Here is a 54,943-nt window from a genome sequence, read left to right on the forward strand (position 1 = left end):
TGAGCGTCGGCTTCGGCGGCGGTGTGGGATCCGGGGTGGCGGGTTCGGCGGCCGAGGGTCTGGTCGCAGGATTGGTGTTCTTGTTTTTCCACACCGGCTTTGGATTGCGCGCCGGCCGGTCGTCGACGGCGACCTTCGAGTCGTCGGCTTTGGACGCGGGAGCCTGCGGTGTCTTGGTCTTTTTCGGTCGCGGCTTCTTCGGGCCGGCGGAGGTGTCCGACTGGGTCGACGTGTGGCCGGCGGGGCCGCCGGATTCGTCGGCCCAGGCCGTGCCGTGCCCGGTCGCGATCGCAGTGCCGACGCCCAACGCGACGGCCAACCCGCCGACCCGTCCGATGTAGGCCGCTGCGCCCATGCCGTGCCTCCGTGTCTGTCCAGCCCTCGTCCATCGAACCGCAAGGGTTCTCACAGTGGAAGCGTTTTGGGGTCTCGGGGCGGTTGCAGTTTCAGTCGGTCAGGCCGGCCTGGCGCAGGGCGTCTTCGTAGAGGGTGATCGCCTCGTCGATGCCCTCGTCGACCCAGCTGTCCACGATCGCCACCCGATCGGCGACCAATTGCACGGTGTTGACCCACCGCTCGAAATCGGCTGTGCGACGCAGGGTGTCGATCTGCTCGCGGGAGCCCTGAATCAAGAAGAAGCCGCCCAGTTCGACGCTCTGCGGTCGCAGGATCACCACGTCGAACCACTCGATGCGTTGCTCGTCGGAGAGCTGTTGCAGGTAATCACGCGATGAGCGGAGGGTGGCGAGGGCGTTGGTCTCGCGGCCACGGGTCGGCAGGCCCCACGCCACCCAGAATCCGGCTTGGCTCACGGTGCTCCTCTACGCGACGACAATGCCGTCGGACCAGCGCTGAACGGTGCAAATCGACCTTAGTTGACCGTGGAGGGGATCGGCGGCGGGCGTACCGTGACTGGTGTGTCGACCGCGCCGAACAATCACTATCACCACCTGGCATTCGGCCCTGATTCCCTGAGCCGCCAACAACGCAACGGCAGCTACCTGGCCTACGGTCGGCACACCGAACGCGCCGACGACGGCCCGCAGCGCCTCGATGACCGCGAACTGCTGATGATCCGGCGGGCAGACCAGTTCTGCCTGTCCACCGTCACCCCGACCGGTTGGCCCTACTTGCAATACCGCAGTGGCCCAGCCGGATTCGTCCGGTTTCTGCCTGAGACCGGCCGGCTGCGGTTCATCGATCTGCCCGGCAACAACCAATTCGTGACCCTGGGCAACCTCGCCGCCGACAACCGGTTGGCGATGTTCTTCGTCGACTACCCGCGACGGACCCGGCTCAAGCTGTTCGGCCGGGGCACGGTGGTCGAGGACGGGCCGCAGCGGGAGATCGAGATCGCGGTCGAAGCGTTCGACTGGAACTGCTCGCGCAGCATCATCCCGCGCTTCGACCGCGAGTACCTGCGCCAACTGGGTGAGGCCTATCAGACCAAGTTCGCCGAGCGGGAGGCCGAACTGCAGGCCGAGATCGATGCGCTGCGGTCCCGGGTGACCGAGCTGGAAAGTGGAGCCCCCCGTCGGGATTGAACCGACGACCTTCGCTTTACAAGAGCGGTGCTCTACCACTGAGCTAGGGAGGCGCGGCCTCTTGAGGCCGGTGAAAGCCTAACCTGTCGGGGTCAGCTCTCAGATCCCGGCTGCTCTTGGCCGTCCTGGTCGATTACGCGCTGGGAGGCCACCGCCCGCGCGGCCGCGCGCTTGCCGCGCTGACGTCCCAACGGGATGCGCCCGGCGATGTTGCTCAGCGGGTTCACCGCGTCGTTCAGCACCAGCACTGCGTCGTACAGCTTGTCGACGGTCGGTGCCAGCCCGGCGAGCGTGTCGGCCACGTCGGCGAGCTTGAGCAGGGGGCTGCTCTCGGAGGCCAGCACGTCCAGTAGCCCGTTCTCGGCCAGTAGCCGATCGACCAGACCGCCCGGCTCGACGACCCGTGACAGGGGGCCGTCTTCGCTGGTCATCCGGTCGATGAGGCCGTCTTCGCCGATCACCTGGTCGACCAGGCCACCTTGTTGCAGAGCACGGGTGATCGGGCCGTTGTCGGCGCTGAGTCGATCCAGCAGGCCGCCTTCGGCGCTGAGTTTGTCCGCGATGCCGTCGGGCGCGAGTGCTCGGTTGAGCGGGCCGTTGTCTGCGGTGAGGCGGTCCAGCAGGCCGCCTTCGGCGCCAAGTCGGTCGATGACGCCGCCGGCCGCCAATGCCCTGGTGACCGGACCGTTTTCGGCGGTCATCCGGTTCACCAGGCCTGCTTCGCCCAGGACCTGGTCGACGATTCCGTTGGGCTGCAGGGCCCGGGTGATGGGGCCGTTGTCCGCGGTGAGCTGGTCGAGCAGTCCGCCCTCGGCGCTGAATTTGTCGGCGAGGCCGTCGGGTGCCAGCGCCCGGTTGAGCGGGCCGTTCTCTGCGGTCAGTCGGTCCAAGAGGCCGCCGTCGGCGCTGAGTTTGTCGACGATGCCGTCCCGCTGCAGGGCCCTGGTGACCGGCCCCTCTTCGGAGGTCAACCGGTCCAGCAAGCCACCGTCGGCCGTGAGCTGGTCGACGAGCCCGCCCGGCTCCAGTAGCCGGTTCAGTGGGCCATTTGGCGCGAGTGCCCGGCCCAGCGGTGCATCGTCGTCCATCAAGCTCGCCAGCCGGTTGATCCGTTCCAGTGCGTCGTCGAAGCCGAATATGCGACTCACCGGATTGCCGTGCGACCTGGCCGTGCCCTGGGGTGACGGTGATTCGCCGGCTCCGCCGGCGAGGCCGCGCTGTACCGCACTGACCGTTTCCCCGGCGATGCTCAACCCTGCGTCCGCGACCGCCAGCGTGAGTCGCACCGGAGCCGCGGCGAGGTCGGTCAGAGCTTTGCCGAGATTCATGCGGGCCAGTGTATGGCGACGATCACAGTTGCCGGAGCGGGGTGAACAAACCACCGGACAAACCGGGTCTGGGGTGCACTGATGCTGGGAGACCGCTGGGAATTTCTCCCAGCGTCTTCACAGCAATTTCGGAGGTTGGATGTAAGGGTCTCGGGGAACATGGGTTCATGGCGATGGCTGCAGTTCCTGAATCAGTCCCCGAAGCTCGGATTCTCGTCGTCGACGACGAGACCAATATCGTCGAGCTGCTCTCGGTCAGCCTGAAATTCCAGGGCTTCGAGGTACATACCGCGTCCAACGGGCCGGCTGCCCTGGACAAGGCGCGCGAGGTCAAACCCGACGCCGTGATCCTCGACGTGATGATGCCCGGCATGGACGGCTTCGGAGTGTTGCGTCGGCTGCGTGCCGACGGCATCGACGCGCCCGCACTGTTCCTGACCGCGCGCGACACCCTGCAGGACAAGATCGCCGGCCTGACTCTCGGCGGTGACGACTACGTGACCAAGCCGTTCAGCCTCGAAGAGGTGGTGGCCCGCCTGCGCGTCATCCTGCGTCGGTCCGGCCGCGGGATCGAAGAGCCACGCAGCGCTCGCCTGACCTTCGCCGACATCGAACTCGACGAGGACACCCACGAAGTGTGGAAGGCCGGCGAACCGGTTTCGTTGTCGCCCACCGAGTTCACCCTGTTGCGGTACTTCATCATCAACGCCGGGACGGTGCTCTCCAAGCCGAAGATCCTCGACCACGTGTGGCGCTACGACTTCGGCGGCGACGTGAACGTCGTCGAGTCTTACGTGTCCTACCTGCGCCGCAAGATCGACACCGGCGACAAGCGGCTGCTACACACCCTGCGCGGGGTTGGTTACGTCCTGCGCGAGCCCCGCTGATAGCGCGAAGCGCGCTTGCCTGACACGGCCCGGGATCACAAGAATCTGAATTCCTGGTTGGATATCGCCCAAAATGGGGTGATGGAACACCTGCGTGGCCGTGGCGTCCCGATGCGGGTCGGCCTGGTTGCGGCGACCCTGTCGCTGGTGGCCTGCGGGTTGCTGGCCTCCGGTGTCGCCGTCACCTCGATCATGCTGCACAGCCTGATCAACCGCGTCGATCAGACCTTGCTGGACGCCTCCCGCGGTTGGGCGCAGGCGCCCCGCCGGATACCTGCCACTCCTTACGAAGGCCCGAACCCGGCGCGGCCGCCGTCGAATTTCTTCGTGCGTGGAATCGACCCCGACGGCCGGGTCTGGATGGCCGTCAACGACAAGCACACCCAACCGAAACTGCCGGACAACAACGATGTCGGCCCGGTCCCGGTGACTGTCGGCACGGTCAAGGATTCCGACGTCAAGTGGCGGGCAGTGACGGTGCACGGACCGAACGGCGAACTGACCACTGTCGCCATCGATCTGTCCGACGTGGCATCGACGGTCCGGGCGTTGGCGTGGTCGCAGGTCGGTATCGGTGCGGCCGTGCTGTTGGTGTTGGGTATCGCCGGCTATGCCGTTGTGCACCGAAGTCTGCGTCCGCTGGCGGAAGTCGAGCAGACCGCTGCCGCGATCGCCGCGGGCCAACTCGACCGTCGGGTGCCCGAACGCGATCCACGGACCGAGGTCGGCCGATTGTCGTTGGCGCTCAACGGAATGCTCGCGCAGATCCAGCGTGCGGTGGCGTCTTCGGAGGAGTCCGCGGCCAAGGCGCGTATCTCCGAGGATCGGATGCGTCGGTTCATCACCGACGCCAGCCATGAGCTGCGAACGCCACTGACCACGATCCGCGGTTTCGCCGAGCTGTACCGCCAGGGCGCTGCCCGCGACATCGAGATGCTCATGGGGCGCATCGAAAGCGAAGCCCGGCGGATGGGAATCCTGGTCGAGGACCTGTTGATGTTGGCCCGAATGGATCAGCAGCGGCCGCTGGAGCATGTGCATGTCGATCTGCTGGTGCTGGCCAGCGATGCGGTGCACGACGGGCAGTCGATCGCTCCGCAGCGCAAGGTCACCATGAAGGTGTTCGACGGTCCCGGGACTCCCGAGGTGCTCGGTGACGACGCGCGGCTGCGTCAGGTGCTCGGCAACCTGATGGCCAATGCGCTGCAGCACACCCCGGACACCGCGACGATCACCGTGCGGGTCGGCACCGTCGGCAGTGACGCCGTTCTGGAGGTCTGCGATGAGGGCCCGGGTCTGACCCAGGAGGACGCCGACCGGATCTTCGAGCGGTTCTATCGCACCGATTCTTCGCGGGCACGCGCCAGTGGCGGGACCGGTCTGGGCCTGTCGATCGTCGACTCGCTGGTGCGGGCCCACGGCGGCACCGTGAAGGTCAACACGGCCCCGGGTAAGGGCTGCCGGTTCACCGTCAGCCTGCCGCGCATCGTCGACGCGGGGTCAGCCGAGGGCAGCGAGGATCTTGGCCTGAGCTTCGTCGAGTGACTCCGGTGACGGATTGCGGTCGACGTTCGCGAAGCCGAAGTCGGACAGGTTGCGGGCCGGGAACACATGCACGTGCAGGTGCGGCACCTCCAGCCCGGCGATGATCACGCCGGCGCGAGGCGCGTCGAAGGCTTGGCAGACGGCCCGGCCGAGGCGCTGCGACACCGCCATCACCTTGTTGAACAGTTCGGGGTCGACGTCTTGCCAGTTGTCGACCTCGGCGCGGGGGACCACGAGTGTGTGGCCGGGTGTCATAGGCTCGATGGTCAGGAAGGCAACCACGTCGTCGTCCTCGTAGACGAAACGGCCCGGCAACTCGCGATTGATGATCATGGTGAACACGGACGGCATGGGCATGAGCATGCCACGCGCAGCGCACCCAGCAGGTTCCCAGTCGGGCGCCAGAGCACTGGCAGCCACGTCGGACACCGTGGTTGATGTGACCGACCTTGCCGACACCGGTACGGCCGGGGTAGCAGAGGGGGCTGCCGTCTCGGAGCCCACGTATGTGCTCGACATCGTGATCCCGGTGTACAACGAGGAACGTGCGCTGCCCGGGTGCGTGTGCCGCCTGCATCAGTTCCTGGCCGCCGAGGTGCCGTATCCGGCTCGGATCACGATTGTCGACAACGCCAGCATCGACCACACGCTCGATGTGGCGCATGAGCTTTCGGCGCAATACGACAACGTTCAGGTCATCCACCTGGATCGCAAAGGCCGTGGCGGTGCGCTGTACACGGCGTGGATGGCGTCGTCGGCTGAGGTGGTCGCCTACATGGATGTCGACCTGTCCACGGATCTGGCCGCGTTGATGCCGTTGGTGGCGCCGCTGATCTCCGGGCATTCCGATGTCGCGATCGGCTCACGGCTGTCCGCGTCGTCGCGGGTGGTGCGCGGCCCGAAGCGTGAATTCATCTCGCGCTCATACAATTTGATCTTGCGGACGTTGTTGGGCGCACAGTTCTCCGACGCCCAGTGCGGGTTCAAGGCGGTGCGGACCGAAGTGGCTCGCCAACTGCTGCCGTTGGTCGCCGACACCGGCTGGTTCTTCGACACCGAATTGTTGGTGATCGCCGAGCGTGCCCGTCTGCGCATCCACGAGGTGCCGGTCGACTGGATCGACGACCCGGATTCGCGGGTGGACATCGTCAAGACCGCGGTCGACGACCTCAAGGGCTGCTGGCGGGTGGGCCGGGCGCTGGCCACCGGTGCCCTGCCGATTCGTGAACTCCAGGCCAGCCTGGGCCGCGAACCGTTGGTGCCCGGTGTGCCGATCGGCATGGTCGGCCAGATGGTGCGTTTTGGGATCGTCGGTGTGCTCAGCACCTTTGCCTATGCGCTGCTGTTCCTGGTGCTGCATCCACTGATGGGTGCGCAGGCGGCCAACCTGACGGCGCTGCTGCTGACCGCGGTCGCCAACACCGCGGCCAACCGCGCCTTCACGTTCGGTGTGCACGGCAGGCGCGGGGTGGCGCGACATCAGGTGCAGGGACTGGTGATCTTCTTTTTCGGATTGGCCATCACCAGTGGGTCGTTGTTGGTGCTGCACCACTTCGGCCTGACCCGGGACCGGGTCATCGAGCTGTCGGTACTGGTCATCGCGAATCTGGTGGCCACCCTGGTGCGATTCGTCGCGTTGCGGCGGGTGTTCGGTGCGCATCGGCACCGCGAATCGCTGTAATACTGGCGCCGAGATGGCAACTATTGCCGAAAAATCCGCCTGATAACGCTAAAAGTTGCTGTCTCGGCGGCTATTTGAGGCTATTTGATCAGGGCGGCTAGTTCGTCGACGGTCCACGGCGGCGACGGGTCATGATCCCGGTAGGCAATGAAACCCGGTGTTTGCCGGGCGAATTCACCGACGAATCCACCAGCGGCAATGAAGATCCGCCCGGTCACCTGCGCGGCCAGTGAACTGGCCAGGTAGGCGTAGGTGGGCGCCACGTACGCCGGGGGAGCGGCATTCAACGCACCGGCCATGCTGACGTCGTCGAGCAGGCCGCGCCGGTTCAGCTCGGTGATCTGCGCTTGGTAGTCCGGTCCGGTCGACAAGCGGGTCTTGGCGCCCGGGCACACCACGTTGGCCCGTACGCCATGTTCTTTCAGTTCGGCCGCGATGGCCAGGGTCAAGGCGTTGACGGCGCCCTTGCCGGCTGGATAACCGGTGCCGCCGTAGTCGCCGAGGAACGCGAAAGAGCTTGTGTTGACGATGGATCCGCCACCTGCGGCCACCATCCGCGGCGCCGCCGCGCGGCAGGTTTCGAATGTGGTGTTCAGGTGGGTGTCGAGCAGATCGCGGAATTGCGCGCTGGTCACATTGAGGATCGAGGATCCCAGCGGCTCGGCGGTCCCGGCGCAATTGATCACGATGTCGATGCGTCCGAATTCGCGGACGCAGGTGTCGATCAAGGCATCGGCGACGCTCGGGTCGGCCGGCGAGCCGGGAAAGCCGATGGCACCCGGAATGTCTTGCGCTGCTTGCTCGACCGCGTCAGCGTTACGGCCGTTGAGGACGACGGAAGCCCCATGGGCGGCCAGCAGTCGCGCCACCTCGAGCCCCACGCCGCGGGAGCCGCCGACCACGACGGCCCCGCGGCCGGAGAGCTGAGAGTTAATCAGCAGCCTCTTCGAACTTCATCGCTTCCAGGTTCCAGTAGCCACGCAGGTTCGTGATCAGACCGGCGTCGTTGACCTTGTAGGTGAATACGCCGCGCACCGTGGCGGTGAAGCCGTTCGGGAATTTGGTGCACAGCACCAGGATGTAGGCGATCTCATTGGGAGAGCTCGACGGGAACGTGTCCTCGACGGTGACCGTCAGCTGATTGGGGCCGATGTTGTTGTCGTAGAAGGCGGCCATCGCCTCCTTGCCCTTGACGCCGGTGCCGTCCGGATTGGTGACGGCTTCGCCGATCGGGTCCTCGACGACGATGTCGTCGGCCATCAAAGCCAGCCAGCCCTCACGGTCGTGGCTCTGCACACAACGCCACGACGACTGCGACGCGGCGACTACGGGGTTCTCGGACATGGGTTTTCGCTTTCTTTGGACGCCGAAACGGCATTCCAGCAGACGATTTACTCGACGTTTTCCTGCTGGAATGCCGTTTCGTGGGAGAGATGGTTACCGGTCGGCGTCGGTGTAGCGGATGACGCCGCGGATGTTGCGGCCCTCCAGCATGTCCTGGTAGCCGTCGTTGATCTGCTCCAGCTTGTACTGCCGGGTGACCATGTCGTCGAGGTTCAGTCGGCCCGCCTTGTACATGGCGAGCAGCGACGGGATGTCGTGGTGCGGGTTGCCGCCACCGAAAATGGTGCCCTGCAAGCGCTTCTGCAGCAGGGTCAGCATCGACAGGTTCAGTTTCACGTCGAGGCTGGCCATGTTCGCCACCGCGGTCACCACGCAGGTGCCGCCCTTGCTGGTGATGTTCAGGTAGTTGTCGATGTCCTCGCCGTGTAGCTCACCGACGGTGACGATGGTCTTGTTGGCCATCCGGCCTTCGGTCACTTCGGCGACTCCGGCCATCGCACTGTAGATGTCCGGGTAGGCATGGGTGGCACCGAACTTGAGTGCATTGTCGCGTTTGAACTCCACCGGGTCGACGACGAAGACGTTGCGCGCGCCGGCGTTGAGCGCGCCCTGCAACGCGCCGGTGCCGACCCCGCCGACGCCGACGATGCAGACGTCCTCGCCGGGGCGCACGTCACCGCTGCGCACTGCCGAGCCGTAGCCGGTGGTGACGCCGCAACCGACCAGGCAGGCCACCTCGAACGGGATGGACGGGTCGATCTTCACCACAGAGCTCTTGTGCACCACCATGTACGGGCTGAAGGTGCCCAGCAGTGTCATCGGCAGCACCGGTGTGCCGTCGGCGGCGTGGACGCGGTGGGTGCCGTCGGAGACCGCTGTGCCGGTCAGGAGGTACATGCCCAGGTCGCACAGGTTGCGCATGCCGGCCTGACACGACGGACACTCACCGCACGACGGAATGAACGACAACACCACGTGATCGCCGACGGCGATGTGGTCGACGCCGGGGCCGACCTCGACGACGATGCCGGCGCCCTCGTGACCGCCGAGGACAGGGAAGCCTGCCATCGGAATGTCACCGGTCACCAGGTGGTGGTCGGAGTGGCACATACCCGACGCTTCCATCTGGATCTTGACCTCGTCCTTGACGGGGTCGCCGATCTCGATCTCCTCGATCGACCACGGCTGATTGAACTCCCAGATCAGGGCGCCCTTTGTCTTCATCGTTGAATCCTTAGCTCGGGTAGAGGCCTTCGACCATCTAAGTTACCTAGGTCACATAAGGAAACGCCAGGGGGTCAGGTCACCAGATGGGTACCGGAGCCTCGCCCAGCGGGTAATACCCCGGCAGCTTCTCGCCGGCCAGGCTGCGCTCGATGCGTTTCTGCATGCCTGCCGACAATTTCCCGTTGGTCATCAGGTCCAGGTACAGCTTCTGCACGTGGCCGAAGTCGAAGAAGTCGCGTTGCCAGACGATTTTCGGGGTGCCGCCCGCATCCTCCAGGCGGAACCAGCTCCCGCCGATGCCATAGATTTCACGCTCGGTGGCGGTGGGATCCGAGGGATCGGTGACAACCTGCTTCCAGAAGCCGACGACTTCGCCCTGCTTGTCGTCGATGATCACCTTCTGGTACGGGTACTTCCAGCCCTCCAGGCCTTCCATCTCCAAACCCAGTGCGATGTCCCGGATTTCGGCCTTGCCGATGCACATGACATCTTCCTTCGGGCCGATGTTCCAGCCGTAGGTGGAGTCCTCGGTGTAGAAGTCGGCCATCGGCTTCCAGTCGCCGGCGGCCTCGGCGTCGCGGTTGACCTGCAGCCAGTGATCGACCCACTCTTCGAGCTGTTTGCGGGGGAATGACGTCATTGTCTCAATCCTTTCCTAAAAATCCGATGTCTCAGAGTCGATTTCGCGGATGAACAGGGCTTGGGTGGGGCACATCTCGACGGCCCGCTCGATCTCCTCGCGGGCCTCGTCGGGCGGCGTCTGATCGAGGATCTCGACGGTGCCGCGCTTGGGTACGTTGAAGTAGTCCGGCGCCTCCAGCGCGCACATGGCGTGCCCTTGGCACAGATCGGCGTCGACCTCTACGCGGTAGCTGCCCATGATTAGCCGCGCTTCCGGTACCGCACCTTGGCCGGCCGAGCCAGTTGAACGACCATCTTGGAATGGTCGTTTCGGTAGGTCTCCGGCGGCTGCGCCATCTCGAACTCGTACTCGCGCAACAACACCGAGAAGATCGCCTTGATCTGCATCTGGGCGAAGGCCGCACCCACGCAACGGTGCTTGCCTGCGCCGAACGGGATCCAGGTCCACCGGTTGAGCAGGTCTTCCTGCCGCGGCTTGTCGTAGCGGTCGGGGTCGAACGCATCCGGGTCGGGGAAGTCCTCGGGGATGCGGTTGGAGATCGCCGGTGAGGCGGCCACCATCTGGCCCCGGTGTATCGGGTGCCCTGCGACCTCGAACTCGTCCTGGGCCACCCGCATCAGAATGATCAGCGGCGGATGCAGGCGAAGCGTCTCCTTGAGGGCGTTGTCCAGATTCGGAATCTGCCGCAGTGCATGGAAACTGACTTCCTGGCCGTCGGAGTAGAGGTCGTCGAGTTCATGCTGGACCTTGGCATAGAAGTCGGGGTGGCGCAGCAACTCGATGAGCGTCCACGACGACGTGCCGGAACTGGTGTGGTGCCCGGCGAACATCAGCGAGATGAACATACCGGTGACCTCGTTGGCGGTGAAGCGCGGATCGCCCGCTTCATCCTTGATCGAGACCAGCACGTCGAGCAGGTCTCGATCGCTCTTGTCCTTGGGCGGGTTGGCAATTCGCCCGTTCATGACTTCCTGCACCAACTCCACCAGGTTGGCCCGGGCCTCGTCGCGGATGCGGAAGCTCTCGATCGGGAGGTAGGGGTCGACGTAGCAGAGCGGGTCGGTGCCGCGCTCGAGCAGGTGGTAGTAGTTCGCGAACCGCGAATCGAGCTGGTTGCGGAACTTCGGGCCGATCAGGCAGGCCGTCGAGGTGTAGATGGTCAACTCGGAGAAGAACTCGAGCAGGTCGATTTCTCCTGACTCGCCCCAGTTTTCGGTCATCCGCCGCACTTCGTGTTCGATGGTGGCGGCGTGGCCCTTCATCTGCTCACCGCGCAGCGCGGTGTTGTGCAGCATCTCTGCCCGGCGCTCGGGATCGGCGTCGAACACCACGCCCTCCCCGAAAATCGGCGTCATGAACGGATAGGCCTCGGCCTGGTTCAGTTCACTGTCGGTGGAGCGGAAGAAGAACTCGTTGGCTTCGGACCCGCTCAGCAGCACCACTTGCTTGCCGGCCAATTGAAACCAGCCGACGTCACCGCACTCGTCACGGATGCGCTGCATCAGACCGATGGGGTCGGTGCGGAACTCCTCCAGGTGGCCGTGTTTCTCGGCACCACCCGAAACCCGTTGTACCTCTGTCACGGCGGTCATTCTCCTGGCATCCCTTCTTCGCCCAATGCGAGCTTCTGGCGGTCCGTGGTCTTGGCGAGCGGAGCTTCGGGCTGAAGCTCCATGTTGGCGATGAAGCCGCCGCGCGGGGTCTCCGCGACGAACGTGATGGCCCTGGCCAGGTCGGCGGCCCGCAGGAAATAGCTGTGCCGGGCCTGACCCCACTTGGCCCAATCCTCAAGGGCCGGGCCGATTTTCTCCGCGGAGAGGCTCCAACCCATCGAGGTCATGGTGGGGCCGGGGTGCACGATCGAAGCCCGCACGCCCGTGCCTTCCAGTTCCATCTGATAGTTGGTCACCATCGCGACCAGACCGGCCTTGGCCGCACCGTAGGCGCCCATGTGCGGGCGCTGACGTAGCGCCACGTCGGAGCCGACGAAGATCAGGTCACCGCGCTGGCGTTCCACCATGCCGCCGACGACTGCGGTGGCCATCCGGTTGGCGCCGACCAGGTGGATCTGCAGTTGATCCGCGAACTCGTCGGTGGACATCTCGTGCAATTTGCCGAAGTTGGTGTCACCGGCCCCGGCAACCAGAACCTCGATATCGCCGAGTTTGGCGGTGGCATCGGCGACGAACTTGCTCACCGAATCGGTGTTGGTGACGTCCAGCGGTAACGCGATTGCCTCGCCGCCGTCGGAGTTGATCTGCTCGACGAGTTCCTGGCACTTCTCCACCCGGCGCGCGCCCAGGGCGACCGGGAACCCATGCTTGGCGAGTTCGAGTGCGGTGGCGGCGCCGATGCCCGACGACGCACCCGCGACAATGGCGGGCCGACGGGCGGGTAGGGGATCAAAACGGGCCATTTAGCTTGCCTCTCAGGGTGTTCAGCGGGCGACGACGGTGATCGGAAGGTGCGCGAAGCCACGGACGCTGCTGGAGTGGACGCGGACGGCATTGGCCTCGTCCACCTCATAGCCGCGGATGCGTTTGAACAACTCGGCCAGCGCCACCCGGGCCTCCATCCGGGCCAGGTGGGCGCCCAGGCAGAAGTGGGCGCCGCTACCGAAACTGATCAGCTTGGAACCGATGTCGCGGCCGATGCGGTATTCGTCGGGGTTCTCGAACGCCCGCTCGTCACGATTGGCGGAGCCGGCCAGCAGTAGCAGCACGTCGCCGGCCGGGATGGTGGTGTCGTAGAAGGTGATGTCTTGCACCACGGCCCGGGCCAGCAGCTGGCTGGAGGTGTCGTAGCGCAGCGTCTCCTCGACCCACAGCGGAATCAGTTCGTGGTCGTCGAACACCGGGGTCAGCTGATCGGGATTCTTGAAACCCCAATATGCCGCGTTGGCAAGCAGTTTGGTGGTGGTCTCGTTGCCTGCGACCACCATCAGGAACAGGAACGCCATGATCTCGTCGTCGGTGAGCTTGTCGCCGTCGATCTCGGCCTCCACCAATGCCGAGGTGAGGTCGTCGGTCAGCGCTTTGCGGCGCTGCTTGACCATGTCGGCGTAGTACACCAAGAGTTCGCCGGACGCGGCGATCGCCGCGTCCGGGACGTCGGCCACCCCGTCCTCGCGATGCATGACGCCGTCAGCCAGTGCCCGGATGCGCACCCGGTCTTCGGTTGGGACGCCCATCAATTCGCTGATCACATCCATCGGCAGCTTGCCGGCGAAGTCGTCGACGTAGTCAAAGCTGTTGTTCTGCAATGCTTCATCGAGATGTTGAACGGCGATTTCGGTGACCCGGCCCTCCAGCTCCCGGATGCGCCGCGGCGTGAAGCCTTTGGAGACCAAGGTGCGCAGCCGCAGATGCGCCGGATCATCAAGGGCCAGAAAGGACATCACCCGATGGGCTTCGTTGTTGCGGGAGATCGGGTCCAGCGAGACGCCATGCTTGTTGGACAGTGCGGTGCTGTTGCGGAAACCCTGCAGCACATCCTGGTGCCTCGACAGCGCCCAGAAGTTCAGTTGGTCGTTGCGGTACAGCGGCGCCTCGTCCCGGAGTCGGCGGTAATAGGGGTACGGGTCTTCGTGGAAGTCGTAGTTGTAGGGGTCGAGCACCAGGTTGTCCTGGGGCGAGCGGAGCGACGGGGATTGGTCGTGGGGCGAGCGGAGCGACGGGGATTGGTCGTGGGGCGAGCGGAGCGACGGGGATTGGTCGTGGGGCGAGCGGAGCGACGGGGATTGACTGGAGCTTGTTGTCATTTCTCTCCCAGGATGAGGCTGACCACGTAGGACAGGCGGTCGGCGATCTGGTGGTAGGTGTAGGCGCCGCTGCCCGCGTTCACGAGTGCGCCGAAGTACGTCATCTCCAGCGCCGACACGACACGCGAGTCGGCGTCCGGCCCGACGGCTGAGCGGATGCGGCGGTGGATTTCGCCACCGATTCGATCGCGCACCTTTCGGACCGTTTCGTCATTGCCGGACAGCAGTGCGGTGGTGCAGGCTGCGGCGACCTCGGGTTCGTCGGCGACGACCAGGGCCAGGCTCCGCAGTGCCTTTTCCACCCGGACGACCATCGGTTCGTTGACGTCGGTGAAGTACGGCACCTGCCTGACCATGTCGAGGTACACCTCGGCGATCAGATGGTTCTTCGACGAGAAGTAGGTGTAGGCAGTGGCCGGCGCGACCTGAGCCCGGGCGGCGACGGCCCGCACCGTCAGATCGGCGTAGGAGGACTCGCGGAGCATCTCCCGGCCCGCGGTCAGGACTTTGCGGAAGGTTTCTTCCTGACGGCGGTTGCGGGGCGGCTCGCTGGGATCGCTGGCATCTGTGATGGCAACCACTGCATCGCTGGACACATGTCCAAGTTAGCCGATAGCGGAGCGGCTGCGCAAGATTTCGTCTGAAAATTGCACTTCAACCCGGCTATTTGGGCAGTATTCACCGGTTGCTTTCGTTCTACCCTTGCCACTCGGCCGGGGGTCGAGTTATGGTTCGACGGAACCTAGTCGGACACTTGTCCAGAAACGTGGGAGAGCGCAGATGGCCTTGCTGGCTGATCGTGAAAGTCGTCTTCTGATCGACGGCAAACTGGTGGCGGGCTCGGCGGGGACCTTCCCGACCATCAATCCCGCGACTGAGGAAGTGCTCGGCGTCGCGGCTGATGCCTCGATGGCGGACATGAGTGCCGCGATCGGCGCCGCCCGCCGGTCCTTCGACGAGACCGACTGGTCGACCAACGTCGAGCTGCGGGTGCGTTGTCTGCGTCAGCTGCAGCAGGCCATGCGTGACCACGCCGACGATCTGCGGGAGCTGACCATTGCCGAGGTCGGCGCACCCAGGATGCTGACGGCCGGTGCTCATTTGGATGGTCCGGTCGAGGATCTGAGCTTTGCAGCCGACACCGCCGAGGGCTACCGGTGGACCACTGATCTGGGTTACGCGACGCCGCAGGGTATTCCGACGAACCGGACCGTCGCGAGGGAGGCCATCGGCGTAGTCGGTGCGATCACCCCGTGGAACTTTCCGCACCAGATCAACCTGGCCAAGATCGGCCCGGCACTCGCCGCCGGCAACACCCTGATCCTCAAGCCCGCGCCGGACACCCCGTGGATGGCGGCCGTGCTGGGGGAACTGATCACCGAACACACCGACTTCCCGGCCGGTGTCGTCAACATCATCACCTCCAGCGATCACGGCGTTGGTGCGCTGCTGTCGAAAGATGCCGGCGTGGACATGGTTTCGTTCACCGGCTCGACCGTCACCGGCCGTGCCGTGATGACCGACGCGGCAGTGACCATCAAGAAGGTGTTCCTGGAACTCGGGGGCAAATCTGCGTTCCTGGTCCTCGACGACGCCGACTTGGCCGGCGCCTGCGCGATGTCGGCCTTCACCGCCGCCATGCACGCCGGCCAGGGTTGTGCCATCACCACTCGGCTGGTGGTGCCCCGATCCCGCTATGACGAAGCCGTGCAGATCGCGGCCGCCACCATGGGTGGTATCAAGCCCGGCGATCCTTCGAGCCCACGCACCGTCTGCGGCCCGGTCATCTCGGCCCGTCAGCGCGACCGGGTGCAGAGCTATCTCGACCTGGCCATCGAAGAGGGCGGCACCTTCGCCTGTGGCGGTGGGCGCCCGGCAGATCGGGACACTGGATTCTTCATCGAGCCGACAGTCATTGCCGGATTGGATAATTCGTCCCGAGTGGCTCGCGAGGAGATCTTCGGACCGGTGCTCACGGTGATCGCCCACGACGGCGACAACGACGCGGTCCGGATTGCCAACGATTCACCGTACGGCCTGTCCGGCACAGTGTTCTCGGCTGATCCTGCGCGCGCGGCCGGGGTGGCGGCGCGGATGCGGGTCGGGACCGTCAACGTCAACGGCGGCGTCTGGTACTCCGCCGACGCCCCGTTCGGCGGCTACAAGCAGTCCGGCAACGGCCGGGAGATGGGCATCGCAGGGTTCGAGGAATACCTGGAAACCAAGTGCATCGCCACGTTGGCGACCTAGAACTGTTGGCTGACAAGGATCAGACGAGAGGAAATCATGGGACGGTTTGAAAACAAGGTCGGCATCGTCACCGGGGCCGGTGGTGGCATCGGCCAGGCCTACGCAGAGGCGCTCGCTCGCGAGGGTGGGGCGGTCGTGGTCGCCGACATCAATTTCGAAGGTGCGCAGAAGGTGGCCGACGGCATCAAGGCCGAAGGGGGCACCGCGCTGGCCGTGCGAGTCGACGTCTCGGACATCGACTCGGCCAAAGACATGGCTGCACAAGCACTCGCGGAGTTCGGTGGCATCAACTACCTGGTCAACAATGCCGCGATCTTCGGTGGCATGAAGCTGGACTTCCTGCTGACCGTGGATTGGGACTACTACAAGAAGTTCATGAGTGTGAACCTCGACGGCGCGCTGGTGTGCACCCGTGCGGTGTACCGCAAGATGGCCAAAGGTGGCGGCGGCTCCATCGTCAACCAATCCTCCACGGCGGCATGGCTTTACTCCAACTACTACGGCCTGGCCAAGACCGGTATCAACGGCCTGACCCAGCAACTGTCCCGGGAACTCGGCGGCCAGAACATCCGGATCAACGCCATCGCGCCGGGACCCATCGACACCGAGGCCAACCGCACCACCACGCCGCAGGAGATAGTCGCCGACATCGTGAAGGGCCTTCCGCTGGCCCGCCTCGGCCAGCCCGAGGATCTGGTGGGCATGTGCTTGTTCCTGCTGTCCGACGAGGCCAACTGGATCACCGGGCAGATCTTCAATGTCGACGGCGGACAGATCATCCGGTCGTGAGTGAGCAGGGGGCACAGATGAGTGAGCAACTCAGACTCGGGTACATCGGCCTCGGTAACCAGGGTGCGCCGATGGCGAAACGTCTTGCCCAGTGGCCCGGCGGGCTGGTGGTTTTCGATGTGCGTGTCGAGTCCATGACACCGTTGGCCGAACTCGGTGCCACCCTCGCGGACAGCGTCGCCGACGTGGCCGTGGCCGACGTGATCAGCGTGACCGTGCTCACCGACGCGCAGGTCCGTGATGTGGTTGCGCAATTGGCCGAGCATGCCGGGCCCGGGACCGTGATCGCGATACACTCCACCATCGAGCCGGATACTGCTGCCGAACTCGCCGAGCAGCTGCGGCCCAAGGGAATTCATGTCGTGGACGCTCCGGTGAGTGGTGGCGCCGGAGCGGCGGAAAAGGGCGAACTGGCCGTCATGGTCGGTGCCGATGACGACGCGTACGACAAGGTCAAGCCGGTCTTCAAGCAGTGGGCCTCGATGGTCGTTCGGGCCGGCGAGCCCGGCGCCGGAACCCGGATGAAGCTGGCCCGCAACATGCTGACCTTCATCGGTTTCGCGGCCGCCTGCGAGGCGCAGAAACTCGCCGAGGCAGCGGGTATCGACCTGCAGAAGCTGGGGCGGGTGGTGCGGCACAGCGACGCGCAGAGCGGCGGGCCGGGCGCGATCATGGCTCGCGACGACACCAAACCGCTGGCCCCCGACCACTTCCTGTACAACATGTTCGTTCACACGCGCGGCCTGGCCGAGAAGGATCTGGGACTGGCGCTGGGACTGGGTTCAGCGGTGGGAGTTGAGCTTCCGCTGGCGGAGATCGCGTTGGCCAACATCGCCGAGGGGCTCGGCGTGCCGCATACGAAGGAGCACTGATGGACGAGTTGCGCGCCAAGGGCTTGGCGAAGATGAACGAGGTGTACGGCTGGGCGATGCCGGACATGCCCGGTGATTACTTCGCGCTGACCGCGGACCACCTGTTCGGCACCATCTGGACCCGCCCAGGTCTGTCCATGCGGGACAAGCGGTTGATGACGCTGACTTGTGTTACTGCCCTGGGTATTTCAGAGTTGGCCGAGATTCAGGCCAACGCGGCACTGGCCAACGAGGAGTTCACCGAGGAGGAGCTCAAGGAGGTGGCGATCTTCCTGACCCACTATCTGGGCTTCCCCCTGGGCTCCAAGCTCGACGGCGTGGTGACCAAGGTGGCCAAGGCCCGGAAGAAGGCGGCCGAGCAGGGCCAGGGTGAGGACCGCAAGGCCAACGTCAATGCGGCGGTGAAGATGCATTCCGGGGGCACCATCGATGACAAGTAGGTATGCGTCGCTGTCGCGTGCCGAACTGGCGACGCTGGTGCCCGAGCTACTACTGATCGGCCAGCTCATCGATCGGTCTGGAATGGCTTGGTGCATCGCTGAATTCGGTCGCGAGGAGATGCTGCAGATCGCCATCGAGGAGTGGGCCGGGGCCAGCCCGCTCTACACCAAACGGATGCAGCAGGCGCTGAAGTACGAAGGCGTGGACATCATCACGATCTTCAAAGGCCTGCAGCTCGATATCGGCGCGCCTCCGCAGTTCATGGACTTCCGGTACACGGTGCATGACCGGTGGCACGGCGAGTTCCACCTCGACCACTGCGGTGCGCTGCTGGACGTCGAGCCGATGGGCCCGGACTACGTGCGCGGCATGTGTCACGACATCGAGGACCCGACCTTCGACGCCACCGCGCTGGCCACCAACCGGCGTTGCCAGGTTCGTCCGATCCACCGCCCGCCGCGCCTGCCCGCGGACCGAAACCCGCACTGCGCGTGGACCGTCATCATCGACGAGTCCTACCCCGAGGTCGGGTTCATCCCGCAGCTCGACATCGTGGGCGCCAGCCACGCCTACAAGTGCGAGCTGGCCGCGATCGATGCCTCCGACGAAGGACAGGCCGATTACTCCGGCGTGCTGATGAGCGACTTCGATTTCGCCGGCTTCTCGCACTCGGCCCTGGTGCGCATCGCCGACGAGGTATGCCTGCAGATGCACCTGCTGATGCTGTCGTTCGCGCTGGCGGTACGGGTGCGCTGCAACGGTGACGCCGAGAAAGAGCGGTCGATCCGGACCAAGGCGCTGACCGGCATCGCCGGCGTCGCGGCCGAGCGGATACACCAGGCGCTGAAGCTGTCGTCGGACCCGGCGGGCGCGCTGCGGCTGCTCGAACTGCACCCCCTGGTCAATCCGGCGGCCTATATATCCGTGGACTTTTCGTCCGAGTCGGCCCACGTGCATGCCTCGCCCGCCCACGAAGACGATGCCTGGATCGCGCTGGTGTCACCGGCTTCGGAGCTGCCGATGCAGGCGATCGCGGCCGGCGTGAATCCGCTACTGCGGGCCGAGGTGTCGGGTACCGACACCGACTGGACCGTGCGATTCATCGAAACAGACACCCCGGCAAAGGAATTGGGTGAGGTGGCGGTGTGCAAGATCAGCGGCGGTGCGTCTTGGGTGTTCGAAGAACGCAAGTCCCTGCCATTGACGGTGCTCTAGCTGGTACCGGCGACTCAGGGCCTGCGCAGCGACTCGAATTCGTCGCCGAGCGCCGCAATGCGCCGGGCCACGCTCGCCAGCTCATGGTGTGAGCGCTCGACGATCTCGGCCATGTCGGAACTGGCCTTGCTGATGGTGGACCACAGCGTGCGATCCGCGGCGGTGGTGGCGTGGCCGGCGGTGTCGGTGACCCATTGCTTGAGCGCGTCGAGATCACGACGCCCGGCGAGTACGACCTCGGCGGACCGGGTTATCTCGGCGCCCAGACGCTCGTCGAGTTCGGCGATCTGTCCCAACCGCGCCGCGTGCTGCGTATTCGTGTCGGCGTAGTCGGCCGAGGCCGCACCTTCCCAGTGCGCACCGGGCCCGGCCGACTGCACGGTGCCCTGAAGCTCGCGGAGCTGTGCGCTCTTGTCGAATACCGAACCATCGTGTGGCGTGCCCTCACCGAACATCGAGCGGGCCCGGCCCCACGTCGACAGGAATGCATCGAGAGCGTTCACCGGTGATGGCCTCCTCGGGTGCGTCGAACGTACTCAGTCTAAGGCGGGTTGTCGGCCGTCCTCCGCACCAATTAGCGCGCCACCGGCGCGGCGATTGCCGGTGCCACCCACCGACGCAGATACGCACGCAACTCCTCGCCCCGACGTGGCGGCCGGCCTGGGTCGATCACGAACGACTGGATGGTCCGCAGCAGGTGCTCGGCCAGCTCGGACAGCTCGACATCGGTGAAACCACAAGCCGCCCAGTCGACTTCGAAGCGCTCCAGCATGGTGCGGGCAAATCCGACCGCGACATCGGAGGTGACATCGGCACTGAACGCATTGGCTCGGTCGGGCGACAGGAGCAAGCCCACCCGGTTGTCCTCGGGCAGCCATTCCAACGTCGATGCGACGGCCTCGACCGCGGCGTCCGCCGGCGAGGTTATCCCGGCCACCTGCGCAGCCAGCCGTTCCTGGAAACCGGACGCGGCCCGGGTGGCGGCGGCGGTTAGCAGGGCGTCGGTGCTGGGGAAGTAGCGGTACACGGTCTGCCGGGTGACGCCCAGCTTGCGGGCGACGTCCGCGATGGAGAAGTCGGCGCCGCGCGAGTCGATGACTTCGTCCGCGGCGGCCATCACGCGCGTGATCGCCTCGTCATCGCTGGCCGGCGCGAGGCCGCCCCATCCGTGGGTGCGCACCGGCAAATCCTAGCGGTAGGACACGGCCAGCTGTTTGACGCCGTTGATCCAGCCGGACCGAAGCCGTTGCGGTTCGGCCAGTTTGGCGATGTCCGGAATCTGGTCGGCGATCTCGTTGAAGATCAGCTTGATCTCCATCCGGGCCAGGTTCGCTCCGATGCAATAGTGCGCGCCATTGCCGCCGAAGCTCAAGTGCGGGTTCGGGTTCCGCAGAATATTGAAGCGGAACGGATCTTCGAACACGGACTCGTCGTAGTTGGCCGAGCTGTAGAACAGCCCCGCCCGTTGGCCCTTGCGGATGGTCACCCCGCCGAGCTCGACGTCCTCCAGCGCGGTGCGCTGGAAGCAGTGCACCGGGGTGGCCCAGCGGACGATCTCGTCGATCGCCGTATCGGGACGGGAAGTCTTGTACAGCTCCCACTGGTCGGGGTGCTCGAAGAATGCGTTCATGCCGTGCGTCATCGCATTGCGGGTGGTCTCGTTGCCGGCCACCGCCAGCAGGATGACGAAGAAGGCGAACTCCACGTCCGAGATGCTCTCGCCGGCCCCATCTCCCATGTCGGCCTGCACCAGCCGGGTCACGATGTCGTCGGCCGGACAGCTCCGCCGCTGTTCGGCCATGTTGTACGCGTAGCCCATCAGTTCGGCATTGGCCATCGTCGGATCCGAGTCGAAGTCCGGGTCGTCGGTGTTCATGATGGCGTTGGTCCAATGGAAGAGCTTTTCCCGGTCTTCCTCGGGCACGCCGATCAGGTCGGCGATCGCCAGTAGCGGCAGCTTCATCGCGATGTCGTCGACGAAATCGCCGCTGTCCTTTTCTGCGGCATCCCGCACGATCTGCCGGGCCGCGACGGCCAGCTTCTCCTCCAGCACGTTGACCGCGCGCGGCGTGAACAGTCGCGAGACGATCTTGCGCAGCCGGGTGTGCTCCGGGGCGTCGTGGTTGATCAGCAGCGCTTTGGTCAGGTCCAACTGGTCGGAGGTGACGCCGTCCGGCAGCCGCATGACGGCGCCCTTGGCGTTGGTAGACCACTGGTCGCTGTTCTTGGAGATCGTCTTGATGTCGTCGTGGCGACTGATCACCCAGTAGCCGCCGTCGTCGAAGATCGACTCTTCCTGCTCGTTCCACCAGACCGGCGCGGTCTTGCGCAGCTGCGCGAACTCGGTCACCGGGATGCCCTGCAGCAGGACGTCGGGACTGGTGAAGTCGAACCCTTTACCGAACGGGCAGGTGGCAGTCATGAGTGCGACCATACACTGTGACGCACACTGTATGGCCACATCGGGTTAGGCGCTGCGCGGCCAGCTATTAGGGTGTGGCTGTGCGCGTCCTCGTGATCGGCTCCGGTGCCCGTGAACATGCCCTGTTGCTCGCTCTGAGCCGAGACCCTCAAGTCGACTTCCTGGCCGTTGCTCCCGGCAACGCCGGAACCTCCGCGGTTGCAGAGCAGCACGATGTGGACATCACCTCCGCCGATGAGGTGACCGCGCTGGCCAAGCGACTGGGCGCTGATCTCGTGGTGATCGGGCCCGAGGTCCCGCTGGTCCTCGGCGTCGCCGACGCGCTGCGCGCCGCGGGTATCGCGTGTTTCGGCCCGAACCGCGGTGCCGCCCGGATCGAGGGATCGAAGGCCTTCGCCAAGGACGTGATGTCCGCTGCCGGCGTGCGTACCGCGAGCAGCGAGATCGTGGACAACCCGGCCCACCTGGACGGCGCGCTGGATCGCTTCGGTCCGCCCGCCGGCCAGCAGGCCTGGGTGGTCAAGGACGACGGCCTGGCCGCAGGCAAGGGTGTGGTGGTCTCCGCCGACCGGGAGGCTGCCCGCGCACACGCCGCCAGCCTGTTGGAGTCGGGGCACCCGGTGCTGCTGGAGTCCTTCCTCGACGGCCCCGAGGTGTCGCTGTTCTGTGTCGTCGACGGCGAAACCGTGGTGCCGCTGCTGCCTGCGCAGGACTTCAAGCGTGTCGGAGACAACGACAGCGGACCCAACACCGGCGGCATGGGCGCCTACACTCCGCTGCCCTGGTTGCCCACCTCGGTGGTCGATCAGATCGTTGACGAGATCGTCAAACCCGTTGCTGCCGAACTGGTTCGACGCGACGACTCATTCTCCGGGCTGCTGTACGCCGGGTTGGCCATCACCTCCCGCGGACCCGCCGTCGTCGAGTTCAACTGCCGCTTCGGGGACCCCGAGACCCAGGCGGTGCTGGCCATGCTCGAGACGCCGTTGGGCGCACTGCTGAATGCGGCCGCCACCGGCACGTTGGCCACGCTCGGCGAACTGCAGTGGCGCGACGGCTCCGCGGTCACCGTGGTGGTGGCCGCCGAGAACTATCCGGGGCGCCCGCGGGTCGGCGATGTGATCACCGGTTCGGAGGCCGCCGGGGTGCTGCACGCCGGCACCACTCGCCGCGATGACGGGGCCGTCGTCTCCTCGGGGGGCCGGGTGCTGTCGGTGGTCGGCACCGGCGCCGATCTGGCCGCCGCGCGCGACGAGGCCTACCGAATCATCAAATCAATTCGCTTGCCGGGCAGCCACTTCCGCACCGACATCGGGCTCGCCGCCGCCGAAGGCCGCATCGCCCTGTAGCTCGGCGCGAACTCAGGCCACCAACAACGGTGCCAGCCAGGCGATCTCGGCCGGCAACTGCGAACTCCAGAAACTCGCGTCGTGCCCGCCCGGCGAGAATCCACCGGCCGGCGGATGCGGCAGCTGGGCGATGAACTGTTTGGTCGCCGAATAGAACGGATCGCTGTTGCCGCAGTCGATCCGGACCGGGATCGAGCCCAACGCGGGCAACCCCCACACCGAGTTGGCCGCGAAGTCATCCGCGCCATCGAAGGCGCCCGGTGCCGTCGCACCCGAGGACGTCCACAACGCCGGGCTGACCGCGCAGATCGCCGCGGTGCGCGCCGGACCCAGCCGGGAACCCAGCAGCAGGGCACCGTAACCGCCCATCGACCAGCCCAAAAACCCCACCCGCGAGGTGTCCAGACCCTGCGAGTCCAGCATCGGGATCAACTCGTCGAGCACCATGGCACCGGCATCCGAGCCGGAGGCCCGCTTGTGCCAGTAGTCGCCACCACCGTCGACCGCGACCACTGCGAACGGCGGAATACCGGCCTGCACAGCCTGAGCCAACCCGTCGACCACCCCGCCGGCCATCACGGTCGCGGCGTCACTGCCCTTGCCGTGCAGCGCGATCACCGGACGCAACGGCGCGGTCTGGCCCGGTGGCCGGGCGATGGCCCAATTGGTCGACACCCCGCCCCGGGCCGCCGACGCGAACGATCCGGTGACGTAGGTCGGCGCAACGGCCGCGGGCGGCTGCGGCGGCGGAGCCAATGGAGCGCCGACGCTCGTCATGCTCACCGGACGGGCCGACACCGCCGGACGACTCAGCGTCGACCCCAGTGCGAAGGCACCGGCAACCCCGGCCGCGGTGCCGGCTCCCAGCCGCAGGAGGGTGCGGCGACTCAGCTCTGCCATGGGCGCCATCATGCCATCGCCTCATCGATGGGCCCTCGCTGAGGAATGCCTACTGATTGCGTGAAAGCCGCTTGCAGCTGCGCGTTTGCTGGCAGCATTGGGCCGTGATCACCGCAGCCACCCCCAAGGGTGAGCGGCGGCGTTGCGCGTTGGTCAGCGCCGCCGCCGATCTGCTGTGTGAAGGTGGATTCGACGCCGTCCGGCACCGTGCGGTGGCCCAGAGGGCGGGGCTCCCGCTGGCCTCCACCACCTACTACTTCTCGTCGTTGGACGACCTCATCGAGAAGGCCGTCGAGCACGTCGGCGAACGTGAATCGCAGCAGATGCGGACCCGGGTCTCGGCCCTGTCGCGCCGTCGGCGCGGTGCCGATGCCACGGCGGACCTGCTGGTCGATCTCCTGGTCGGTGACGGCACCCGGGTCTCCGAACAACTGATCTCGCGCTATGAGCGGTACATCGCCTGCGCCCGTCAGCCTGGGCTTCGTGATGTGCAGCGTCGCATCCTGCGGCAGCGCTCGGCCGCCGTCGTGGAGGTGGTGGAGCGTTCCGGCCGTTCGGTCCGGGCCGAGCTGCTCACCGCGCTGGTCTGTGCGGTCGACGGGGCGGTGGTGGCGTCGATGGTGGGGGACGGCGACGGGCCACGCGCCACCGCCCGCGCCACGCTGGTCGATGTCATCGACGTGCTGGCCCCGTACGACGTGGTAATCCATAGTTGATGGAACTTGGAAAACTAACGCGTCCAATAGGTTTCGTGACCGTTGTCGTGCTGGCCGCAGGGTGCTCGGGCAACGACAAGGCCGCAACGCAGACCGCCACCCCCATCCGCCCGGCCACCCAGGTGGTCGCCACCGTGGCGATGCCGTCGATGCCCGGCGGTATCGCCGTGGACCCTGCGACCCACAAGATCTACGTCGCCACCCCCGAGGACAACGCGATACAGGTGGTCGACCCGGAATCCCGAAAGATCGTCGGGGTCATCACCAGCGCCACCCACCCCGTCCTGCTGCAGATCGACCCGGCGAAGAACCGGCTGTACTCGGCGAACTACGCCGAGACCAACGGTGACGGCGGCAGCGTTGAGCTGATCGACCTGGGCACCGCGCAGGTGACGGCAACCATCCCGGTGGGCAATCGGCCGCTGCTGGCGGTCGACACCGATGCCGACGTCGCCTACAGCATCAGTGCCAAAGACTTCACCCTTTCGGTCATCGACCCGGAACAGGCGGTGGTCACCTCGACAGCCGCCCCGCCGCCGGGGCAGCTGACCGGCGTTTCGGCGATCACCGTCGACCCCGCGAACCACACGCTGTACGCCGCAGATCAGGTGCAGCACCTCGTCGCCGCAGTCGACCCCAACACCGGCACCGCCACCCCGGTCGCCGATGTCGGCGATCAGCCGGGCGCGGTAGGTGTGGACCCGTCCACCCACCTGATCTACACACTTGATTACGGCACGGGCCGGGGCGCGGTCTCGGTGGTCGATCCGACCACACACCAGAAGATTGCCAACCTGCCCGCCGGGGACGGTCCTACGAATATCGCCATCGACGCGGCCGGGCACCTGGCGTATGTGACCAACAACGGCGGGTCGGTATCGGTCCTGGACCTGGCCTCGCGATCGCTGGTCAGTGACGTAAGGGCCGGCCAGGCACCGACGGCGGTGGCGGTCGACCCGCAGACGCACACGGTGTACGTCGGCAACGTCGGGGACAAGACGCTCTCGGTGATCGCGCCGTTGGGTGACCGCTGAGTTTCGTCGACCGTAAACTGTGTGGACGTGAGCATTCCCAATGTCCTGGCCAACCGTTACGCCAGCGACGAGATGGTGGCCATCTGGTCGCCGGAGAACAAGATCGTCGCCGAACGTCGCCTGTGGTTGGCGGTACTGACGGCCCAGTCCGAGATGGGTGTGTCGGTACCCGAAGGGGTACTGGCCGATTACGAACGCGTGCTGGAGCAGGTCGATCTGGCCTCGATCGCCGCCCGGGAACGCGTGACGCGCCACGACGTCAAGGCCCGCATCGAGGAGTTCAACGCCCTCGCCGGCCACGAGCACGTGCACAAGGGCATGACGAGTCGCGACCTCACCGAGAATGTCGAGCAGCTGCAGATCCGGCAGTCCCTCGAGCTGGTGTTCTCGCACGGTGTCGCGGTGGCGGCCCGGCTGGCCGAGCGGGCCGCGCTGTACCGCGACCTGGTGATGGCCGGTCGTTCGCACAATGTTGCGGCGCAGGCCACCACGTTGGGCAAGCGGTTTGCCTCGGCGGCCGAGGAGACGTTGATCGCGCTGAACCGGTTGCGTGCGTTGATCGACGGGTACCCGCTACGCGGCATCAAGGGCCCGATGGGCACCGCGCAAGACATGCTGGACTTGTTCGGTGGTGAGGTGTCGAGGTTGGCCTCCTTGGAGCGCCGGGTCGCCGAATTCCTGGGATTCACCGAGGTTTTCACCTCGGTGGGCCAGGTGTACCCGCGGTCGCTGGACCACGACGTGCTGTCCGCGTTGGTGCAGTTGGGCGCCGGGCCGTCGTCTTTCGCGCACACCATCCGCCTGATGGCCGGCCACGAACTGGTGACCGAGGGTTTTGCGCCCGGTCAGGTGGGCTCGTCGGCCATGCCGCACAAGATGAACACCCGTTCCTGCGAGCGGGTCAACGGCCTGCAGGTGGTGCTGCGCGGCTACGGCTCGATGGCCGCGGAACTGGCCGGGGCGCAATGGAATGAGGGCGACGTCTTCTGTTCGGTGGTGCGCCGCGTGGCACTGCCCGACGCGTTCTTCGCCATCGACGGACAGATCGAGACGTTCCTGACGGTCCTCGACGAGTTCGGCGCCTACCCAGCGGTGATTCAGCGTGAGCTGGACCGCTACCTGCCGTTCCTGGCCACCACCCGGATCCTGATGGCCGCGGTGCGAGCCGGCGTCGGCCGGGAGACCGCGCACGAGGTGATCAAGGAGCACGCCGTCGCCGTGGCACTGGCGATGCGCGAAAAGGGTCAGGATCCAGACCTTTTGGACCGGTTGGCGGGCGATCCGCGGCTGCCGTTGGACCGCGCCGCGCTGGACGGGGCACTGGCCGACAAGCAGGCCTTCAGCGGTGCGGCCGGGGATCAGGTCGACGGCGTGATCGTGGCGGTGGACGAGTTGGTCTCGCGTTACCCCGAGGCGGCCAAGTACACCTCGGGCGCCATCCTGTGACTTTGGCCGGGGTTGATCTGACCGACCTCGACAACTTCGCGTCGGGCTTTCCGCACGCGCTGTTCGAGCGACATCGCGCCGAAGCCCCGGTGTACTGGCACGAACCCACCGAGAACACGCCCGACGGCGAAGGTTTCTGGTCCGTCGCGACCCATGCCGAAACCCTTGCAGTGCTGCGTGATCCGGTGACGTTCTCGTCGGTGAGCGGTGGCTCGAGGCCATTCGGCGGCACCCTGATCCAGGACCTGTCCATCGCCGGGCAGGTGCTCAACATGATGGACGACCCGCGGCACGCCGAGATCCGCCGGTTGGTGTCTTCCGGCCTGACGCCTCGGATGATCGCCCGGGTCGAGGACGACCTACGGGTGCGGACAACCGCGCTGCTGTCCGGGATCACGCCGGATGTGCCGTTTGACTTCCTGGTCGACGTGGCCGCGGAACTACCCATGCAGATGATCTGCATCTTGATGGGAATTCCCGAATCACAACGACATTGGCTGTTCGAGGCGATCGAGCCGAGCTTCGACTTCGGCGGTTCCCGCAACGCCGCCATCACCCGGTTGTCCGTGGAGGAAGCCAGCTCGCGGATGTACACCTTCGGCATGGAGCTGATCTCGTCCAAGCGGGAGCAGCCCACCGACGACATGCTGTCGGTGGTGGCCAACGCCGAAGGCGTCTCGGACATCGAGGTGTATCTGTTCTTCAATCTGCTGTTCAGCGCCGGCGCCGAGACCACCCGCAACTCGGTGGCCGGTGGCTTGTTGGCACTGTGCGAAAACCCTTCGCAGCTGGCACTTTTACGGTCGGACCCGGCCCTGCTGCCGACCGCGGTCGAGGAGATGGTGCGCTGGACGTCGCCGTCGCCGTCAAAACGGCGCACTGCGACGTGCGACGTCGAGTTGGGTGGCTGCCGCATCGAAGCGGGCCAGAAGGTGGTGGTCTGGGAGGGCTCGGCGAATCGCGATTCGCTGGTGTTCGCCGCTGCGGGCACCTTTGACGTGACTCGTAAACCGAACCCGCACTTGGGTTTTGGGCAAGGCGTGCACTACTGCTTGGGTGCCAACCTGGCCCGGCTGGAGCTGCGAGTGTTGTTTGAGGAGCTGCTTGTGCGGTTCGCGCAGATCCGGGTGGTCGAGCCGCCGGAGTGGACTCGCAGCAACCGCCACACCGGTCTGCGCCACCTGCAGGTGGCCCTTTCCGCGTCCAGGCTTTCTCCAGGGTGAATTGATTGACGTCGACCTGGCGTAGCCGGAACGCCTTGGCGCAGCCGGTCAGATACTTCATGTAGCGGTCGTAGACCTGCACTGATTGCAGCTCGATCGCCTCGTCGCGGTGCGCTTCGAGCGCCGCGGCCCACAGATCGAGGGTCTTCGCATAATGCAGCCGCAGTGATTGGACCTGGGCCACCCTGAACCCGGCAGCGGTCGCGTGCTGATCGACCATCGCGGTCGACGGTAGACGGCCGCCCGGGAAGATCTCGGTCATCATGAATTTGATGAACCTGGCCGCCTCAAAGGTCAGCGGTACACCGAGTTCTTTGGCATAACGCAAGTCCACGCCGCAGATGGTGTGCAACATCATGACGCCGTCAGGGGGCAGCGCGTCATAGGCCATCTGAAAGAACGCCGGGTAGCGCTCGTGGCCGAAGTGCTCGAAGGCGCCGATGGACACGATCCGGTCGACTGCTTCGTCGTATTGTTCCCAGCCCGCCAGCAGCACCCGCCGGGAGCGGGCGGTATCCACTTCGCCGAGCAGCTTCGCCACGTGCGCCGCCTGATTCTTGGACAGCGTCAATCCGACGACCTCGACGTCATAGGCCTCGACCGCGCGTTTCATCGTTGCGCCCCAACCACATCCGATATCGAGCAGCTTCATGCCCGGCGTGAGGCCCAGCTTGCCGAGCGACAGGTCGATCTTTGCCAGCTGCGCTTCTTGCAGCGTCATGTCGTCGTGTTCGAAATATGCACAGCTGTAGGTCTGACTCGGGTCGAGGAACAGCCGGAAGAAGTCGTCCGACAGGTCGTAGTGCGCTTGGACATCTGCGAAATGGGGTTTGAGATGGTCGGCCATAATTTTCCTTTCCCCAGAAAGTGCAAAGACCCTAGGGGAGGTATCGGGCATACAGATGCGTGATGGACCCAGCAACAGTGCCGGTCCTTGTTTACGTGCGATGCTCACGATCGACTTGTGATGCAAGCGCGGGCTGTCTGCTGAACCCGACTACCTGTATTCGTTGCCAGATGCCCATTGGACGGCTGCGTCGCCGACATCGGACCTGGTACCGACCAGAACCAGTGAATCAACCACTCGGCCGATAGGCAAGAGTGAACTCGGCCTCAGCGATACAACAGCGTCACTGCGGAGCCGCGCGGGTGAGGCGGATGCCGGCGGACCGCAGTTCCAGGGCGGCCAACTTCCGGATGGCAATCGCGTCACGGGTCTGCCAGGCGGCCACCGGATCATCGGAAATCTCGCTGAGCTGCGCCATCGGTCGATTGGCGAGTGCCCGCAAGGCCAGCAGCTGCTCGCCGGCGGCGGTGGAAGCCAGCGTCACTGTCGTCCATTTGCGCCGGAAGAACCGCAACCGCAGGAACAGCCAGGGCATCGCCACGGCGAGGATCGGCGGCAGTGCCACCGCCAGGCCAAGCACCCAGGCCAGCCAACTCGCGGTGCTGTCGAGGCTGCCACCGGCTCCGGCGATATCGGAGGCCGCGCTGCCGGCAGCCCGCAGCGGCGTGCTCAACGAGCCGCCCAGTAGCGGGATACTGCCGGCGCTGTGGCCGGCCGAAGCGAGCCCTTGAGCCACCCCGGCCGCGCCGTCGTGCACCTGGCGGCCCACCTCGGAGATGGTCGCCACCGCGCGGTGCACGGCCAACCCCACGATCACCCAGATCGCCGTCCAGACCGTGGCGACGACGTCGCTGACCAGTTGGGCCAGCAGCCGGCCTGGCGTGGTGGCGTACGGCACGTAGCGTGAACTCATGGCAGCTATCCCAACAGATAGTCTGTGCCGATGCGTCCAGCTTTGTCCGACTACCGGCACCTGACCAGCGGCAAGGTCCGAGACCTGTACCGGATCGACGACGGCCACCTGCTGTTCGTCGCCTCCGATCGCATCTCGGCATACGACTACGTGCTGGACAGCCAGATTCCTGACAAGGGCCGGGTGCTGACGGCCATGAGCGTGTTCTTCTTCGACTACCTGGCCGAACAGGTGGGTGCGCGTAACCACCTGGCCGGCCCGCCCGATGACCCTCGCATCCCGCAGCAGGTACTGGGCCGGGCTTTGGTGGTCCGCGAACTGGAGATGCTTCCGGTGGAATGCGTGGCACGTGGCTACCTGACCGGCTCGGGGCTGATCGATTACCGAAACACCGGCGAAGTGTGCGGCATTGCGCTGCCGGCCGGCTTGACCGAGGCCAGCAAGTTCAGCGAGCCGCTGTTCACCCCGGCGACCAAGGCCGAGATCGGCGAGCACGACGAGAACATCAGCTTTGCCGCCACCGAGGAATTGGTGGGCACGGCGCGCGCCGTACAGCTGCGTGACGAGACGCTCAAGGTCTACGAGGCTGCGGCGGCACACGCACTGACTCGTGGAATCATCTTGGCGGACACCAAGTTCGAGTTCGGGCTGGACGCCGACGGTGAGCTGGTGCTGGCCGACGAGGTACTCACCCCGGACTCGTCGCGGTACTGGCCGGCCGACAGTTACTCGGTGGGGCAGGTGCAGCCCAGCTATGACAAGCAGTTCGTCCGCAACTGGCTGACCGGACCGGAATCCGGCTGGGACCGCTATGGGGACACCCCGCCGCCGGCTCTGCCGGAGGCCATCGTGACGGCGACGCGGGCGCGTTACATCGAAGCCTACGAACGTATCTCGGGCCACCGCTTCGCCGATTGGATCAGCGCATGAGCGAGGCCGGCCGAGTGAATCAACAGCCTGCGACCGCCCCGCCGATTGCCAAGCGTGTCGACACGAAGCGGGAACATCACGGCGACGTCTTCACCGACCCCTATGAGTGGATGCGCGACAAGGCCGACCCGGAGGTGATTGCCCACCTCGAAGCCGAGAACGCCTACACCGATTCCGTCACGGCGCCGTTGGAGTCGTTGCGGCAGAAGATCTTCGACGAGATCAAGGCGCGCACCAAGGAAACCGACCTGTCGATTCCCAGTCGGCGCGGCGACTGGTGGTACTACGGACGCAGCTTCGAGGGCAAGCAATACGGTGTGCACTGCCGTTGCCCGATCACTGACCCCGACGACTGGAACCCGCCGCAGTTCGACGAGCACACCGAGATCCCCGGTGAGCAGATACTGCTCGACGAGAACGTCGAGGCCGAAGGGCACGACTTCTTCTCGCTCGGAGCGGCCACGGTGAGCCTGGATGCCAGCATCCTGGCCTATTCGGTCGATACCGTCGGCGACGAGCGATACACCCTGAAATTCAAGAACTTACGTACCGGCGAGCTGTACGACGACGAGATCGTGGGGATCGGCGCCGGGGCCACCTGGGCCGCCGACAACAAGACGATCTACTACGTCACGGTCGACGAGGCGTGGCGACCGGACACCGTGTGGCGCCACCGATTGGCGTCCGGACTGCCCGCGCAGAAGGTCCATCACGAGGCCGACGAGCGGTTCTGGATCGGTATCGGGCGCAGCCGCAGCGACAAGTACGTGTTCATCGCCGCCGGCAGCGCGGTGACCACCGAGGTTCGCTACGGCGATGCGTCCGACCCGGAAACCAGCTTCACACCTGTTCTGCCACGCAAAGATTCGGTGGAATACGACGTCGAACATGCGGTGATCGGTGGCCAGGACAGGTTCCTGATCGTCCACAACGACGGCGCCGAGAACTTCACCCTGGTCGAGGCTCCTGTCGAGGATCCGACGAACATGCGGACCCTGATCGAGCACCGTGCCGACGTCCGGCTCGACGGTGTCGAAGCCTTCGACGATCATCTGGTGGTCAGCTACCGCAGCGAAGCCTTGCCGAGAATTCAACTGTGGCCCTTTGATTCTGCTGGCAATTTCGGGCACCGGACGGACGTCACCTTCGAGTCCGAGTTGATGTCGGTGGGTACCGCGGGCAACCCGAACTGGTCAGCGCCGCGGCTGCGGGTCGCGGCCACGTCGTTCGTCGTCCCGGTGCGGATCTACGACCTGGATCTGGCCACGGGGGAACGAATCCTGTTGCGCGAGCAGCCGGTGCTGGGTGACTACCGGCCGGAGGACTACGTCGAACGTCGGGACTGGGCGGTGGCCGCCGACGGGACGAAGGTGCCGCTGTCGATCATTCACCGCGCCGACGCGACACTTCCGGCGCCGGCGTTGCTGTACGGCTACGGTGCCTATGAGTCGTGTGAAGACCCCCGGTTCTCGATCGCCCGGCTATCGTTGTTGGATCGCGGCATGGTGTTCGTCATCGCCCATGTGCGCGGCGGTGGCGAGATGGGCCGAGGCTGGTACGAACACGGCAAGCTGCTGGAGAAGAAGAACACCTTCACCGATTTCATCAGTGCCGCAGAGCATCTGGTGGCATCGGGGGTGACCCGGCCGGAGAATCTGGTGGCGCTCGGCGGCAGTGCCGGCGGTCTGCTGATGGGCGCGGTGGCCAACATGGCGCCGCGGCTCTTCGCCGGAATCCTGGCGCAGGTTCCGTTCGTCGACGCGCTGACCACCATCCTGGACCCCTCGTTGCCGCTCACTGTCACCGAGTGGGACGAGTGGGGTAATCCGTTGGCGGACAAGGACGTCTACGAGTACATGAAGTCCTACACGCCGTACGAGAATGTCACTGCGCAGGACTACCCGGCGATTTTGGCGATGACCTCGCTCAACGACACCCGGGTGTACTACGTTGAGCCGGCGAAATGGGTTGCCGCCCTGCGGTATAGCAAGACCGATGCGCACCCGGTGCTGCTAAAGACCGAGATGGCGGCCGGTCACGGCGGCACCAGCGGGCGCTATGAACGCTGGAAGGAAGCGGCATTCCAGTACGCGTGGGTGCTAGCCACCGCAGACCCCGACGAATATCGCGGCGGCTAGGAACGCCACCTCCAGGGCGGTCCGGACGCCCAACTTCGAGGTCATCGAGGCCGGCGGGTCGGGCATCCTGGCTGCGTAGACGTTCGCCGGGAACATGGCCAGCATCAACAGGAAAAGGCAACCGGCCGCGGCGACGCGGGTGGGCGGGAACAGCAGTCCGACCGCGCCGACCAGTTCCAGTACGCCGGTGACGGTCACCAACAACCCGGGCGAGGGTAGCCGCGGTGGAACGATGGCGATCATGTCGCGGCGCATACCGGGCGTGAAATGTGCGAACCCGGTCATGATGAACATCAGGGCCAATCCGGCTGCGACGGCGCTCGGCCAGCTGTCGAGGTAGGCCGCCCCGAGCCATCCGGCGAGTCGTGCGGCCACGCTGCCCAACACGAGTACGAGGAGTACGGCCATAATCGATACCTCCGTGAACTTGTCGGTGACAAGATAAGCGTAACGGAGAACTAGTCGATGTCAAGATCTGGGTTACCATGGGTCATGACCAAGCAGGGCTACCACCATGGCGACTTGAAGGCCGTCATTCTTCGGAGCGCGGCGGAGTTGGTTGCCGAAAACGGTGCCGACGGTATCTCGCTACGCGAATTAGCCCGCGCCGCAGGCGTTTCGCATGCGGCGCCGGCGCATCACTTCACCGATCGCCGCGGGTTGTTCACCGCCTTGGCTGCCGAAGGCTTCGCGCTCCTGGCCGAGGCGCTGCGCGAGTCCCGCCCGGATTTCATCGACGCCGCCCGTGCCTATGTCCGGTTCGCCGTCGAACACCCCGGCCACTATCGGGTGATGTTCGACGGGTCGCTCTTCGATGCTGCCGATCGGGCGTTGTGTGCGGCACAGGAGGCCGCGTCGGTCGAGCTGAACGCCGGCATCGGCACGCTCACCGATGCCCAGGCTCGGTCGGATCCGGACGGCGCAGCGTTGGCGGCCTGGTCGTTGGTGCACGGGTACGCCATGCTGCGGCTCAACGGCGCGGTCGGCGCGGACGCGGATCCGGTCGACACCGCCGAACGGATCGCCCGAATCCTGTTCGCCGGCTGACGCATATCCCTGCCCACCCAATTCGCGAGGCCTAGTACGTTGGCGGTCATGGCACTGACCGATATTCCACTGACCACCCTCGACGGCACTCCCACCTCGTTGGCCGACTACGCCGACGGCGCAGTGCTGGTGGTCAACGTCGCCTCCAAGTGTGGGCTGACCCCGCAGTACGCGGCATTGGAACAACTCGCACGCGACTACAAAGACCGCGGATTGACGGTCATCGGCGTGCCGTGCAACCAGTTCATGGGCCAGGAGCCGGGCAGCGCCGAGGAGATTCAGCAGTTCTGCTCGAGCACCTTCGGCGTTACTTTCCCGCTGCTGGCCAAGTCCGACGTCAACGGCGACGACCGGCACCCGCTGTATGCCGAACTCACCCAGGCGGCGGATGCCGACGGTGCGGCCGGCGACATCCAGTGGAACTTCGAGAAGTTCCTGCTGGCTCCGGGCGCCGCCGTGGTCAACCGGTTCCGCCCCACCGTCGCGCCGGATTCACCCGAGGTCATCGCCGCTATAGAAGCGGTCTTACCCGGTTAACTCGCACCAGATCGTCAACTGCCACCCACGTGGTGGAAACCGTCGGGACACCTGACGTTGCCATAATCGAGACGTGGCTGGGCAGCTGATCGTCTCGATCTCGGGCATCCGGGACCGCACGCTGAATGATGTCGCGGACCTGTGCGCCGAGTTGGACGCCCGGAACGTGCCGGCATCGCTGTTGGTGGCGCCGCGGCTCAAGGGCGGCTACCGACTCGACGCCGACCGCCCCACCGTCGACTGGCTGCGAAGCCGCCGCGCCGACGGAGATGCCGTGGTACTGCACGGCTTTGACGAGGCAGCCACCAAGAAACGCCGCGGCGAGTTCGCGACGCTGCAGGCGCACGAGGCGAATCTGCGACTGATGGGCGCCGACCGCGTGCTCGAACACCTGGGCCTGCGTACCCGGCTGTTCGCAGCCCCGGGCTGGACGGTGTCGCAGGGCACGGTGACGGCATTGCCGCGCAACGGCTTCCGTCTGCTCGCCGGCGTCAGCGGCATCACGGATCTGGTGCGCGGCACGACGGTTCGGGCGCGCGTTCTGGGTATCGGTGAGGGGTTCCTGACCGAGCCATGGTGGTGCCGGACGTTGGTCCTGGCCGCCGAACGCACCGCACGGCGCTCGGGAACCGTGCGCGTCGCCGTCGCTGCCGGACAGTTGGGCCGGCCCGGCCCGCGGCAGGCGGTGCTGGACTCCATCGACCTGGCCCTGATGCACGGTTGTGGTCCGCAGGTCTATAGCTGGGAGCCCTATCCGGCGCTCACCGACGCCGCCTGACGCGAAATCACTCGGGCGGATGGCCGGCCGGTTCGGGCGCAGGTATTGCCGATGTTCCGCCCAGCGCTCGAGTCAGCACATCGGGCCCAGCGGCGAGGATCGCGAAGCACACCATCGAGGTGGCGTACAGCGCTCCACCGACGATATCGGTGAAGTAGTGAAAGTGGTTGCTGGCCATGCCGATTGAACCGAACACGCTGAACGCGGTCGCAGCCGCGCAGGTCCACCATCTGATGCCGACGGCCAGCACCAGCATCGAGGTCACGGTGATGACCGCGGTGGTGTGCCCGCTCGGGTAAGCCAGGAAGCCTTCCCAGCGCCGGTCGAAAAGGCCCTTGAGCATCCGGGCGCCGATGATCGAGACCAGCGGACAGAGAGCCATCACCGCTGCCGTACGCCACAGCCGGCGGCGCAGCGTGAGGCCCACGGCTATGGCGAGCAGCGGGACCAACACCCAGACCCGGTTGAACAGCAACATCCAGCGCGGGTGCGGCCCGAGGCATTCCCGCGACACGGCCGTGAACCACTGGTCGACCGGGGTCGTCCCCGGCCCGACCAGACTGCCCACCACCACCATGGCGGTCAGGCCGACCAGGGGCCACCACCAGAGGAATCGTCGCACCGTCAGAACTCTGTCCCGCTCTCCTGGACGAGCACCCGGAAATCGGTATCGGTCATCTCGGTCAGCCGGCCGTAGTAGATCCCGGTCGCCACTTCGGCGACCACGCCTTGGTGGATCGGCACCGCGTGCTGCGGGGCCACCGCGCGCAGGAAATCGACCGCCTCGGAGATTTTCATCCACGGCGCGGCGGCGGGCGCGGCCAGCACCTCGATCGGCTCGTCGGGTACGTACAGCGCATCGCCGGGATGCATCAGTCGCGCCGGATGCCCGGCATCACCGACCAGGTACGAGATGTTGTCGATGATCGGGATCTCCGGATGGATCACCGCGTGCTTGCCGCCGGCGCCCCGGACCGTCAGGTGCCCGATGGACAGGGTGTCGCCGACGTGCACCGGCTGCCAAGGCCCACCGAGCTGGGCCGCAGTCATCGGATCGGCGTACAGCTTGGCCTGCGGGTTTGCCTCGACCAGGGCCGGGAGCCGGGCCGGATCGGCATGGTCAGGGTGCTGATGGGTGATCAAGATGGCGTCCACGCCAGTGATGCCTTCGAAGCCGTGCGAGAAGGTGCCGGGGTCGAACAGGACCGTGGTGTCGCGGCCGGAGTCGCTGAACCGGGCGAGCAGGCAGGAATGTCCGAAGTGCGTCAGCTCCATGACTCCATTGTGCGGGCATCTGCGCGACCGAGCCGCGCCGGTAGAGTAACCCCCGAGCAATCCGACCCGAACAAAGGAGCGCGCGTGGCCCGCGTCGTTGTGCACGTGATGCCCAAGGCCGAGATCCTGGACCCGCAGGGCCAGGCGATTGGCGGGGCGCTGGGGCGTCTCGGCGTGACCGGCATCTCGGATGTCCGGCAGGGCAAGCGTTTCGAGCTCGAAGTCGATGACAGCGTGTCCGATGAGACCCTGGAGCACATCGCCGAGACGCTGCTGGCCAACACCGTCATCGAAGACTTCTCGGTGCACAGGGAGAACGCATGACCTCCAATATCGGCGGGGCGAGCGCAGCGACGGGAAAAATCGACGGGGCGAGCGCAGCGACGGGAAAAATCGGCGTCATCACCTTCCCCGGGACGCTCGATGACGTCGATGCTGCCCGCGCGGTGCGGGCGGTCGGCGGCGAGGCGGTCAATCTCTGGCATGCCGACGCCGACTTGAAAGGCGTGGACGCCGTGATCGTCCCCGGCGGCTTCTCCTACGGGGACTACCTGCGCTGCGGCGCCATCGCCAAGTTCGCTCCGGTCATGGCATCGGTGGTCGACGCAGCCGCCAAGGGCATGCCGGTTCTGGGCATTTGCAACGGTTTTCAGGTGCTGTGCGAGGCCGGGCTGCTGCCCGGCGCGCTGACCCGCAATGAGGGCCTGCACTTCATCTGCCGCGACGTGTGGCTGGAGGTGGCGGCGACGTCCACCGCGTGGAGCGGCCGCTACGAGGCCGGCGCCGACATCCTGATTCCGCTGAAGTCCGGCGAAGGCCGTTACGTCGCATCGGAGAAGGTGCTCGACGAGCTCGAGGGCGAAGGCCGGGTGGTGTTCCGCTACCGGGACAACCTGAACGGCTCGATGCGCTCGATCGCAGGGGTCAGCTCGGCCAATGGTCGGGTGGTCGGCTTGATGCCGCACCCCGAGCACGCCACCGAAGCGCTGACCGGCCCGTCTGACGACGGTCTCGGCATCTTCTTCTCCGCGCTGGATGCAGTACTGACGGCTTAGAGGCGAGCGGAGCGACGGGGAGTCGACGTAGAGGCGAGCGGAGCGACGGGGAGTCGACGTAGAGGCGAGCGAAGCGACGGGGAGTCGACGTAGAGGCGAGCGGAGCAACGGGGAGTCGACGTAGAGGCGAGCGGAGCAACGGGCCATGAGCAAGTTCGTGGTGCTGACGCTCTGGTACGTGCTCTTCGGCGTCATCGCGTTGACGGCGTTGGTGTGGAGCGTCGTCAAGGTGATCGACCGGGATTTCCTCACGACTGCCGTGGTGCTGGGTTTCGTGTCGTGCTGCGTGGGATTGATTGCCTACCTGTCGCTTCCGATGTCGGGAGTGGTCACGCCGCGCCCGGAATACGACCACATCGGCACCACGATCCGGCGGGACTCGGCGGTGGACATCTCCTACCTGCTGATCGTCGGCGGCGCCTTCGTCAGCGTGGGGACTGTGGCGCTTTTCGGCTGGTCCGGCCGCATCGACATCGCACTGCCGCCGGGACAAACCTGGTCGCGGTACGCCGGTGTCGCGGCGATGGCCACGCTGGCTCTGCTGCCGGTGCTGTGGATGACGCTGCGTCACCGCGGCACTGGCTTCGTCCGGCTGACCGAGGCCGGTATCGAGATTCTGGGCCGCGGGGGTTTGGCCTCGTGCACCTGGGATGAGGTCGTCGACATCACCAACACGCTGGCCGGTCGCATGTCATCGCCACGCGAAAAGCTCTACGTGGTCAAGCGGAAAGGGCCCGAGCTGTCCACCACCGCCGACGCCTACACCCCGGGCGGCGATGCCCTGCGCCGGTTCGTCCGCTTCTATCTGATCTACTCCGACTATCGCTACGAACTCACCGACGGCAGTGCGGTGGACCGGTTCTGGGCCGAGAACCAGTGGATCCAGAACTAGGCCTTTAGGTGCCCAGTGCCACCGACGCCTCTGCGGTGTAGCACAGGAACGTCAAGGTCTCCTGCAGATACAACTGCACGTTGTCGGCATCGTGCGACAGGTAGCCGATCGTCACGTCGGTGCCCAGATGCAGATCGAAATCGCCTCCGCGCGTGGACAATACGAACGCACCGTCGATGGCCGGCGCCCAGATGATGTCCCCGTCGACCAAACGGTTGAGGTGCTCGAGCAGCGGATAACCGTGCTCGGTGGTCTCACTGACCTTGGTGTACGCCTCGGCCGACAGCAGCACCGAATACGGGCCGTCCACGCCCGCCAGCCGCAGTTCGGACAATGCCTGCGAGATGACGTCCGGGTAGCCGCGCGGGTCGTCGGGCAGCGCCAGCGCGGGGTTGGAACTGGCCGCGCGGATACCGTCGATCTGCGCCGCCGGGTAGCCCTCGAAGATCGCCCGGTCCTCGGCGAAGGCCAGCTGCTTGGCGGCCTCCTTCACCGGATCCCAGTTCGAATCCTGCGAACCGCGCTCGACGTCGTCGACGTCCTCGCGCGACACCGTGAACGGCACCCGCAACCGCACCAACGGCCGTGCGTCGCGCAGGTGTGCCACCACTCCGTCGCCGGGCGATGCGACCGCCAGCAGGTGGCCGGTGCTGACCGCGGCCGTCACCGGTCCGCCCGGATCGCTCACGTCGACCACCCGCCGTCCCGCGATATGCCGCTTGAAGGTGCGGGCGGCCTCCTCCTCGATCTGGTCCCAGGCGGCCGACGTGACGGGTGCCAGTTCGCGGTACAGGTTGTTCATTGCGGTTGACCTTTCAGGCTGCCGATGGACAGGTGACTGTGGTGCTCGGGAGTTGCGGCCGGTGCCGCGGGCAACGACGGGGGAGCGTCGAGGAAATCCGTTGTCGGAGTGAAGAACATGACGCCGGTGACCGGGGTCGAGAAATCCAGGATGCGGTCGGTGTTGCCGGGCGGGTCGCCGATGAACATGTTGTGCAGCATGCGTTCGGTGACGTCCGGATCGGCCGAGTAGGCGATGTAGTAGGTGCCGAATTCGGCGGAGCCGACCCGGCCGAACGGCATGTTGGCCCGCACGATCTGCAGCTGGTTGCCGTCGGCGTCGTTGATCACGTTCAGCGCCAGGTGTGAATTCGGCGGTTTCACGTCGTCGGGCATCTCGATGTCCTCGAGCTTGCTGCGTCCGATCACTCGCTCCTGCTCGGTGACAGAAAGTGAGTTCCAGCCCGTCATGTCGTGCAGGTACTTCTGCACGTGTACGTAACTGCCGCCGGAGAAGTCGGGGTCTTCGGCACCGATCTGTGCGGCGGACACCGCGTCTGGGCCGTCCGGGTTCTCGGTGCCGTCGACGAAGCCGAGCAGGTCCCGGTTCTCGAAGAACTTGAAGCCGTGCACCTCGTCGACCACGGTCACCGCGCCGTCGAGTGACCGCAGGATCTGCCCGGCCAGCTCGAAACAGACGTCCATCGCATTGGCCCGGATGTGGAACAGCAGGTCGCCCGGCGTTGACGGGGCGTGGTGGCGGCCGCCCTGCAACGCCGGGAACGGGTGCAGCTGGGCCGGCCGCGGCCCACTGAACAAGCGGTCCCAGGCGTCGGATCCGACCGACGTCACCAAGCTCAAATTGCTTGCCGGCGTGCGGAATCCGACTGCCCGCACCAAACCGGACAGGCCGGAGAGCACATCGTTGACGGCGGACTCGGCACCGTCGTCGATGGTGGCGATGAGGAAGATCGCCGCCGATGTCAGCGGGACCAGTACCGGTTGGGGGCGTGCAGGCACGCCCTCGACCCTAACGTCGTCGGCCCCCGTTTTCCGGGTAAGGGCGATGACTGTTTCTATACCGACCGGACGCGGGCACGGATCGGCCCGTCGGCCACCATGGTGAACGGCAGGGCGAGCGGGAAGCTCGTGTCGAGCGAGTGGAACTCGGTGTGCCTGACCATGGTGGCGATCGCCAGGGTGGCTTCCAGCATGGCGAAGTGGTCGCCGATGCAGGTTCGTGCTCCGGCGCTGAACGGGATGAACTGCCACCGGTCGCGGCCCTTCGACTGCTCGGGGCCGAAGCGGTCCGGGTCGAACTTCAGCGGCCGGTCCCACAACGTCGGATCGCGGTGCATCGCGTACACCCCGACCATGCAGATGGTGCCTGCTTGCACCCGGTAGCCGTCGACTTCGATGTCCGAGGTGACCGAGCGTGGGTTGATCGGGCCCGGCGGGCACAACCTGAGTGCCTCGTGCAGCACCTGGACCGTGTAGGTCAAAGCGGGAAGGTCTGCGGGGGTGAGTTCCCGGTCGCCGACGGAGGCGGCCTCGGTCCGTACCTTGTCCTGCATGTCGGGGTGGTGGCCGAGGGCCCAGAGGGCGTAGGTCAATGTCGTGGCGGTGGTGTCGTGGCCGGCGAGCATGAATACCAGGAGCTCGTTGCAGATCTCCTCGTCGGTCAAGGTATGTCCGGTTTCCGGGTCCTGCGCGGTCATCATCGAGCGCACCAGCGGCGCATCGTGGTCGGGATCGTTGCGGCAGGCATTCAGGATCGTGGTTGCCAATTCCTGCAATTCGACGACTGCGGCGCGGGCCCGATGGCGGCCGGGGGTGGGCAGCCACTGTGGCGCCTTGACGGGGCTGGTGGCTCGAGCTGTCACGTAGCTCAACGCCGTCCGAATGGGCTCGGCCATCTGGTCGGCGCGCTCGTCGAGATCGATCCCGAGCACTGAGCGTCCCAGTGCCCCCAACGTCACCCGGCGGCTTGCGGTGTCCAGATCCACCACCTCACCGTCGAACCAGCTTTCCGCGATCTTGTCGGCAGCCTGAGCCATGTGCCCGCCGAAGGCGGCGACGGTCTTCTTGGTGAAGACCGGCTGCAACATACGCCGGCGTGGCAGCCAGGGACCGTTCTTCAGCGTGAAGAGGTTCTCGCCGAACAGTTGACGAACTTCGTCATGGTTCGGCGCCCGATCGGTGGATGCCGCATATCCGCTCAGGGCGTCGTGCGCGCCCCGCGGCGAGGTCGTCATCACGATCTCCGGCATCAGCCATTTTGGCGCCAGCTTCAACCTGGTCACCGAACCGCCGGCGTCCCGCAGGACTTCCGATCCGGTGTGAAAGGTCCGTAGGGCTCGCAGCTGCCGCCGATACGGCAATGGATTTCTCGGCGCCAGCGGCAGGTCGCCAATATTGTCGCTCGAGATAATTCCGTGGGACACGAGTTGAGGATCCGCGGTCGGGCGGACGGACGCATCAGCCGAACGGCGTAGATTTCCTGGCCATGACCGGAGCTTCCGCCGCTGGCCTCTGCGCGTTCATCGATGCGTCCCCGTCGCCGTTCCATGTCTGTCTGACCGTGGCCGCCCGGCTGCGCGACGCGGGCTTCACGGAACTGGCCGAGACCTCACCGTGGCCCGCCACGCCGGGGCGGTACTTCGTGGTGCGGGCCGGGTCGTTGGTCGCCTGGAACTCCACAGAGCAGCCGCTGCCGTTCCGGATCGTGGGCGGTCACACCGACAGCCCCAATCTGCGGGTCAAACAGCACCCCGACCGCTTCGTCAGTGGCTGGCAGGTGGTGGCGCTGGAGCCGTACGGCGGGGCCTGGCTGAACTCCTGGCTGGATCGCGACCTGGGGATCAGCGGGCGGCTGTCCGTGCGTCGCGGGTCGCGGGTCGAAGACCTACTGGTGCGCATCGACGATCCGATCCTGCGGGTGCCGCAGCTGGCGATCCACCTGTCCGATGACCGCAAGGGCGTCGCCCTGGATCCGCAGCGTCACGTCAACGCAGTCTGGGGAGTCGGCACAGGAGGGCGCGACTTCCTGGCGTTTGTTGCCGGTCGCGCGGGCGTGGCGGCCGCTGACGTATTGGCCGCCGATCTGATGACGCACGACCTCGCGCCGTCCGGGTTGATCGGCGCCGGCAACGAATTGGTCAGTGCGCCAAGGCTGGACAACCAGGGCACCTGCTATGCGGGGCTGGAGGCGTTCCTGGCTGCTTCGCCCTCGGGCTTTGTTCCGGTGCTGGCCCTGTTCGATCACGAAGAAGTCGGCTCGACCTCCGATCACGGAGCCCAATCCGATTTGCTGCCAACCATTTTGGAGCGCATCGTGCTGGCTGCGGGCGGCAGCCGCGAGGACCTGTTGCGCCGACTGGCCGGGTCGATGGTGGCCTCCGGCGACATGGCGCACGCCACCCATCCGAACTACCCCGAGCGTCACGAGCCCGGGCATCTCATCGAGGTCAATGCCGGGCCCGTGCTCAAGGTGCAGCCCAACCTGCGCTACGCCACCGATGGCCGCACCGCCGCCGCCTTCGCGCTCGCCTGCGATCAGGCCGGAGTTCCGTTGCAGCGCTACGAGCATCGGGCCGACCTGCCGTGCGGGTCGACCATCGGCCCGATGACCGCCGCCCGCACCGGCATCCCCACCGTCGATGTCGGCGCGGCGCAGCTGGCCATGCATTCGGCACGCGAACTGATGGGTGCCGACGATGTCGCCGCGTATTCGGTTGCGCTGCGGGCATTTTTGTCACCGACCTGACCTACTCTGGCGGCCATGACATTCAAAGTGGAGATGGTCACCTTCGACTGCGTCGACGCGCAGGCGCTGGCGGATTGGTGGGCCGACCAGTTCGGCGGCTCAGTGCACACCCTGCTGCCCGACGAGTTCTTCGTGGTCAACATGACCGAGGGCACCAACCTGGGGTTCCAGAAGGTAGACGTTCCGACGCCGGGCAAGAACCGCTTGCACCTCGACTTCCACATCGACGGTGACGTCGACACCGAGGTGGCACGGCTCAAAGCTGCCGGCGCCACCGAAACCGAGCGGCACGCCTTCGGCGACCAGGCGCGCTGGGTGGTACTGGCCGACCCCGAGGGCAACGCGTTCTGCATCGCCGGCGCGGTATGACGAGCTGAGCGAGGAGATGTGATGGCAGATATTCGTCTTGGCGCGGTCTCGATCGACTGTGCCGACCCGGTTGAGTTGGCCGGTTTCTACCGGAACGTGTTGGAACTGGAGGAGATGTTCTCCTCGCACGACTTCGTCGCGTTGAAGGGAGCGAGCGTCCTGCTCACCTTCCAGCGAGTAGCCGAGCACCAGGCCGCGAGTTGGCCCGACGGCGCGGTGCCCAAGCAGCTGCACTTGGAGCTGGCGGTCTCGGACCTCGACGCGTCCGAAGCCCGGATGGTGGCGCTGGGCGCCACCAAGGCCGAGGTTCAGCCGAACCCGGACGGTTGGCGGGTATTGATCGATCCCGCGGGCCACCCGCTGTGCATCACCACGTTGATCCCGGAGTAGGGCACCGCGGACCCGGCTACTGACCGGCCTGTACCTCCTGCTCGGTCAGCATTCCTTGTTGCTCGGCCTGCTGGGCCTCCTGCTCGGCCATTTCATTCTGTTGTTCGGCCTCTTGCTGGGAGGCTTGCATTTCTTGCTGGTCGATCATCTGCTGATTGAGCGCTTCTTGCTCTTGCTGTGCAGCTTGATCGTTTTCTTCCTCCTGCTGCTGGGCCCAGTCGTTGTTGTCGTCGGTGTCATCGAGCGGTGCAGGAGGACGCTGTTCCGCGAGGGAACTCCAGGGGGCTGACGGGCCGGCAGCAAGCGCGACCGACGCCGGTGCGAAGGCCAGGGCGGCGGACACGGTGACCACCGTGATCGCGGCCCTGGCGAGGGTGTTTTGAGGTTTCATCGGGCAAAATTAGGTCCGCAGAGTATGGGTGACATTGGTCCTACTTAGCCGCCGGCTATGAGTGCACTCGGGTGGCGCTCGCAGGCGCTCTCTAGAATGGCTCCGTGACTGGTAACGCACCCGAAGTGGACACCGTCGAGCGCGCCGCAGCATCCCCCGATCAGCCCCAGCCCTACCGTGAGCTCGGTCTCAAGGACGACGAGTACGAGCGCATCCGGCAGATCCTGGGGCGCCGGCCCACCGATGCCGAACTGGCCATGTATTCGGTGATGTGGAGCGAGCACTGCTCCTACAAGTCGTCCAAGGTGCACCTGCGCTACTTCGGCGAGACCACCACCGACGAGATGCGGGCCGGCATGCTGGCCGGCATCGGCGAGAACGCCGGCGTCGTCGACATCGGCGACGGCTGGGCCGTCACCTTCAAGGTCGAATCGCACAACCACCCGTCGTACGTCGAGCCCTACCAGGGCGCGGCCACCGGCGTCGGCGGCATCGTCCGCGACATCATGGCCATGGGTGCCCGCCCGGTCGCCGTCATGGACCAGCTGCGCTTCGGCGCGGCCGACGCACCTGACACCCGACGAGTGCTCGACGGTGTGGTCCGCGGCGTCGGCGGTTACGGAAACTCCCTGGGACTGCCCAACATCGGTGGCGAGACCATCTTCGACCCCTCCTACGCGGGCAACCCGCTGGTGAACGCCCTGTGCATTGGCGTGCTCCGCAAGGAAGACCTGCACCTGGCGTTCGCCTCGGGTGCCGGCAACAAGATCATCCTGTTCGGTGCCCGCACCGGCCTGGACGGCATCGGTGGTGTCTCGGTGCTGGCGTCGGACACCTTCTCCGGTGATGAGTCGGGTGCCGGCCGTAAGAAGCTGCCTTCGGTGCAGGTCGGCGACCCGTTCACCGAGAAGGTACTCATCGAGTGCTGCCTGGAGCTGTACGCCGCTCATTTGGTGGTCGGCATCCAGGACCTTGGTGGTGCCGGATTATCCTGTGCCACTTCGGAATTGGCGTCTGCCGGCGATGGTGGCATGCACATCGAACTGGATCAGGTGCCGCTGCGCGCCACCGGTATGACCCCGGCGGAGGTGCTCTCCAGCGAATCGCAGGAGCGCATGTGCGCCGTCGTCACCCCGGAGAACGTCGACGCCTTCATGGCCGTCTGCCGCAAATGGGACGTGCTGGCCACCGTCATCGGTGAGGTCACCGACGGCGACCGGCTGCGCATCAGCTGGCAGGGGGACACCGTGGTGGACGTGCCGCCGCGCACGGTTGCCCACGAGGGGCCGGTCTATCAGCGCCCGGTGCAGCGCCCCGATACCCAGGACGCACTCGTCGCGGACACCTCCGCGAAGCTGCCCCGGCCGACCACCGGCGATGAATTGCGTGCCACGCTGCTAAAGCTGGTGGGCAGCCCGCACCTGTGCAGCCGGGCTTTCATCACCGAGCAGTACGACCGCTACGTCCGCGGCAATACCGTGCTGGCCGAGCACGCCGACGGCGGGGTGCTGCGCATCGACGAGGCCACCGGTCGCGGTGTGGCGATCTCCACCGACGCCTCCGGTCGCTACACCCAGCTCGACCCGTACACGGGTGCGCAGCTGGCGCTGGCCGAGGCCTACCGCAACGTCGCCGTCACCGGCGCCACCCCGGTCGCCGTCACCAACTGCCTCAACTTCGGCTCGCCGGAGGATCCGGGCGTCATGTGGCAGTTCTCCCAGGCCGTCCGCGGTCTGGCGGATGGTTGTGCGGCCCTTGGCATTCCGGTTACCGGTGGCAACGTCAGCTTCTACAACCAGACCGGCTCGACGGCCATCCTCCCTACTCCGGTGGTGGGTGTGCTGGGTGTCATCGACGACGTGCACCGGCGCATCCCGACCGGCTTCGGCACCGAACCGGGAGAGACGCTGATACTGCTCGGCGACACCCGCGACGAGTTCGACGGCTCGGTGTGGGCCCAGGTCACCGGCGATCACCTCGGTGGTGTCCCGCCCAAGGTCGACCTGGACCGCGAGAAACTGATCTCCGAAGTGCTGACGGCCGGCTCACGCGACGGACTGCTGTCCGCGGCTCATGACCTGAGCGAGGGCGGGCTGATCCAGGCCGTCGTCGAATCGGCGCTGGCCGGCGAAACCGGTTGCCGCGTCCTGCTTGCCGAGGATGCCGATCCGTTCGTGACGCTGTTCTCCGAATCGGCGGGCCGAGTGCTGGTCGCGGTGCCGCGCACCGAGGAAAGCCGGTTCATGGCCATGTGCGAGGCCCGCGAGTTGCCGGCCGTGCGCATCGGCGTGGTGGACCCGGGCAGCGATTCGGTCGAGGTGCAGGGTCAGTTCACCGTGACGCTGGACGAACTGCGCCGGGTCTCCGAGAGCGTGCTGCCCGCCCTGTTCTCCCATGAGTGATGTCGGTGCGCTACGTCCCGCTGAGCGAGACGTAGCGCACCGAAACCACAGCCGTGGCCGGGCGTAAGGCGCCCGACCCGGGCGCCACGCGGGCTGCGGTCTTGCTGGTCGCGGACTGGCTGCGTGACGAGCAGGCAGACGCGCCACCGCAGGCCGCGATCGGCGAAGCGGTCCGGCTGACGGCGCGCACCCTGGCCGCGGTCGCGCCCGGTGCGTCCGTCGAAGTCCGAGTGCCGCCCTTTGTGGCGGTGCAATGTATTTCGGGGCTCAGCCACACCCGCGGCAACCCGCCGAATGTGGTGGAGACCGACCCGCGCACCTGGCTGCTGCTCGCCACCGGACTGTGCGCGGTCTCCGACACCACGGGTTTGCAGATGTCCGGGTCACGGGCAGCGGAAATTGCCGACTGGCTGCCTCTGGTTGCACTCACTTGAAGAACGGGTACTCCTGCACCCAGTGAAAACCCCTGTTGCGCAGGGTGAATTGACTGAGGTCGACCTGCTCGAGGGCGATGCGTACGGGGCGGCCCTGCATCGTGCCGGTCAGTTGCAGCTGCCCGGCTGACGGTCGGGACACGCTCAGCTCGGCCAGTGTCGCCCCGCCGGGTTCGGACATCGTGATGGTGTCGGCGCTGACGCCGGCGGGCGCGTTGACCAGGTCGCCGTTCATCCGTTGGTACGTCACCGCGCCGGGCTTCTCGAAAACCAGGCGTTGCCAACGGGTCTGATCGGTGGTCAGGGGCGGCACCGGCTTGCCCTCGACACTGAACTCCCGGACCGACCAGATGCCGTACAACTCGGGCTTGGCGCTGCCGCCGCCATGCGTGTGCCACGCCTGCCAGCTGGCCCAGCCGCAGCCGGCCACCATCCAGAGACCCAGCACGGCCTGCACCGTGGCGGCTCGCCGATTGGCCCGTTCGGTGCCGAACAGTGGGGGTTGGCTGACCGGCTCTGACGGACGCTGCAGCACGAACAGATCCATCAGCCGGCGCAGCTGCGGGGCGAGCAGCACCAGGCTCATCAGCAGCAGATGTCCGGACAGGATCTTGACCGGCACATCGAAGGTCATGTTGAGCAGAAATACCTGGGCCATGCTCGCCAGGCCGAGCAGCGTCCCCAGCGTCGCGGTGCGCGGCAGGAACATCAGCAACCCTGCCAGCACTTCGACGGCACCCAGGGCCATCTCGTACGGCTGTGAACTACCCACCTGCAGCCACAGCACCGAGGCCGGGCTGAAGTCACCGTAGGACCGCAGCAACGCTGTCGGCGTCGGAGTCGGCATCTGCGTGGGCACGAGTTTGGCGAACCCGTAGAAGAGCATCTGTCCGGCGATGCACAACCGCAGAATCGTCAGGAACCAGGCCGACAGCCGCGAGTAGTCGCGTCGCCGCCGGTCGGCCAGCGTCCACACCGCGGTGCCGACGATCGCGACGACCAGTAGGCAGAACACCATCACCCAGATCACTGCCTGATCGCCGCTGCCGGAATCCTGGTGCAGCGCCGCCTCGACACCGAAGACCTCGCGGCCGACCCAGTTCAGCGCCGGGCTCAGGACGGTCATCTGCCACATCACCGCCAGCTTCGGCAGCCACTGGCCCATGATCCCGAAGAAGGCGAAGGTGATCTGCGCGAACAACAGACAGAACAGGCCGAAGTACAGAAAGCAAAACCTGAATGCGATCTTCGTCACGGTGGACCAAGGCCGGCGCGGGGCGTCAGCGACGGAATCGACGGGGTCGATACCGGGCTTGTCTGAAAGTTGACTGGGCATGAAAACCATATAAACAGCTGGATTGTGGTGGGCCGATGACGATCCTGAGCGATCGAGGGCGGCGCGCGCGCCGCGCGGTAGCTGAGCTGGAGATGGGCCCGTCCGGCGCGCTGCTGGAACACGACGCGCTACCGGACACGCCATTCGATTCCATTTCGCACCCCCATGGACCGTAGACTCGCTTTCGTCACCAACCGCCGCCCCAGGAGCAGCCCTATCGTGACCGATCAGACCGAGAACGAACCACGCGAGGAATGCGGCGTCTTCGGGGTCTGGGCCCCTGGCGAAGATGTGGCAAAGCTCACCTATTACGGCCTTTATGCGCTTCAGCATCGGGGCCAGGAAGCGGCCGGCATCGCCGTCGCCGACGGATCCCAGATCCTGGTGTTCAAGGATCTCGGTCTGGTGAGCCAGGTATTCGACGAGCAGACCCTGGCCGCCATGCATGGCCACGTCGCCATCGGGCACTGCCGCTACTCCACCACCGGCTCCACCACTTGGGAGAATGCACAGCCGGTGTTCCGTAACACCGCTGCCGGTACCGGCGTCGCGCTGGGTCACAACGGCAACCTGGTCAACACCGCCGAGCTGGCTGCTCGGGCGCGGGACGCCGGGCTGGTCAACGCCCGCAACATCGTGACCGCCACCACCGACTCGGACATCCTGGGCGCACTGCTGGCCCACGGCGCCGCCGACGCCACCCTGGAACAGGCCGCCATGGAGCTGCTGCCCACGGTGCGCGGTGCGTTCTGCCTGACCTTCATGGACGAGAACACCCTCTACGCCGCGCGCGACCCGTATGGCGTCCGGCCGCTGTCGCTCGGCCGGCTCGACCGCGGCTGGGTGGTCGCATCCGAGACCGCTGCCCTGGACATCGTCGGCGCCTCGTTCGTCCGCGACATCGAGCCGGGCGAACTGCTGGCCATCGACGCCGACGGCGTGCGCTCGACCCGGTTCGCCAACCCTGAACCCAAGAGTTGCGTGTTCGAGTACGTCTACCTGGCCCGCCCGGACAGCACCATCGCCGGCCGTTCGGTGCACGCCGCCCGCGTCGACATCGGTCGGCGACTGGCCCGCGAGAAGCCGGTCGATGCGGACCTGGTCATCGGTGTCCCGGAGTCCGGCGTGCCGGCCGCGGTCGGCTACGCGCAGGAATCGGGTGTGCCCTACGGCCAGGGTCTGATGAAGAACGCCTACGTGGGCCGCACCTTCATCCAGCCGTCGCAGACCATCCGTCAGCTCGGTATCCGGCTCAAGCTCAATCCGCTCAAGGAAGTCATCCGCGGCAAGCGGCTGATCGTGGTGGACGACTCGATCGTCCGCGGGAACACCCAGCGCGCCCTGATCCGGATGCTTCGCGAAGCGGGCGCCCTCGAGGTCCACGTGCGCATCGCGTCGCCGCCGGTGAAGTGGCCGTGCTTCTACGGCATCGACTTCGCCACCCCGGCCGAGCTCATCGCGAACGCGGTCGAGGACGAGGGCGAGATGCTCGAGGCGGTCCGGCACGCGGTCGGGGCGGACACCCTGGGCTACATCAGCCAACAAGGCATGATCGCCGCGACCGAGCAGCCGGCCAGCCGGCTGTGCGCGGCCTGCTTCGACGGGAACTACCCGATCGAACTTCCCGGCGAGGCCGCGCTCGGCAAGAACGTCGTCGAACACATGCTGGCCTCGGCCGCCCGCACCGGGATTCCGCTGCGGAGCGACAACGACAACCTCTCAGCGCTGCGTAGGCCCTGACAGTCCCGCCGTCCTCGCGTCCATGACGGCACCGCCGTCATGACGACCTGCTGACCGATTGCCGGTCGGACGGGTTCGACCGGTAGCCTTAGGGCCGATGACTAGCCAGGACGAGCGAGCCGAACAGGGCGCCTCTTATGCATCGGCCGGGGTCGATATCGAAGCGGGCGACCGAGCCGTTGAATTGTTCAAACCACATGCCAAGCGGGCAACCAGACCCGAGGTGCGCGGCGGCCTGGGCGGTTTCGCCGGGCTGTTCAGCCTGAAGTCCGGTTACCGAGAGCCGCTGCTGGCCTCCTCGACCGACGGTGTGGGCACCAAGCTCGCCGTCGCACAGGCCATGGACAAGCACGACACCGTCGGCATCGACCTGGTCGCGATGGTGGTCGACGACCTGGTGGTGTGCGGTGCCGAGCCGCTGTTCCTGCAGGACTACATCGCCGTCGGCCGTACCGTGCCGGAGCGGGTCGCGGAGATCGTCGCGGGCATCGCCGAGGGCTGCGTGCAGGCCGGTTGTGCCCTGTTGGGCGGCGAGACGGCCGAACATCCCGGCCTGATGGATCCCGACCACTACGACATCTCGGCCACCGGCGTCGGCGTGGTGGAAGCGGACGACCTATTGGGCCCCGAGCGGGTCAAGCCGGGCGATGTCATCATCGCGATGGCCGCGACGGGCCTGCACTCCAATGGCTACTCGCTGGCCCGCAAGGTTCTGCTCGACATCGACCGGATGAACTTGACGGCCCACGTCGAGGAATTCGGCCGCACGCTCGGTGAAGAACTGCTCGAGCCGACCCGGATCTACGCCAAGGACTGCCTCGCGCTGGCCGCCGAGACCAAGGTGAGCACTTTCTGCCACGTCACCGGCGGTGGACTGGCCGGCAACCTGGAACGCGTCATCCCGCACGGACTGACTGCCGAGTTGGATCGCGGTACCTGGACGCCGGCACCGGTGTTCCAGATGATCGCCCAGCGTGGCCGCGTCGAGCGTGCCGAGATGGAGAAGACCTTCAACATGGGTGTCGGCATGGTCGCCGTCGTCGCGCCGGAGGACACCGACCGCGCGCTGGCGATTCTGACCGCTCGTCACTTGGATTGCTGGACCCTGGGGACCGTCAAGAAGGGCGGCAAGGGCGGTTCGCGGGCCGAGCTGGTTGGCGGACACCCCCGTTTCTGACCCGACGGGTCAGAAACGGTTGGTCGCTGCGCGTTGACAGCCCGGAACGGAAGCCGACGAATGTCAGCCGGTTAGTGACGCCAGTCGTCTTCGGGTACAGCCCAACGGCTGGCCGAATCGCCTTCGAGATCGTCGTCCAGGTCGTTGTCGAGAGCACTGCCGTTGTATCCAACGGAGTCGTTCGACAGTTCCTTTTGTAACCGACCAAAATCGGTTTGCGGTGAGCTGTACTTCAGGTCACGAGCAACCTTGGTCTGCTTTGCCTTTGCCCGGCCGCGGCCCATAGGGGACCCCCTCGCGCAATAACGGAGCGGCCCGGTGTGCAGGCGGCTCCGATCTGAGTGTGTTTATTGTCCTGGAGACAGCTTACCGTGCCCGGCGGTCTCATGTTGGTAGGCCACCCTCACCGGCCGCGTAGTCGATCCACGGCCTGCCGACCTGCGCCGATCCCATCGACCGGCGGCAGCGAGTCGGGGTCGATCACCGCCGGTATGCCGGGCTCGCCTCCAGTACTCAACGGGGTGTCCGCAGGCAGTCCCCGCTTGAGCAAGGCCAGCGCGATCGGCCCGAGATCGACGTGCTCGGCGACGGTTCCGATGCGCCCGACCGTGCGGCCGCCGGCCAATACCGGATCACCCGTCGCGGGCCGGTCCTCACCGCCGTCGAGGTGCAGCAGCGCCAGCATGCGCGGCGGCTTGCCCAGATTGTGTACCCGGGCCACCGTCTCCTGTCCCCGGTAGCAGCCCTTGTCCAGATGCACCGCGCCCTCGCCCGGGCCGCCGATCCAGCCGAGCTCGTGCGGGATGGTGCGCTCGTCGCTGTCCACGCCCAGACGGGGCTGCACCGCGGCGGCGCGCAGTGCCTCGTACGCCCACACTCCGGCGCGGCGGACGCCCAACTGGTCGAGTCGCTCCAGCCACTGCTCTTTGGCGGCGTGTGGCACGAGTAGGTCGACAGCCCGTGACCCGACCCGGCGGACGAACCCGCCGTCGTCCAGCGCCGCTGCGCTCCACTCGGCCGCCGGGATGGAGAGGCTGAGCTCATCGACTGCCGGACCCAGCAGGGAGAGCACGGCCAGTTCGGCCGGGGCCACGGCGACCTCGGACCAGAACACCATCTTGCGCAGGTACTCCGACAGGGGTCCGCCGCGCCAGGGCTCTGTGTCCAGGGTGGTGGTGCCGCCCAGATCGCTCTGCAGCCAGTGGTCCTCGACGCGCCCTTGGCCGTCCAGGCTGAGGTTCTCGACGACGGCGCCCTCCGGCATCGCGGCGACGTGCTGGCTGGAGATGGTGTGCAGCCAGCTCAGGCGGTCCTGGCCGGTCAGCGCGATGGTGGCCCGGTGGCTGCGGTCGACGACGACCGCGGCGTCGGAGGCTGTCCGCTGCTCGCCGAGTGGGTCGCCGTAATGCCACACTGCGCCGGCGTCGGGACCGGATTCTGGAGCGGGGATCGGACTCCGCTGGATGCTCATGACCTCAGGCTAACCTCGTCGTCGTGTCGGATCCCGTCCTCGTTGCCGTCGGGGGCTGTCGGGCGTCGATCCGGGCCGACGATCTGGTGTTCACCCGCGCCGACGGGGTGTTCGAGACGCTACTGGTGCGCGCGGGCCGGCCGTGCCTGCTGGACGCACATCTGGCACGTCTACACGCATCGGCTGTGCTGGCCGGACTGCCGGGCCCCTCGGAGGCGAACTGGCGGGCGGCGGTGGCCGATGCATTGGCGCAGTGGGACGCCGCGGAAGAGTCGGCGCTGCGGCTGGTGCTGGGCTATGACTCGGTGGCCTTTGTGATGGTGTCGCCGGTGCCGGTCCGGGTACAGACGGCTAGGGTGTCCGGGCTCTCGGCAGTGACGTTGCCGCGGCCGCATTTTCCGCTGGCCGCGGCGAAATCGCTGTCCTACGCGGCGAATTCGGCCGCGGTACGGCACGCTCAGCGGCTCGGCTGTGATGACGCGATATTCGTCGATGTCGATGGCGCGGTATTGGAGGGCACGCGATCGGCCGTCGTGATCGCGGTGACCGACGATGACTCGAAACCTGTGCTGCTGACTCCGGATTCGGTGCAGATACTGCCGTCGACGACTCTCGAAGCATTGTTCGCCACGGCCTCGTCGCGTGGTGTCGATTGTCGATACCGGCGGCTGGATGTCACAGATATCCGTGCTGCGCAAGGAGTTTGGTTGCTGTCGAGCATGACGCTGGCGGCGCGGGTGCACACCCTCGATGGCGTTGCGCTGGCTCCGGCGCCGCTCGACTTGTGGCTACCTGCCCTCGCCGAGGACGCGGTCTGCGGCCGGTCCTGAAAACGTCGGAAAATCGGTTGTCACCCGTCCAGGCCCGGGAGTACGGTCGCACGTACACAGGGAAGGAGGTGACCGGAACAAATTGATTGATTTCTGGACATGTGAGGTGGCTGCCCGCTAGTAGCGCCGGGAAATTCGCCTGCGCGCGCTCGCGAATACCCGCAGCCACCCGGCCCCCGAGCCTTCCGGTCTGTCCAACCAGGAACCTGGGCTCGGGGGTCGCTCCATGTCTGGAGCGTGGTGATGCCTTACCGGGCAGAGATCGACCGAAGGGACCGTCAGCCGACGAAGCGGGCAAGGCGAGCCGACAGATGCGGCACCAGGCCGCCATCGGCCTCGACGCGCTCCTCGACGTAGGCGAGATCGCCGCCCTCGATGATCCCGTAGAGCCGTTTGGCACCGCCGACCAGCACACCGGACTTGCTCCGGGCCAGCGCATCGGTGGCCAGTTCCCACGACGCCTGATTCAGCGGCGTCCCGTAGAACAGTTCGATATAGCCGGAGGAGTGCGCGAGCAACAATTCGATCGCCTGTGACTCGTCGCGGCCGGTTGGGTCGGTGGGGTCGTTGACGAACCGCCAGTAACCGGTTTCACGCAATCCGGGGCCGGTGTAGTCGCCGGTCTCGGACAGGCGCCACGACCGCGAATCCCAGTTCAGATAGTCGCCGCCGTCGTGCGACACGATGATCTGCTGGCCGAATCGATAGTCGCCGTCGGCGTCGCGCCCTTCGCCCTCGCCGCGCCAGACACCCACCAGTGGCAACAAGGCCAGCAGGGCATCGTTCAACTCGACGCCCTTGCGCAGGTTGGCGGTGTCGACCGGAACCG

At 66.2% G+C, this 54,943-nt stretch carries 59 protein-coding genes, 1 tRNA gene and 1 pseudogene (2 of these 61 cut by a window edge); 30 read left to right on the top strand and 31 right to left on the bottom strand.

Going from position 1 to position 54,943, the window contains the following annotated elements; translation table 11 throughout:
• Nucleotides 1-355, bottom strand: the start of a protein-coding gene (locus tag ABIA30_RS15045; RefSeq protein WP_370066665.1) for a DUF4185 domain-containing protein. 1,553 nt of this gene lie to the left of the window's left edge; the window shows 355 of its 1,908 coding nt (coding positions 1-355); the start codon lies at nt 353-355; its stop codon lies off the left edge, out of view.
• 91 nt (nt 356-446) lie between these two features.
• Entirely contained in the window at nt 447-812 is a 366-nt protein-coding gene (locus ABIA30_RS15050; protein WP_370066667.1) for a hypothetical protein, read from the bottom strand.
• 105 nt (nt 813-917) lie between these two features.
• Between ABIA30_RS15050 and ABIA30_RS15055 the strand changes: the two genes are divergently transcribed.
• Nucleotides 918-1,544 carry a pyridoxamine 5'-phosphate oxidase family protein gene (locus ABIA30_RS15055; protein WP_370066669.1) on the top strand — a complete coding sequence of 209 codons (627 nt, stop codon included), beginning with the start codon at nt 918-920 and terminating at the stop codon, nt 1,542-1,544.
• Here ABIA30_RS15055 and ABIA30_RS15060 read toward each other — a convergent pair.
• Together ABIA30_RS15060 and ABIA30_RS15065 are read right to left on the bottom strand one after the other, a co-directional pair.
• A tRNA-Thr gene (locus ABIA30_RS15060) sits at nt 1,523-1,597 on the bottom strand. The genes ABIA30_RS15055 and ABIA30_RS15060 overlap by 22 nt on opposite strands.
• 39 nt (nt 1,598-1,636) lie before the next feature.
• The gene (locus ABIA30_RS15065) at nt 1,637-2,872 is read right to left on the bottom strand and encodes a hypothetical protein (RefSeq protein WP_370066671.1); all 1,236 of its coding nucleotides are present in this window, start codon (nt 2,870-2,872) and stop codon (nt 1,637-1,639) included.
• 167 nt (nt 2,873-3,039) lie between these two features.
• Between ABIA30_RS15065 and ABIA30_RS15070 the strand changes: the two genes are divergently transcribed.
• Nucleotides 3,040-3,759, top strand: coding sequence for a response regulator transcription factor (locus tag ABIA30_RS15070; RefSeq protein WP_370066673.1), 720 nt, complete (start codon nt 3,040-3,042; stop codon nt 3,757-3,759).
• A gap of 81 nt (nt 3,760-3,840) precedes the next feature.
• Nucleotides 3,841-5,304, top strand: a complete 1,464-nt coding sequence (locus ABIA30_RS15075; RefSeq protein ID WP_370066675.1) for a sensor histidine kinase — start codon at nt 3,841-3,843, stop codon at nt 5,302-5,304.
• On the opposite strand, the gene ABIA30_RS15080 is transcribed toward ABIA30_RS15075, so the two are convergent.
• Nucleotides 5,260-5,655 carry an HIT family protein gene (locus ABIA30_RS15080; protein ID WP_370067108.1) on the bottom strand — a complete coding sequence of 132 codons (396 nt, stop codon included), beginning with the start codon at nt 5,653-5,655 and terminating at the stop codon, nt 5,260-5,262. The genes ABIA30_RS15075 and ABIA30_RS15080 overlap by 45 nt on opposite strands.
• An 88-nt stretch (nt 5,656-5,743) precedes the next feature.
• Here ABIA30_RS15080 and ABIA30_RS15085 point away from each other — a divergent pair, with 88 nt between their 5' ends.
• Entirely contained in the window at nt 5,744-6,985 is a 1,242-nt protein-coding gene (locus ABIA30_RS15085) for a glycosyltransferase (protein ID WP_370066677.1), read from the top strand.
• An 80-nt stretch (nt 6,986-7,065) separates the two neighbouring features.
• On the opposite strand, the gene ABIA30_RS15090 is transcribed toward ABIA30_RS15085, so the two are convergent.
• From ABIA30_RS15090 to ABIA30_RS15130, 9 genes are all read right to left on the bottom strand, one after another.
• Nucleotides 7,066-7,887, bottom strand: a complete 822-nt coding sequence (locus ABIA30_RS15090) for an SDR family NAD(P)-dependent oxidoreductase (RefSeq protein WP_370066679.1) — start codon at nt 7,885-7,887, stop codon at nt 7,066-7,068.
• Nucleotides 7,888-7,915: 28 nt separating this feature from the next.
• Nucleotides 7,916-8,329, bottom strand: a complete 414-nt coding sequence (locus ABIA30_RS15095; protein ID WP_370066681.1) for a ketosteroid isomerase family protein — start codon at nt 8,327-8,329, stop codon at nt 7,916-7,918.
• 93 nt (nt 8,330-8,422) lie between these two features.
• The gene (locus ABIA30_RS15100; RefSeq protein ID WP_370066683.1) at nt 8,423-9,553 is read right to left on the bottom strand and encodes an NDMA-dependent alcohol dehydrogenase; all 1,131 of its coding nucleotides are present in this window, start codon (nt 9,551-9,553) and stop codon (nt 8,423-8,425) included.
• Between the two features lie 79 nt (nt 9,554-9,632).
• On the bottom strand, nt 9,633-10,196 hold the full coding sequence (locus tag ABIA30_RS15105; protein WP_370066685.1) for a nuclear transport factor 2 family protein: 564 nt from the start codon (nt 10,194-10,196) through the stop codon (nt 9,633-9,635).
• A 15-nt stretch (nt 10,197-10,211) separates the two neighbouring features.
• On the bottom strand, nt 10,212-10,436 hold the full coding sequence (locus ABIA30_RS15110; protein ID WP_370066687.1) for a ferredoxin: 225 nt from the start codon (nt 10,434-10,436) through the stop codon (nt 10,212-10,214).
• A 2-nt stretch (nt 10,437-10,438) separates the two neighbouring features.
• Nucleotides 10,439-11,791, bottom strand: a complete 1,353-nt coding sequence (locus ABIA30_RS15115; RefSeq protein WP_370066689.1) for a cytochrome P450 — start codon at nt 11,789-11,791, stop codon at nt 10,439-10,441.
• Nucleotides 11,788-12,615, bottom strand: a complete 828-nt coding sequence (locus ABIA30_RS15120; RefSeq protein ID WP_370066690.1) for an SDR family oxidoreductase — start codon at nt 12,613-12,615, stop codon at nt 11,788-11,790. The genes ABIA30_RS15115 and ABIA30_RS15120 overlap by 4 nt, the downstream gene beginning before the upstream one ends.
• A 21-nt stretch (nt 12,616-12,636) precedes the next feature.
• Nucleotides 12,637-13,818, bottom strand: a complete 1,182-nt coding sequence (locus ABIA30_RS15125) for a cytochrome P450 (RefSeq protein ID WP_370067110.1) — start codon at nt 13,816-13,818, stop codon at nt 12,637-12,639.
• Nucleotides 13,819-13,955: 137 nt separating this feature from the next.
• The gene (locus tag ABIA30_RS15130) at nt 13,956-14,555 is read right to left on the bottom strand and encodes a TetR family transcriptional regulator (RefSeq protein ID WP_370066692.1); all 600 of its coding nucleotides are present in this window, start codon (nt 14,553-14,555) and stop codon (nt 13,956-13,958) included.
• 184 nt (nt 14,556-14,739) lie between these two features.
• Between ABIA30_RS15130 and ABIA30_RS15135 the strand changes: the two genes are divergently transcribed.
• From ABIA30_RS15135 to ABIA30_RS15155, 5 genes are read left to right on the top strand one after another with little or no spacing between them, the layout of a single operon-like run.
• Nucleotides 14,740-16,209, top strand: a complete 1,470-nt coding sequence (locus ABIA30_RS15135; protein WP_370066694.1) for an aldehyde dehydrogenase — start codon at nt 14,740-14,742, stop codon at nt 16,207-16,209.
• Between the two features lie 36 nt (nt 16,210-16,245).
• The gene (locus tag ABIA30_RS15140) at nt 16,246-16,998 is read left to right on the top strand and encodes an SDR family oxidoreductase (RefSeq protein WP_370066696.1); all 753 of its coding nucleotides are present in this window, start codon (nt 16,246-16,248) and stop codon (nt 16,996-16,998) included.
• A gap of 17 nt (nt 16,999-17,015) precedes the next feature.
• Nucleotides 17,016-17,870, top strand: a complete 855-nt coding sequence (locus ABIA30_RS15145; RefSeq protein WP_370067112.1) for an NAD(P)-dependent oxidoreductase — start codon at nt 17,016-17,018, stop codon at nt 17,868-17,870.
• Nucleotides 17,870-18,310, top strand: a complete 441-nt coding sequence (locus ABIA30_RS15150; RefSeq protein WP_370066698.1) for a carboxymuconolactone decarboxylase family protein — start codon at nt 17,870-17,872, stop codon at nt 18,308-18,310. The genes ABIA30_RS15145 and ABIA30_RS15150 overlap by 1 nt, the downstream gene beginning before the upstream one ends.
• Nucleotides 18,300-19,526: a hypothetical protein gene (locus ABIA30_RS15155; protein ID WP_370066700.1), complete on the top strand. Its 1,227-nt coding sequence runs from the start codon at nt 18,300-18,302 to the stop codon at nt 19,524-19,526. Before ABIA30_RS15150 ends, ABIA30_RS15155 begins: the two co-directional genes overlap by 11 nt.
• A 14-nt stretch (nt 19,527-19,540) precedes the next feature.
• On the opposite strand, the gene ABIA30_RS15160 is transcribed toward ABIA30_RS15155, so the two are convergent.
• The 3 genes from ABIA30_RS15160 to ABIA30_RS15170 all read right to left on the bottom strand — a co-directional run bounded on the left by ABIA30_RS15160 (nt 19,541) and on the right by ABIA30_RS15170 (nt 21,948).
• Nucleotides 19,541-20,029, bottom strand: a complete 489-nt coding sequence (locus ABIA30_RS15160) for an EspA/EspE family type VII secretion system effector (protein WP_370066702.1) — start codon at nt 20,027-20,029, stop codon at nt 19,541-19,543.
• 71 nt (nt 20,030-20,100) lie between these two features.
• On the bottom strand, nt 20,101-20,706 hold the full coding sequence (locus tag ABIA30_RS15165; protein WP_370066704.1) for a TetR/AcrR family transcriptional regulator: 606 nt from the start codon (nt 20,704-20,706) through the stop codon (nt 20,101-20,103).
• Between the two features lie 9 nt (nt 20,707-20,715).
• Nucleotides 20,716-21,948, bottom strand: a complete 1,233-nt coding sequence (locus ABIA30_RS15170; RefSeq protein ID WP_370066706.1) for a cytochrome P450 — start codon at nt 21,946-21,948, stop codon at nt 20,716-20,718.
• Nucleotides 21,949-22,028: 80 nt separating this feature from the next.
• Here ABIA30_RS15170 and purD point away from each other — a divergent pair, with 80 nt between their 5' ends.
• On the top strand, nt 22,029-23,297 hold the full coding sequence (gene purD, locus ABIA30_RS15175) for a phosphoribosylamine--glycine ligase (RefSeq protein WP_370066708.1): 1,269 nt from the start codon (nt 22,029-22,031) through the stop codon (nt 23,295-23,297).
• Nucleotides 23,298-23,309: 12 nt separating this feature from the next.
• On the opposite strand, the gene ABIA30_RS15180 is transcribed toward purD, so the two are convergent.
• On the bottom strand, nt 23,310-24,209 hold the full coding sequence (locus tag ABIA30_RS15180; protein WP_370066710.1) for an alpha/beta hydrolase: 900 nt from the start codon (nt 24,207-24,209) through the stop codon (nt 23,310-23,312).
• A gap of 92 nt (nt 24,210-24,301) precedes the next feature.
• On the opposite strand from ABIA30_RS15180, the gene ABIA30_RS15185 reads away from it, so the two are divergent.
• Genes ABIA30_RS15185 through ABIA30_RS15200 form a run of 4 tightly spaced genes read left to right on the top strand, consistent with a single transcriptional unit; the run spans nt 24,302 to nt 28,616 of the window.
• Nucleotides 24,302-24,913, top strand: coding sequence for a TetR/AcrR family transcriptional regulator (locus ABIA30_RS15185; protein WP_370066712.1), 612 nt, complete (start codon nt 24,302-24,304; stop codon nt 24,911-24,913).
• 35 nt (nt 24,914-24,948) lie between these two features.
• Nucleotides 24,949-25,947, top strand: a complete 999-nt coding sequence (locus ABIA30_RS15190; protein ID WP_370066714.1) for a YncE family protein — start codon at nt 24,949-24,951, stop codon at nt 25,945-25,947.
• 27 nt (nt 25,948-25,974) lie between these two features.
• Nucleotides 25,975-27,393: an adenylosuccinate lyase gene (gene purB / locus ABIA30_RS15195; protein ID WP_370066716.1), complete on the top strand. Its 1,419-nt coding sequence runs from the start codon at nt 25,975-25,977 to the stop codon at nt 27,391-27,393.
• A complete protein-coding gene (locus ABIA30_RS15200) occupies nt 27,390-28,616 on the top strand; it encodes a cytochrome P450 (RefSeq protein WP_370066718.1) in 1,227 nt (408 codons plus the stop codon). The genes purB and ABIA30_RS15200 overlap by 4 nt, the downstream gene beginning before the upstream one ends.
• Here the strand turns inward: ABIA30_RS15200 and ABIA30_RS15205 are convergent.
• Nucleotides 28,603-29,463 (bottom strand): annotated as a pseudogene (locus ABIA30_RS15205) (cyclopropane mycolic acid synthase family methyltransferase); the annotation flags it as partial. The gene ABIA30_RS15200 and the pseudogene ABIA30_RS15205 overlap by 14 nt on opposite strands.
• A gap of 283 nt (nt 29,464-29,746) precedes the next feature.
• Nucleotides 29,747-30,376 carry a hypothetical protein gene (locus tag ABIA30_RS15210; protein WP_370066720.1) on the bottom strand — a complete coding sequence of 210 codons (630 nt, stop codon included), beginning with the start codon at nt 30,374-30,376 and terminating at the stop codon, nt 29,747-29,749.
• A 30-nt stretch (nt 30,377-30,406) separates the two neighbouring features.
• Here ABIA30_RS15210 and ABIA30_RS15215 point away from each other — a divergent pair, with 30 nt between their 5' ends.
• Both ABIA30_RS15215 and ABIA30_RS15220 read left to right on the top strand, forming a co-directional pair.
• Nucleotides 30,407-31,306 carry a phosphoribosylaminoimidazolesuccinocarboxamide synthase gene (locus tag ABIA30_RS15215; protein ID WP_370066722.1) on the top strand — a complete coding sequence of 300 codons (900 nt, stop codon included), beginning with the start codon at nt 30,407-30,409 and terminating at the stop codon, nt 31,304-31,306.
• Nucleotides 31,303-33,444 (top strand): S9 family peptidase, encoded by a 2,142-nt coding sequence (locus tag ABIA30_RS15220; RefSeq protein WP_370066724.1) that lies wholly within the window; start codon nt 31,303-31,305, stop codon nt 33,442-33,444. The genes ABIA30_RS15215 and ABIA30_RS15220 overlap by 4 nt, the downstream gene beginning before the upstream one ends.
• Here ABIA30_RS15220 and ABIA30_RS15225 read toward each other — a convergent pair.
• On the bottom strand, nt 33,406-33,852 hold the full coding sequence (locus ABIA30_RS15225) for a hypothetical protein (protein WP_370066726.1): 447 nt from the start codon (nt 33,850-33,852) through the stop codon (nt 33,406-33,408). The two genes, ABIA30_RS15220 and ABIA30_RS15225, sit on opposite strands and share 39 nt — an antisense overlap.
• An 84-nt stretch (nt 33,853-33,936) precedes the next feature.
• Between ABIA30_RS15225 and ABIA30_RS15230 the strand changes: the two genes are divergently transcribed.
• From ABIA30_RS15230 to ABIA30_RS15240, 3 genes are all read left to right on the top strand, one after another.
• Nucleotides 33,937-34,491, top strand: a complete 555-nt coding sequence (locus tag ABIA30_RS15230) for a TetR/AcrR family transcriptional regulator (RefSeq protein ID WP_370066728.1) — start codon at nt 33,937-33,939, stop codon at nt 34,489-34,491.
• Between the two features lie 48 nt (nt 34,492-34,539).
• Nucleotides 34,540-35,028, top strand: coding sequence for a glutathione peroxidase (locus ABIA30_RS15235; RefSeq protein ID WP_370066730.1), 489 nt, complete (start codon nt 34,540-34,542; stop codon nt 35,026-35,028).
• A gap of 73 nt (nt 35,029-35,101) precedes the next feature.
• Nucleotides 35,102-35,806, top strand: coding sequence for a DUF2334 domain-containing protein (locus ABIA30_RS15240; protein ID WP_370066732.1), 705 nt, complete (start codon nt 35,102-35,104; stop codon nt 35,804-35,806).
• 7 nt (nt 35,807-35,813) lie between these two features.
• Here the strand turns inward: ABIA30_RS15240 and ABIA30_RS15245 are convergent, their stop codons facing one another.
• Both ABIA30_RS15245 and ABIA30_RS15250 read right to left on the bottom strand, forming a co-directional pair.
• Entirely contained in the window at nt 35,814-36,428 is a 615-nt protein-coding gene (locus tag ABIA30_RS15245; protein ID WP_370066734.1) for a hypothetical protein, read from the bottom strand.
• Nucleotides 36,429-36,430: 2 nt separating this feature from the next.
• Entirely contained in the window at nt 36,431-37,081 is a 651-nt protein-coding gene (locus ABIA30_RS15250) for an MBL fold metallo-hydrolase (protein WP_370066736.1), read from the bottom strand.
• A gap of 84 nt (nt 37,082-37,165) precedes the next feature.
• Here ABIA30_RS15250 and purS point away from each other — a divergent pair, with 84 nt between their 5' ends.
• From purS to ABIA30_RS15265, 3 genes are all read left to right on the top strand, one after another.
• A complete protein-coding gene (gene purS, locus ABIA30_RS15255) occupies nt 37,166-37,405 on the top strand; it encodes a phosphoribosylformylglycinamidine synthase subunit PurS (protein ID WP_370066738.1) in 240 nt (79 codons plus the stop codon).
• Nucleotides 37,402-38,136, top strand: coding sequence for a phosphoribosylformylglycinamidine synthase subunit PurQ (gene purQ / locus ABIA30_RS15260; protein ID WP_370066740.1), 735 nt, complete (start codon nt 37,402-37,404; stop codon nt 38,134-38,136). Before purS ends, purQ begins: the two co-directional genes overlap by 4 nt.
• Before the next feature lie 145 nt (nt 38,137-38,281).
• Nucleotides 38,282-39,028, top strand: coding sequence for a hypothetical protein (locus ABIA30_RS15265; RefSeq protein WP_370066742.1), 747 nt, complete (start codon nt 38,282-38,284; stop codon nt 39,026-39,028).
• Nucleotides 39,029-39,032: 4 nt separating this feature from the next.
• On the opposite strand, the gene ABIA30_RS15270 is transcribed toward ABIA30_RS15265, so the two are convergent.
• The 3 genes from ABIA30_RS15270 to ABIA30_RS15280 are packed head-to-tail and all read right to left on the bottom strand — an operon-like array spanning nt 39,033 to nt 42,252.
• Complete coding sequence (locus tag ABIA30_RS15270; protein ID WP_370066744.1) at nt 39,033-39,830, bottom strand: family 1 encapsulin nanocompartment shell protein; 798 nt, start codon at nt 39,828-39,830, stop codon at nt 39,033-39,035.
• On the bottom strand, nt 39,827-40,828 hold the full coding sequence (locus ABIA30_RS15275) for a Dyp-type peroxidase (protein WP_370066746.1): 1,002 nt from the start codon (nt 40,826-40,828) through the stop codon (nt 39,827-39,829). Before ABIA30_RS15275 ends, ABIA30_RS15270 begins: the two co-directional genes overlap by 4 nt.
• A gap of 56 nt (nt 40,829-40,884) precedes the next feature.
• A complete protein-coding gene (locus ABIA30_RS15280) occupies nt 40,885-42,252 on the bottom strand; it encodes a cytochrome P450 (protein WP_370066748.1) in 1,368 nt (455 codons plus the stop codon).
• Nucleotides 42,253-42,314: 62 nt separating this feature from the next.
• Here ABIA30_RS15280 and ABIA30_RS15285 point away from each other — a divergent pair, with 62 nt between their 5' ends.
• The 3 genes from ABIA30_RS15285 to ABIA30_RS15295 are packed head-to-tail and all read left to right on the top strand — an operon-like array spanning nt 42,315 to nt 44,333.
• Entirely contained in the window at nt 42,315-43,574 is a 1,260-nt protein-coding gene (locus ABIA30_RS15285) for a M18 family aminopeptidase (RefSeq protein WP_370066750.1), read from the top strand.
• 15 nt (nt 43,575-43,589) lie between these two features.
• Entirely contained in the window at nt 43,590-43,943 is a 354-nt protein-coding gene (locus ABIA30_RS15290; protein ID WP_370066752.1) for a VOC family protein, read from the top strand.
• A gap of 21 nt (nt 43,944-43,964) precedes the next feature.
• Nucleotides 43,965-44,333, top strand: a complete 369-nt coding sequence (locus ABIA30_RS15295) for a VOC family protein (protein ID WP_370066754.1) — start codon at nt 43,965-43,967, stop codon at nt 44,331-44,333.
• A gap of 16 nt (nt 44,334-44,349) precedes the next feature.
• Here the strand turns inward: ABIA30_RS15295 and ABIA30_RS15300 are convergent, their stop codons facing one another.
• Nucleotides 44,350-44,724 carry a hypothetical protein gene (locus tag ABIA30_RS15300; protein WP_370066756.1) on the bottom strand — a complete coding sequence of 125 codons (375 nt, stop codon included), beginning with the start codon at nt 44,722-44,724 and terminating at the stop codon, nt 44,350-44,352.
• A 125-nt stretch (nt 44,725-44,849) separates the two neighbouring features.
• Here ABIA30_RS15300 and purL point away from each other — a divergent pair, with 125 nt between their 5' ends.
• On the top strand, nt 44,850-47,126 hold the full coding sequence (gene purL, locus ABIA30_RS15305) for a phosphoribosylformylglycinamidine synthase subunit PurL (RefSeq protein ID WP_370067114.1): 2,277 nt from the start codon (nt 44,850-44,852) through the stop codon (nt 47,124-47,126).
• Between the two features lie 53 nt (nt 47,127-47,179).
• The gene (locus ABIA30_RS15310) at nt 47,180-47,560 is read left to right on the top strand and encodes a sterol carrier family protein (protein ID WP_370066758.1); all 381 of its coding nucleotides are present in this window, start codon (nt 47,180-47,182) and stop codon (nt 47,558-47,560) included.
• Here the strand turns inward: ABIA30_RS15310 and ABIA30_RS15315 are convergent.
• On the bottom strand, nt 47,553-48,896 hold the full coding sequence (locus tag ABIA30_RS15315) for a DoxX family protein (protein WP_370066760.1): 1,344 nt from the start codon (nt 48,894-48,896) through the stop codon (nt 47,553-47,555). The two genes, ABIA30_RS15310 and ABIA30_RS15315, sit on opposite strands and share 8 nt — an antisense overlap.
• A 165-nt stretch (nt 48,897-49,061) precedes the next feature.
• On the opposite strand from ABIA30_RS15315, the gene purF reads away from it, so the two are divergent.
• A complete protein-coding gene (gene purF, locus ABIA30_RS15320; RefSeq protein WP_370066762.1) occupies nt 49,062-50,636 on the top strand; it encodes an amidophosphoribosyltransferase in 1,575 nt (524 codons plus the stop codon).
• A gap of 97 nt (nt 50,637-50,733) precedes the next feature.
• Nucleotides 50,734-51,813, top strand: coding sequence for a phosphoribosylformylglycinamidine cyclo-ligase (gene purM / locus ABIA30_RS15325; protein ID WP_370066764.1), 1,080 nt, complete (start codon nt 50,734-50,736; stop codon nt 51,811-51,813).
• A 71-nt stretch (nt 51,814-51,884) separates the two neighbouring features.
• Here the strand turns inward: purM and ABIA30_RS15330 are convergent, their stop codons facing one another.
• Both ABIA30_RS15330 and ABIA30_RS15335 read right to left on the bottom strand, forming a co-directional pair.
• On the bottom strand, nt 51,885-52,097 hold the full coding sequence (locus ABIA30_RS15330; protein ID WP_370066766.1) for a DUF3073 domain-containing protein: 213 nt from the start codon (nt 52,095-52,097) through the stop codon (nt 51,885-51,887).
• Between the two features lie 119 nt (nt 52,098-52,216).
• Nucleotides 52,217-53,284, bottom strand: a complete 1,068-nt coding sequence (locus tag ABIA30_RS15335; RefSeq protein ID WP_370066768.1) for a folate-binding protein YgfZ — start codon at nt 53,282-53,284, stop codon at nt 52,217-52,219.
• A gap of 23 nt (nt 53,285-53,307) precedes the next feature.
• Here ABIA30_RS15335 and ABIA30_RS15340 point away from each other — a divergent pair, with 23 nt between their 5' ends.
• The gene (locus ABIA30_RS15340; RefSeq protein ID WP_370066770.1) at nt 53,308-54,114 is read left to right on the top strand and encodes an aminotransferase class IV; all 807 of its coding nucleotides are present in this window, start codon (nt 53,308-53,310) and stop codon (nt 54,112-54,114) included.
• A 278-nt stretch (nt 54,115-54,392) separates the two neighbouring features.
• On the opposite strand, the gene ABIA30_RS15345 is transcribed toward ABIA30_RS15340, so the two are convergent.
• Nucleotides 54,393-54,943 carry the 3' portion of an FABP family protein gene (locus ABIA30_RS15345; protein ID WP_370066772.1) on the bottom strand. 127 nt of this gene lie beyond the right edge of the window, so the window shows 551 of its 678 coding nt (coding positions 128-678); its start codon lies beyond the right edge, outside the window — the gene reads right to left on this strand; the stop codon is at nt 54,393-54,395.

This window comes from Mycobacterium sp. MAA66 (assembly GCF_041261665.1).
GTDB lineage: Bacteria > Actinomycetota > Actinomycetes > Mycobacteriales > Mycobacteriaceae > Mycobacterium.

Excerpts from the sequence above, each read along its gene's own strand:
- ABIA30_RS15065 (WP_370066671.1), bottom strand. The coding sequence starts at position 2,872 with ATGAATCTCGGCAAAGCTCTGACCGACCTCGCCGCGGCTCCGGTGCGA.
- ABIA30_RS15070 (WP_370066673.1), top strand. The coding sequence starts at position 3,040 with ATGGCGATGGCTGCAGTTCCTGAATCAGTCCCCGAAGCTCGGATTCTC.
- ABIA30_RS15075 (WP_370066675.1), top strand. The coding sequence starts at position 3,841 with ATGGAACACCTGCGTGGCCGTGGCGTCCCGATGCGGGTCGGCCTGGTT.
- ABIA30_RS15080 (WP_370067108.1), bottom strand. The coding sequence starts at position 5,655 with ATGCCGTCCGTGTTCACCATGATCATCAATCGCGAGTTGCCGGGCCGT.
- ABIA30_RS15095 (WP_370066681.1), bottom strand. The coding sequence starts at position 8,329 with ATGTCCGAGAACCCCGTAGTCGCCGCGTCGCAGTCGTCGTGGCGTTGT.
- ABIA30_RS15100 (WP_370066683.1), bottom strand. The coding sequence starts at position 9,553 with ATGAAGACAAAGGGCGCCCTGATCTGGGAGTTCAATCAGCCGTGGTCG.
- ABIA30_RS15105 (WP_370066685.1), bottom strand. The coding sequence starts at position 10,196 with ATGACGTCATTCCCCCGCAAACAGCTCGAAGAGTGGGTCGATCACTGG.
- ABIA30_RS15110 (WP_370066687.1), bottom strand. The coding sequence starts at position 10,436 with ATGGGCAGCTACCGCGTAGAGGTCGACGCCGATCTGTGCCAAGGGCAC.
- ABIA30_RS15115 (WP_370066689.1), bottom strand. The coding sequence starts at position 11,791 with ATGACCGCCGTGACAGAGGTACAACGGGTTTCGGGTGGTGCCGAGAAA.
- ABIA30_RS15120 (WP_370066690.1), bottom strand. The coding sequence starts at position 12,615 with ATGGCCCGTTTTGATCCCCTACCCGCCCGTCGGCCCGCCATTGTCGCG.
- ABIA30_RS15135 (WP_370066694.1), top strand. The coding sequence starts at position 14,740 with ATGGCCTTGCTGGCTGATCGTGAAAGTCGTCTTCTGATCGACGGCAAA.
- ABIA30_RS15140 (WP_370066696.1), top strand. The coding sequence starts at position 16,246 with ATGGGACGGTTTGAAAACAAGGTCGGCATCGTCACCGGGGCCGGTGGT.
- ABIA30_RS15145 (WP_370067112.1), top strand. The coding sequence starts at position 17,016 with ATGAGTGAGCAACTCAGACTCGGGTACATCGGCCTCGGTAACCAGGGT.
- ABIA30_RS15150 (WP_370066698.1), top strand. The coding sequence starts at position 17,870 with ATGGACGAGTTGCGCGCCAAGGGCTTGGCGAAGATGAACGAGGTGTAC.
- ABIA30_RS15155 (WP_370066700.1), top strand. The coding sequence starts at position 18,300 with ATGACAAGTAGGTATGCGTCGCTGTCGCGTGCCGAACTGGCGACGCTG.
- ABIA30_RS15170 (WP_370066706.1), bottom strand. The coding sequence starts at position 21,948 with ATGACTGCCACCTGCCCGTTCGGTAAAGGGTTCGACTTCACCAGTCCC.
- ABIA30_RS15180 (WP_370066710.1), bottom strand. The coding sequence starts at position 24,209 with ATGATGGCGCCCATGGCAGAGCTGAGTCGCCGCACCCTCCTGCGGCTG.
- ABIA30_RS15210 (WP_370066720.1), bottom strand. The coding sequence starts at position 30,376 with ATGAGTTCACGCTACGTGCCGTACGCCACCACGCCAGGCCGGCTGCTG.
- ABIA30_RS15215 (WP_370066722.1), top strand. The coding sequence starts at position 30,407 with ATGCGTCCAGCTTTGTCCGACTACCGGCACCTGACCAGCGGCAAGGTC.
- ABIA30_RS15220 (WP_370066724.1), top strand. The coding sequence starts at position 31,303 with ATGAGCGAGGCCGGCCGAGTGAATCAACAGCCTGCGACCGCCCCGCCG.
- ABIA30_RS15225 (WP_370066726.1), bottom strand. The coding sequence starts at position 33,852 with ATGGCCGTACTCCTCGTACTCGTGTTGGGCAGCGTGGCCGCACGACTC.
- ABIA30_RS15230 (WP_370066728.1), top strand. The coding sequence starts at position 33,937 with ATGACCAAGCAGGGCTACCACCATGGCGACTTGAAGGCCGTCATTCTT.
- ABIA30_RS15235 (WP_370066730.1), top strand. The coding sequence starts at position 34,540 with ATGGCACTGACCGATATTCCACTGACCACCCTCGACGGCACTCCCACC.
- ABIA30_RS15250 (WP_370066736.1), bottom strand. The coding sequence starts at position 37,081 with ATGGAGCTGACGCACTTCGGACATTCCTGCCTGCTCGCCCGGTTCAGC.
- purQ (WP_370066740.1), top strand. The coding sequence starts at position 37,402 with ATGACCTCCAATATCGGCGGGGCGAGCGCAGCGACGGGAAAAATCGAC.
- ABIA30_RS15265 (WP_370066742.1), top strand. The coding sequence starts at position 38,282 with ATGAGCAAGTTCGTGGTGCTGACGCTCTGGTACGTGCTCTTCGGCGTC.
- ABIA30_RS15270 (WP_370066744.1), bottom strand. The coding sequence starts at position 39,830 with ATGAACAACCTGTACCGCGAACTGGCACCCGTCACGTCGGCCGCCTGG.
- ABIA30_RS15285 (WP_370066750.1), top strand. The coding sequence starts at position 42,315 with ATGACCGGAGCTTCCGCCGCTGGCCTCTGCGCGTTCATCGATGCGTCC.
- ABIA30_RS15290 (WP_370066752.1), top strand. The coding sequence starts at position 43,590 with ATGACATTCAAAGTGGAGATGGTCACCTTCGACTGCGTCGACGCGCAG.
- ABIA30_RS15295 (WP_370066754.1), top strand. The coding sequence starts at position 43,965 with ATGGCAGATATTCGTCTTGGCGCGGTCTCGATCGACTGTGCCGACCCG.
- ABIA30_RS15300 (WP_370066756.1), bottom strand. The coding sequence starts at position 44,724 with ATGAAACCTCAAAACACCCTCGCCAGGGCCGCGATCACGGTGGTCACC.
- ABIA30_RS15315 (WP_370066760.1), bottom strand. The coding sequence starts at position 48,896 with ATGCCCAGTCAACTTTCAGACAAGCCCGGTATCGACCCCGTCGATTCC.
- purF (WP_370066762.1), top strand. The coding sequence starts at position 49,062 with ATGGACCGTAGACTCGCTTTCGTCACCAACCGCCGCCCCAGGAGCAGC.
- purM (WP_370066764.1), top strand. The coding sequence starts at position 50,734 with ATGACTAGCCAGGACGAGCGAGCCGAACAGGGCGCCTCTTATGCATCG.
- ABIA30_RS15330 (WP_370066766.1), bottom strand. The coding sequence starts at position 52,097 with ATGGGCCGCGGCCGGGCAAAGGCAAAGCAGACCAAGGTTGCTCGTGAC.
- ABIA30_RS15335 (WP_370066768.1), bottom strand. The coding sequence starts at position 53,284 with ATGAGCATCCAGCGGAGTCCGATCCCCGCTCCAGAATCCGGTCCCGAC.